This window comes from Actinomyces provencensis, from assembly GCF_900155435.1.
Lineage (GTDB): Bacteria > Actinomycetota > Actinomycetes > Actinomycetales > Actinomycetaceae > Pauljensenia > Pauljensenia provencensis.
In genome coordinates this window covers 3,100,519-3,156,644 of record NZ_LT700212.1, presented here as the reverse complement: position 1 = coordinate 3,156,644, position 56,126 = coordinate 3,100,519, and the positions used below count along the sequence as shown (strand labels likewise).

General features: G+C 69.9%; 53 protein-coding genes, 1 tRNA gene and 2 pseudogenes (1 of these 56 running past the window's edge). 28 read left to right on the top strand and 28 right to left on the bottom strand.

Annotated features, from left to right (window positions below; genetic code table 11):
* Together BQ9890_RS13675 and BQ9890_RS13670 are read right to left on the bottom strand one after the other, a co-directional pair.
* Positions 1-410, bottom strand: partial view of a response regulator transcription factor gene (locus BQ9890_RS13675; RefSeq protein WP_075892269.1) — the 5' portion only. Its footprint begins 274 nt before the window's first position; 410 of the gene's 684 nt are visible here — the first part of the coding sequence; it begins with the start codon at positions 408-410; its stop codon lies beyond the left edge, outside the window.
* Positions 407-1,741 carry a sensor histidine kinase gene (locus BQ9890_RS13670; protein ID WP_075892267.1) on the bottom strand — a complete coding sequence of 445 codons (1,335 nt, stop codon included), beginning with the start codon at positions 1,739-1,741 and terminating at the stop codon, positions 407-409. Before BQ9890_RS13670 ends, BQ9890_RS13675 begins: the two co-directional genes overlap by 4 nt.
* Positions 1,742-1,931: 190 nt before the next feature.
* Here BQ9890_RS13670 and phoU point away from each other — a divergent pair, with 190 nt between their 5' ends.
* Entirely contained in the window at positions 1,932-2,603 is a 672-nt protein-coding gene (gene phoU, locus BQ9890_RS13665) for a phosphate signaling complex protein PhoU (protein ID WP_075892266.1), read from the top strand.
* Between the two features lie 159 nt (positions 2,604-2,762).
* Here the strand turns inward: phoU and BQ9890_RS13660 are convergent, their stop codons facing one another.
* Both BQ9890_RS13660 and BQ9890_RS13655 read right to left on the bottom strand, forming a co-directional pair.
* Entirely contained in the window at positions 2,763-3,500 is a 738-nt protein-coding gene (locus tag BQ9890_RS13660) for a phosphoglyceromutase (RefSeq protein ID WP_075892264.1), read from the bottom strand.
* 93 nt (positions 3,501-3,593) lie between these two features.
* Positions 3,594-3,923: a histone-like nucleoid-structuring protein Lsr2 gene (locus BQ9890_RS13655; protein WP_075892262.1), complete on the bottom strand. Its 330-nt coding sequence runs from the start codon at positions 3,921-3,923 to the stop codon at positions 3,594-3,596.
* A gap of 405 nt (positions 3,924-4,328) precedes the next feature.
* On the opposite strand from BQ9890_RS13655, the gene BQ9890_RS13650 reads away from it, so the two are divergent.
* From BQ9890_RS13650 to BQ9890_RS13635, 4 genes are all read left to right on the top strand, one after another.
* On the top strand, positions 4,329-4,994 hold the full coding sequence (locus BQ9890_RS13650; protein WP_075892259.1) for a DedA family protein: 666 nt from the start codon (positions 4,329-4,331) through the stop codon (positions 4,992-4,994).
* 70 nt (positions 4,995-5,064) lie between these two features.
* A complete protein-coding gene (locus tag BQ9890_RS13645) occupies positions 5,065-6,483 on the top strand; it encodes an LLM class flavin-dependent oxidoreductase (RefSeq protein WP_230297964.1) in 1,419 nt (472 codons plus the stop codon).
* Positions 6,480-7,175 (top strand): CE1759 family FMN reductase, encoded by a 696-nt coding sequence (locus tag BQ9890_RS13640; protein ID WP_075892257.1) that lies wholly within the window; start codon positions 6,480-6,482, stop codon positions 7,173-7,175. Before BQ9890_RS13645 ends, BQ9890_RS13640 begins: the two co-directional genes overlap by 4 nt.
* Positions 7,172-7,624, top strand: coding sequence for a MarR family winged helix-turn-helix transcriptional regulator (locus BQ9890_RS13635; RefSeq protein WP_075892255.1), 453 nt, complete (start codon positions 7,172-7,174; stop codon positions 7,622-7,624). Before BQ9890_RS13640 ends, BQ9890_RS13635 begins: the two co-directional genes overlap by 4 nt.
* A gap of 94 nt (positions 7,625-7,718) precedes the next feature.
* Here BQ9890_RS13635 and BQ9890_RS13630 read toward each other — a convergent pair whose 3' ends face one another.
* A complete protein-coding gene (locus BQ9890_RS13630) occupies positions 7,719-8,357 on the bottom strand; it encodes an HdeD family acid-resistance protein (RefSeq protein WP_075892253.1) in 639 nt (212 codons plus the stop codon).
* A gap of 214 nt (positions 8,358-8,571) precedes the next feature.
* Between BQ9890_RS13630 and BQ9890_RS13625 the strand changes: the two genes are divergently transcribed.
* Positions 8,572-9,831 carry a chloride channel protein gene (locus BQ9890_RS13625; protein ID WP_075892251.1) on the top strand — a complete coding sequence of 420 codons (1,260 nt, stop codon included), beginning with the start codon at positions 8,572-8,574 and terminating at the stop codon, positions 9,829-9,831.
* 88 nt (positions 9,832-9,919) lie between these two features.
* Here BQ9890_RS13625 and BQ9890_RS16985 read toward each other — a convergent pair whose 3' ends face one another.
* The 4 genes from BQ9890_RS16985 to BQ9890_RS13605 form a co-directional block, all read right to left on the bottom strand.
* Positions 9,920-10,288, bottom strand: a complete 369-nt coding sequence (locus tag BQ9890_RS16985; RefSeq protein ID WP_407638907.1) for a YbdD/YjiX family protein — start codon at positions 10,286-10,288, stop codon at positions 9,920-9,922.
* A gap of 1 nt (position 10,289) precedes the next feature.
* Positions 10,290-12,659: a carbon starvation CstA family protein gene (locus BQ9890_RS13615; RefSeq protein WP_075892249.1), complete on the bottom strand. Its 2,370-nt coding sequence runs from the start codon at positions 12,657-12,659 to the stop codon at positions 10,290-10,292.
* A 162-nt stretch (positions 12,660-12,821) separates the two neighbouring features.
* Positions 12,822-13,511 carry an SDR family oxidoreductase gene (locus tag BQ9890_RS13610; RefSeq protein WP_075892247.1) on the bottom strand — a complete coding sequence of 230 codons (690 nt, stop codon included), beginning with the start codon at positions 13,509-13,511 and terminating at the stop codon, positions 12,822-12,824.
* 23 nt (positions 13,512-13,534) lie between these two features.
* Positions 13,535-14,479 (bottom strand): aldo/keto reductase, encoded by a 945-nt coding sequence (locus BQ9890_RS13605; RefSeq protein ID WP_075892245.1) that lies wholly within the window; start codon positions 14,477-14,479, stop codon positions 13,535-13,537.
* A gap of 206 nt (positions 14,480-14,685) precedes the next feature.
* Between BQ9890_RS13605 and BQ9890_RS13600 the strand changes: the two genes are divergently transcribed.
* On the top strand, positions 14,686-15,441 hold the full coding sequence (locus tag BQ9890_RS13600; protein WP_075892243.1) for an alpha/beta hydrolase: 756 nt from the start codon (positions 14,686-14,688) through the stop codon (positions 15,439-15,441).
* A 131-nt stretch (positions 15,442-15,572) separates the two neighbouring features.
* Here BQ9890_RS13600 and BQ9890_RS13595 read toward each other — a convergent pair whose 3' ends face one another.
* The 9 genes from BQ9890_RS13595 to BQ9890_RS13555 form a co-directional block, all read right to left on the bottom strand.
* Positions 15,573-16,799 carry an aminotransferase class I/II-fold pyridoxal phosphate-dependent enzyme gene (locus tag BQ9890_RS13595; protein ID WP_075892241.1) on the bottom strand — a complete coding sequence of 409 codons (1,227 nt, stop codon included), beginning with the start codon at positions 16,797-16,799 and terminating at the stop codon, positions 15,573-15,575.
* Positions 16,800-16,962: 163 nt separating this feature from the next.
* On the bottom strand, positions 16,963-17,790 hold the full coding sequence (locus BQ9890_RS13590; RefSeq protein ID WP_075892239.1) for an amino acid ABC transporter ATP-binding protein: 828 nt from the start codon (positions 17,788-17,790) through the stop codon (positions 16,963-16,965).
* 18 nt (positions 17,791-17,808) lie between these two features.
* On the bottom strand, positions 17,809-18,474 hold the full coding sequence (locus BQ9890_RS13585; RefSeq protein WP_075892237.1) for an amino acid ABC transporter permease: 666 nt from the start codon (positions 18,472-18,474) through the stop codon (positions 17,809-17,811).
* Between the two features lie 9 nt (positions 18,475-18,483).
* Positions 18,484-19,344, bottom strand: coding sequence for a transporter substrate-binding domain-containing protein (locus BQ9890_RS13580; protein ID WP_075892235.1), 861 nt, complete (start codon positions 19,342-19,344; stop codon positions 18,484-18,486).
* Positions 19,345-19,531: 187 nt separating this feature from the next.
* Complete coding sequence (gene hemH, locus BQ9890_RS13575) at positions 19,532-20,572, bottom strand: ferrochelatase (protein ID WP_075892232.1); 1,041 nt, start codon at positions 20,570-20,572, stop codon at positions 19,532-19,534.
* Positions 20,573-20,714: 142 nt separating this feature from the next.
* Complete coding sequence (locus BQ9890_RS13570) at positions 20,715-21,374, bottom strand: ABC transporter ATP-binding protein (RefSeq protein WP_075892230.1); 660 nt, start codon at positions 21,372-21,374, stop codon at positions 20,715-20,717.
* An 11-nt stretch (positions 21,375-21,385) separates the two neighbouring features.
* A complete protein-coding gene (locus tag BQ9890_RS13565; RefSeq protein ID WP_075892228.1) occupies positions 21,386-22,936 on the bottom strand; it encodes an ABC transporter permease in 1,551 nt (516 codons plus the stop codon).
* Between the two features lie 172 nt (positions 22,937-23,108).
* Entirely contained in the window at positions 23,109-23,609 is a 501-nt protein-coding gene (locus tag BQ9890_RS13560) for a glutathione peroxidase (protein WP_075892226.1), read from the bottom strand.
* A 209-nt stretch (positions 23,610-23,818) separates the two neighbouring features.
* Positions 23,819-24,670 (bottom strand): class I SAM-dependent methyltransferase, encoded by an 852-nt coding sequence (locus BQ9890_RS13555; protein WP_075892224.1) that lies wholly within the window; start codon positions 24,668-24,670, stop codon positions 23,819-23,821.
* Between the two features lie 118 nt (positions 24,671-24,788).
* Between BQ9890_RS13555 and BQ9890_RS13550 the strand changes: the two genes are divergently transcribed.
* From BQ9890_RS13550 to BQ9890_RS13525, 6 genes are all read left to right on the top strand, one after another.
* Positions 24,789-25,457: an ABC transporter ATP-binding protein gene (locus BQ9890_RS13550; protein WP_078062478.1), complete on the top strand. Its 669-nt coding sequence runs from the start codon at positions 24,789-24,791 to the stop codon at positions 25,455-25,457.
* 10 nt (positions 25,458-25,467) lie between these two features.
* Positions 25,468-27,054 (top strand): hypothetical protein, encoded by a 1,587-nt coding sequence (locus tag BQ9890_RS13545; protein WP_075892222.1) that lies wholly within the window; start codon positions 25,468-25,470, stop codon positions 27,052-27,054.
* 140 nt (positions 27,055-27,194) lie between these two features.
* On the top strand, positions 27,195-28,139 hold the full coding sequence (locus tag BQ9890_RS13540) for a metal ABC transporter solute-binding protein, Zn/Mn family (RefSeq protein WP_075892220.1): 945 nt from the start codon (positions 27,195-27,197) through the stop codon (positions 28,137-28,139).
* A 94-nt stretch (positions 28,140-28,233) separates the two neighbouring features.
* Positions 28,234-29,136: a metal ABC transporter ATP-binding protein gene (locus tag BQ9890_RS13535; RefSeq protein ID WP_078062477.1), complete on the top strand. Its 903-nt coding sequence runs from the start codon at positions 28,234-28,236 to the stop codon at positions 29,134-29,136.
* A gap of 5 nt (positions 29,137-29,141) precedes the next feature.
* On the top strand, positions 29,142-30,098 hold the full coding sequence (locus BQ9890_RS13530; RefSeq protein WP_075892218.1) for a metal ABC transporter permease: 957 nt from the start codon (positions 29,142-29,144) through the stop codon (positions 30,096-30,098).
* Positions 30,099-30,294: 196 nt separating this feature from the next.
* Positions 30,295-30,582 (top strand): DUF1540 domain-containing protein, encoded by a 288-nt coding sequence (locus BQ9890_RS13525; protein ID WP_075892216.1) that lies wholly within the window; start codon positions 30,295-30,297, stop codon positions 30,580-30,582.
* 80 nt (positions 30,583-30,662) lie between these two features.
* Here BQ9890_RS13525 and BQ9890_RS13520 read toward each other — a convergent pair whose 3' ends face one another.
* Positions 30,663-32,357, bottom strand: coding sequence for an FAD-binding protein (locus BQ9890_RS13520; protein ID WP_078062476.1), 1,695 nt, complete (start codon positions 32,355-32,357; stop codon positions 30,663-30,665).
* A gap of 66 nt (positions 32,358-32,423) precedes the next feature.
* Here BQ9890_RS13520 and BQ9890_RS13515 point away from each other — a divergent pair, with 66 nt between their 5' ends.
* Positions 32,424-33,008, top strand: a complete 585-nt coding sequence (locus tag BQ9890_RS13515) for a TetR/AcrR family transcriptional regulator (protein WP_075893257.1) — start codon at positions 32,424-32,426, stop codon at positions 33,006-33,008.
* Here BQ9890_RS13515 and BQ9890_RS13510 read toward each other — a convergent pair.
* Positions 33,002-33,811 carry a MarR family winged helix-turn-helix transcriptional regulator gene (locus tag BQ9890_RS13510; RefSeq protein ID WP_075892214.1) on the bottom strand — a complete coding sequence of 270 codons (810 nt, stop codon included), beginning with the start codon at positions 33,809-33,811 and terminating at the stop codon, positions 33,002-33,004. The genes BQ9890_RS13515 and BQ9890_RS13510 overlap by 7 nt on opposite strands.
* 128 nt (positions 33,812-33,939) lie before the next feature.
* On the opposite strand from BQ9890_RS13510, the gene BQ9890_RS13505 reads away from it, so the two are divergent.
* The 3 genes from BQ9890_RS13505 to BQ9890_RS13495 all read left to right on the top strand — a co-directional run bounded on the left by BQ9890_RS13505 (position 33,940) and on the right by BQ9890_RS13495 (position 36,347).
* On the top strand, positions 33,940-34,518 hold the full coding sequence (locus BQ9890_RS13505) for an NADPH-dependent F420 reductase (protein WP_075892212.1): 579 nt from the start codon (positions 33,940-33,942) through the stop codon (positions 34,516-34,518).
* Between the two features lie 181 nt (positions 34,519-34,699).
* Complete coding sequence (locus BQ9890_RS13500; RefSeq protein WP_075892210.1) at positions 34,700-35,641, top strand: VOC family protein; 942 nt, start codon at positions 34,700-34,702, stop codon at positions 35,639-35,641.
* Positions 35,613-36,347: an alpha/beta hydrolase gene (locus tag BQ9890_RS13495; protein ID WP_230297963.1), complete on the top strand. Its 735-nt coding sequence runs from the start codon at positions 35,613-35,615 to the stop codon at positions 36,345-36,347. Before BQ9890_RS13500 ends, BQ9890_RS13495 begins: the two co-directional genes overlap by 29 nt.
* A gap of 41 nt (positions 36,348-36,388) precedes the next feature.
* Here the strand turns inward: BQ9890_RS13495 and BQ9890_RS13490 are convergent, their stop codons facing one another.
* Entirely contained in the window at positions 36,389-37,090 is a 702-nt protein-coding gene (locus BQ9890_RS13490; protein ID WP_075892208.1) for a glutamine amidotransferase, read from the bottom strand.
* Between the two features lie 295 nt (positions 37,091-37,385).
* Between BQ9890_RS13490 and ahpC the strand changes: the two genes are divergently transcribed.
* From ahpC to BQ9890_RS13475, 3 genes are all read left to right on the top strand, one after another.
* Positions 37,386-37,949, top strand: coding sequence for an alkyl hydroperoxide reductase subunit C (gene ahpC, locus BQ9890_RS13485; protein WP_075892206.1), 564 nt, complete (start codon positions 37,386-37,388; stop codon positions 37,947-37,949).
* A complete protein-coding gene (ahpF, locus tag BQ9890_RS13480) occupies positions 37,949-39,514 on the top strand; it encodes an alkyl hydroperoxide reductase subunit F (RefSeq protein WP_075892204.1) in 1,566 nt (521 codons plus the stop codon). The genes ahpC and ahpF overlap by 1 nt, the downstream gene beginning before the upstream one ends.
* 414 nt (positions 39,515-39,928) lie before the next feature.
* Positions 39,929-41,035, top strand: coding sequence for a zinc-binding metallopeptidase family protein (locus BQ9890_RS13475; protein ID WP_075892201.1), 1,107 nt, complete (start codon positions 39,929-39,931; stop codon positions 41,033-41,035).
* A gap of 141 nt (positions 41,036-41,176) precedes the next feature.
* On the opposite strand, the gene BQ9890_RS13470 is transcribed toward BQ9890_RS13475, so the two are convergent.
* Positions 41,177-42,658: an MFS transporter gene (locus BQ9890_RS13470; RefSeq protein ID WP_230297962.1), complete on the bottom strand. Its 1,482-nt coding sequence runs from the start codon at positions 42,656-42,658 to the stop codon at positions 41,177-41,179.
* Between the two features lie 113 nt (positions 42,659-42,771).
* On the opposite strand from BQ9890_RS13470, the gene BQ9890_RS13465 reads away from it, so the two are divergent.
* The 3 genes and pseudogenes from BQ9890_RS13465 (at position 42,772) to BQ9890_RS13455 (ending at position 46,001) form a co-directional block, all read left to right on the top strand.
* The gene (locus BQ9890_RS13465; protein WP_075892198.1) at positions 42,772-43,383 is read left to right on the top strand and encodes a TetR/AcrR family transcriptional regulator; all 612 of its coding nucleotides are present in this window, start codon (positions 42,772-42,774) and stop codon (positions 43,381-43,383) included.
* Between the two features lie 46 nt (positions 43,384-43,429).
* The gene (locus BQ9890_RS13460) at positions 43,430-44,482 is read left to right on the top strand and encodes a S66 family peptidase (RefSeq protein ID WP_075892195.1); all 1,053 of its coding nucleotides are present in this window, start codon (positions 43,430-43,432) and stop codon (positions 44,480-44,482) included.
* Positions 44,483-44,758: 276 nt separating this feature from the next.
* Positions 44,759-46,001: pseudogene (locus tag BQ9890_RS13455) on the top strand (ISL3 family transposase).
* Positions 46,002-46,047: 46 nt separating this feature from the next.
* Here the strand turns inward: BQ9890_RS13455 and BQ9890_RS13450 are convergent.
* The 3 genes from BQ9890_RS13450 to BQ9890_RS13440 are packed head-to-tail and all read right to left on the bottom strand — an operon-like array spanning position 46,048 to position 48,855.
* Positions 46,048-46,866: an AAA family ATPase gene (locus BQ9890_RS13450; RefSeq protein ID WP_010552309.1), complete on the bottom strand. Its 819-nt coding sequence runs from the start codon at positions 46,864-46,866 to the stop codon at positions 46,048-46,050.
* Positions 46,863-48,260 carry a Mu transposase C-terminal domain-containing protein gene (locus tag BQ9890_RS13445; RefSeq protein ID WP_075892192.1) on the bottom strand — a complete coding sequence of 466 codons (1,398 nt, stop codon included), beginning with the start codon at positions 48,258-48,260 and terminating at the stop codon, positions 46,863-46,865. Before BQ9890_RS13445 ends, BQ9890_RS13450 begins: the two co-directional genes overlap by 4 nt.
* A 7-nt stretch (positions 48,261-48,267) precedes the next feature.
* Positions 48,268-48,855 (bottom strand): recombinase family protein, encoded by a 588-nt coding sequence (locus BQ9890_RS13440; protein WP_006215039.1) that lies wholly within the window; start codon positions 48,853-48,855, stop codon positions 48,268-48,270.
* A gap of 202 nt (positions 48,856-49,057) precedes the next feature.
* Here BQ9890_RS13440 and cmtR point away from each other — a divergent pair, with 202 nt between their 5' ends.
* Together cmtR and BQ9890_RS13430 are read left to right on the top strand one after the other, a co-directional pair.
* On the top strand, positions 49,058-49,417 hold the full coding sequence (gene cmtR / locus BQ9890_RS13435; protein WP_006590980.1) for a Cd(II)/Pb(II)-sensing metalloregulatory transcriptional regulator CmtR: 360 nt from the start codon (positions 49,058-49,060) through the stop codon (positions 49,415-49,417).
* Complete coding sequence (locus BQ9890_RS13430; RefSeq protein WP_075892190.1) at positions 49,414-50,016, top strand: cadmium resistance transporter; 603 nt, start codon at positions 49,414-49,416, stop codon at positions 50,014-50,016. Before cmtR ends, BQ9890_RS13430 begins: the two co-directional genes overlap by 4 nt.
* Before the next feature lie 79 nt (positions 50,017-50,095).
* Here the strand turns inward: BQ9890_RS13430 and BQ9890_RS13425 are convergent.
* Positions 50,096-50,284 (bottom strand): annotated as a pseudogene (locus BQ9890_RS13425) (transposase); the annotation flags it as partial.
* Between the two features lie 382 nt (positions 50,285-50,666).
* Positions 50,667-52,070, bottom strand: coding sequence for a mercury(II) reductase (gene merA / locus BQ9890_RS13420; RefSeq protein ID WP_075892188.1), 1,404 nt, complete (start codon positions 52,068-52,070; stop codon positions 50,667-50,669).
* 105 nt (positions 52,071-52,175) lie between these two features.
* Here merA and BQ9890_RS13415 point away from each other — a divergent pair, with 105 nt between their 5' ends.
* The gene (locus BQ9890_RS13415; RefSeq protein ID WP_075892186.1) at positions 52,176-52,565 is read left to right on the top strand and encodes a heavy metal-responsive transcriptional regulator; all 390 of its coding nucleotides are present in this window, start codon (positions 52,176-52,178) and stop codon (positions 52,563-52,565) included.
* Positions 52,566-53,090: 525 nt separating this feature from the next.
* Positions 53,091-54,509, top strand: coding sequence for an IS1380 family transposase (locus BQ9890_RS13410; RefSeq protein WP_075891624.1), 1,419 nt, complete (start codon positions 53,091-53,093; stop codon positions 54,507-54,509).
* A 788-nt stretch (positions 54,510-55,297) separates the two neighbouring features.
* Here the strand turns inward: BQ9890_RS13410 and BQ9890_RS13405 are convergent.
* Positions 55,298-55,370, bottom strand: a tRNA-Thr gene (locus tag BQ9890_RS13405).
* Positions 55,371-55,613: 243 nt separating this feature from the next.
* On the opposite strand from BQ9890_RS13405, the gene BQ9890_RS13400 reads away from it, so the two are divergent.
* Positions 55,614-55,973, top strand: a complete 360-nt coding sequence (locus BQ9890_RS13400; protein ID WP_075892183.1) for a PadR family transcriptional regulator — start codon at positions 55,614-55,616, stop codon at positions 55,971-55,973.
* The last annotated feature ends 153 nt before the right edge of the window (positions 55,974-56,126 follow it).

Genomic DNA, 56,126 nt, shown 5'->3' with positions numbered 1-56,126 from the left:
TGGACGGCGCCGACCTCCAGGAGGTCCTCGTCCTCCTCCTGGAGGGCGGAGGAGCGGCGCCGCAGGACAGCCCTCACCCGTGCGAGCAGCTCACGGTAGCTGTACGGCTTGGTCACGTAGTCGTCCGCGCCGATCTCCAGACCCACGACGCGGTCGACCACGTCGTCCTTCGCGGTGAGCATGATGACGGGGACGTCGGAGGTCTGGCGCAGACGACGGCAGACCTCGGTGCCCGGCAGACCCGGGAGCATGAGGTCCAGGAGGACGAGGTCGAAGTCCCCCGACTCGGCCATGGCCAGTCCGACCTCGCCGTCGGCGGCCTCGCCCACCTCGTACCCGTCGCGACGCAGGTTGAAGGCGAGTGGCTCGCGGTAGGAGTCCTCGTCCTCGACCACCAGGATCGCGCTCATGGCATCCTCTCCCTGATCGGGGCGTCCCCGTCCGGGGAGGCCGTGCTGTCCTCGGGTCCGACGACGTGGGGAGCCCCGGCGCCGTCCCCGTCCTCGCGTGGGCCCTCGTCGGGATCCGGGTCAACGCCCTCGCCCGGCCCCTCTCCGGGATCCCGGTCCGCGCCCTCGTCCCCGTTCCCGTGTGCACCCGGCCCACTGCCGCTCGCCAGGGGCAGGACGAGCGTGAAGGTCGAGCCCCGCCCGGGACGGGACCAGACCGTGACCGTGCCCCCGTGGTCGGCGGCGACGTGCTTGACGATGGAGAGCCCCAGGCCCGTCCCGCCGGTGTTGCGCGACCTGGCCGGGTCCACGCGGTAGAAGCGTTCGAAGATCCGCGCCTGGTCCTCCTCGGAGATCCCGACACCGGAGTCCACGACCGACACCGACACCAGGTCGTCACGGGTCTCGACGCCCACGCTCACCCGGCCACCGCGGGTGGAGTAGCGCACGGCGTTGTCCAGGAGGTTGCGCACGGCCGTGACCAGCATGTCACGGTCCCCCCACACCTGCGCCCCCGAGGCGACCACGGGACCCGTCAACTCGACGCCATTGGCCTCCGCGATGGTCTCCTGGCGCACGATGGCAGCGTTCACGATGTCATCGACGTCCAGCAGTGCTGCGGCGTCCAGTGCATCGGGCTCCTGGAGGCGCGAGAGATCGATGATGTCCTGGACCAGGGCCGCGAGCCGTTCGGCCTCACGCCGCAGGCGCGGGGCGAAGTGGGCGACGGCCTCCTCATCGGAGGGATTGTCGGCGATCGTCTCCGCCAGGAGCTGGATGGCACCCACCGGGGTCTTCAACTCGTGGGAGACGTTGGCGGTGAAGTCCCGTCGTGTCGCCTCCATGCGCCGCTGGAGCGTGAGGTCCTCGGCCAGGACCAGCACGCGTCCGGCGGGCAGGGCGGCCGCACGGACCTCGAAGTCGAGCATCGTCGAGTGCGAGAGCGAGGAGCGTGGCAGCTGCATCTTCTCCGTGAGTGCGAGACCGCCCCGTCGGACCCTGTGGACGAGGTCGAGCAGGGCCTCGTGCCCGAGTTCGTCTCCACGCACCAGACCCTTGGAGTAGGCGGCGGCGCCGGCCCGCACGATCGCGTCATCGGCCTCCACGACGATGGCGATGCCCGGCAGGGCCGTGAGGATGGAGAGGACCTCACCGGGGAGTCCCTCGTGGTCGACATCGACCGTCTCCTCGGCGCGCTGTTGGCGCTCCGAGAAGATGAACGCGGTGACCCCGACCACTCCGACGAGCAGTCCCAGGGCGGCCACGATGACCAGTGTGAGAACTTCCGGCACGCCGACCACAGTAGCGTCTCGACTCGACCGCCCGGCAGCCCCGGGAGCAGATCCGGACGCCCACGGGTGGACGGCCACCCGGGGTTCACCAACCGTTCACCCCGCGGAAGGCGCACGGCTGCCCGACAATGGTGTGATGTGGTCCGGAACCCCGTGACCGTGCGGGGTCGAAGCGAAAGAGGCTGTATCCGTGCGTGAACTCTACCGTCAGGACCTCGCCCAGCTCGGCGAGGAGCTCGAGCACATGAGCCGCAACGTGACACGGGCGATCGAACGGGCGACCAAGGCACTGGGTGAGGGCGATCTGACGATCGCCGAGCAGACCATCGACGCCGACGAACGCCTGGACGACGCTGCGCGCAACATCGACGAGATGTGCGTGTCCCTGCTCGCCCTGCAGGCGCCGGTCGCCTCAGACCTGCGACTGATCCTCGCCGGACTGCGCCTGTCCCAGACCATGGAACGACAGGGTGACCTCGCCCGCCACATCGCCCTGATCGCGCGCGCGACGTACCCGAACCACTCCATCTGCGAGCTCGCGGCCCCCCAGATCAACAAGATGGGCGAGGCGGCCGTCAACATGGCGAGGATGACCCAGGAGCTCGTGGCCAGCCAGGACCTGTCCCTGGCGGCACGCGTCCAGGACGAGGACGACGTCCTCGACGACCTCCAGGTCGAGGTGCGTCGCCTCATCGCCGACGAGTCGAACGACTTCACCCGCACCCAGATCATCGACCTGACCCTGGCGGCGCGGTTCCTGGAGCGCTTCGGCGACCACGCGGTCTCGGTGGCCCGCAGGGTGGGCTACATCGTCGAGGGGACGGCAGGAGGCACCGAGGAGGGCTTCACGGGTCGCCTCTGACCCGGGGGACCGACGGGGACCGGTGGCACCGGGTCCTGGACGGACCGACGGCCGCCCCCCATATGACGCAGAGCGCCCCCGGACCTCGACGGTCCGGGGGCGCTCCTGTCCGGGGATGCCGGTGAGTGGGGTCAGGGCCCCGGCCTCACCGGCGTGGTGTCACTTGCCCTGGTTGGCGACGGCCGCGATCTTGGCCTCGGCGTCGGGATCCAGGTAGGTGCCACCCTTCTTCACGGGCTCGAGGGTCTCCTCGTCGAGCTCGTAGACGAGCGGGATGCCCGTGGGGATGTTCAGCCCGGAGATGTCGTCGTCGGAGATGTGGTCGAGGTGCTTGACGATGGCACGCAGGGAGTTGCCGTGTGCGGCGACCATGACGGTCTTGCCGGAACGGATTTCGGGGACGATGGCCTCCTCCCAGTAGGGCAGCAGACGCTCGAGGACGTCCTTGAGGCACTCGGTGCGCGGGATCGGCTCACCGGCGTAGCGCACGTCGGTGTCCTGGGAGAACTCGGAGCCGAGCTCGATCGCCGGCGGCGGGACGTCGTAGGAGCGACGCCACTGCATGAACTGCTCCTCGCCGTACTCCTCGCGGATCTCCTTCTTGTTCTTTCCCTGCAGGGCACCGTAGTGACGCTCGTTGAGGCGCCAGTTGCGCTGGACGGGGATCCAGTGACGGTCGGCGGCGTCCAGGGACAGGTTCGCGGTCATGATCGCGCGACGCAGCAGCGACGTGAACAGGAGGTCGGGCAGGACCCCGGCCTCCTTGAGCAGTTCGCCACCGTGGACTGCCTCGGCGCGTCCCTTCTCGGACAGCGGCACGTCGACCCAGCCGGTGAACAGGTTCTTCGCATTCCATTCGCTCTCGCCGTGGCGGAGGAGCACCAATGTGTAGGTCATGCGCCCATTGTCACATCACGGGCGCCCACCTGTCATGGGACCGCCCCCGGGACCTCGGGGTCCCGGGGGCGGTCATGGTCGGGCCGATGCGGCTCAGGCGTTCTCGGCGTGGTACTTCTCCACGACGGGAGCAGGGATGCGACCGCGGTCGGAGACCTCGATCCCCTTCTTCTGCGCCCAGGCGCGAATCTGCGCCGCCTCGGAAGGGGCCCCGGAGGAGGCACGGCGACGTCGCGTGGCGGTGGCGCGGCCACCGACCCGACGTGCGTGGGACTCCCACTTCGCGAAATCCTCGAGCAACTCGGTTGCGTGCTCCTCATTCAGGTCGATCTCGAAGGAGACGCCATTCACGGAGAATGAAATCGTCCGGTCCGCGCTCGAGCCGTCAATGTCATCCACCAGGATGACCTCGGTCTTCTTCATGTCCCACTCCCGTCGTCACACAATGGATGAACTGTCGGAACAGAACAGTATCAGCGGCGGCTGGGAATGTCATCAAGAATGCGACGGAGCGGAAATACGGAAGTGTGTGCACCTTCGACACGCAGATGGTTCACAGAACCGGGAGATGCCCCGGTTCTGGCGTTCCCGTGCTGAATTGGCAAAAGTGCCGCAAATGGGAGAGATATGGAACACAAGTCCCATTTCGGTTCCCCACCCTCACCCCTGACCTGCGGAACCAGGGTCCATTCAGGGCGTTCCCCGATGGCCGCCGAGCTCCCCGGGGTGCCATCGTGGAGGACACGGGGCAGGCGGTCCCGTCCCCGACCCGGTATCTGCCCTGAATGCACACGCCGCACCGACGAGCGACCCGGAAGGAACACCTCCATGGAGTTCATCGACCTCATCGGCTCGGTGGGCCCCCGACTCGCGGAATGGACCGGTTCGGCAGCAACCTCACAGTGGTCCCTGCTGGCCCTCGCAATACTGTGCTGGGGTGACGGCTTCTTTCCGCCCCTGCCCGCGGGAACTCTTGTCTCCGCTCTCGGCGCCGCCTCGATCTCCACCGGAAATCCCCTGCTCCTGGTGGCGACAATTGCAATCGCGTCAACTTTCGCTCTTGCCGGGGACATGACAATGGTGGCAATTGGACGCAGGATTCCACACGACGGCACGTCACGGTTCTCCCGGCTCGCCCGCACCATTGGTTCGCGTGCCGAGCAGCACTGGACGGTGCTCCTCTCGACCTCGCGTTTCATCCCGGTCCTCAGGGTCGCCGTCTTCCTCGCAGCAGGATCACAACGCGTCCCCACCAGACGCATCCTCCTGCTCGACGGCATTGCGGCCACCACCTGGGGCTGCGTGTACGCACTGGCCGGCGGGCTGGGTGGCACCCTGGCCAGCCATCCCGTGGTGGGCATGCTCATCGGGATCCTCATCGGCGCACTGGCCGGCACCCTGGTCGGCCTCGTCGCGCAGCGGGTCCAGCTCTCACGCGCACGGCTCGTCACCGATGTGGCAGTTCCCACGTCCTCCCCCTCGACATGTAGTTGAAATCTGTAATACTTGTGGCAGCTGCCGCGACCCGTCGGCGGCGTGACCGGACACACCGGAGGACAGCCACATGCAGTTCGGCATCTTCACCGTCAGTGACGAGACCACCGACCCGACCACCGGGCACACGCCCGATGACGCCGAACGGATCGCCGCCACCCTGACGATCGCCCAGCATGCGGAGGAAGTGGGCCTGGACGTGTTCGCGCTGGGCGAACACCACAACCCACCCTTCTTCAGCTCCTCACCCACCACCACGCTGGCACGCATCGCCGCCACGACCACCCGGCTGCACCTGTCGACCTCGACCACGCTCATCACCACGAACGACCCGGTGAAGATCGCCGAGGACTACGCGATGCTGCAGTACATGTCGGGAGGTCGCATCGACCTCATGATGGGGCGCGGCAACACGGGTCCGGTCTATCCCTGGTTCGGCAAGGACATCCGTGAGGGGATCCCGCTGGCCGTGGAGAACTACGCACTGCTGCGTCGACTCTGGGACGAGGACGTCGTGACCTGGGAGGGCCGCCACCGCACCCCCCTGCGTGGCTTCACCTCCACGCCGCGCCCACTGGACGGCATCGCCCCCTTCGTCTGGCACGGGTCCATCCGCTCCCCCGAGATCGCCGAGCAGGCCGCCTACTACGGCGACGGCTTCTTCCACAACCACATCTTCTGGCCCGCCGACCACACCCGGCGCATGGTCGCCCTCTACCGCCAGCGTTTCGAGCACCACGGACACGGACCGGCGAAGAAGGCCGTCGTCGGGCTGGGCGGCCAGGTCTTCATGCGACCACGCTCGCAGGACGCCGTGGCGGAGTTCCGTCCCTACCTCGACAACGCCCCCGTCTACGGACACGGCGCTTCCCTGGAGGAGTTCACGGAGATGACTCCCCTGACCGTCGGTTCACCCCAACAGGTCATCGACCGCACCCTCGGGTTCCGGGACTACGTCGGGGACTACCAGCGCCAGCTCTTCCTCATGGACCACGCGGGACTCCCACTCAGGACGGTCCTGGAGCAGCTCGACCTGCTCGGCGGTGAGGTCGTGCCCGTCCTGCGCCGCGAGTTCGAGGCCATGCGCGACCCGGAGGTCCCCTCCGACCCCCCGACCCACGAGTCCCTCCTGCAGGAACGCGACGGCGCGGGCACGACCAGCGCCGTCACCACCGAACTCGCGCGCGCGGCACGGGTGCGCGAGGAGGTCCGTCTCGCCCGGGGCCTCCCGGACGAGGGCGTGCACGTGGGGGACCCGACGGAGACGCAGCACCTGTCCGTGCCTGCCGGGCGGACCCCCACCCCACGCCCGGTCCCGGCTGCGGGGGAGGACGACGACACCGTGGCGCCGGGGGACGGGTTCGGCCCACGGGTCCCCTCGGACTCACAGGACTCGGTGACGGGCGCCTCCTTCTACCCACGGGCGGCCAGCGACGGCGACGCCGTGGACGGGGCGGATGCCCTCATCGAGGCGGCTGAGCAGCGATGAGCGACCACGCCCCGGTGAGCGTCGCCGTGGTCAATGCGGGGCTGTCCGACGCCTCCTCCACCGCCCGGCTCGGACACGCCGTGGTCGACGCACTGCAGGAGGCCGCGTCCCGTCGTGGGACCGGCGTGGACGCCCGTGCGGTGGACCTGCGTCCACTGTCGCACGGCATCGCCGATGCACTCACGCTGGGCTTCGCCCCGCCCGAGGTCCAGGAGGCACTGGACACCGTGGCCGGTGCGGACGCGCTCGTCGCCCTGACCCCCGTGTACCGGGCCTCCTACTCGGGCCTGTTCAAGTCCTTCTTCGACGTCCTCGACGAGGACGCCCTGCGCGGCACCCCCGTCCTGCTCGGGGCCACGGGCGGGACACCGCGACACGCCCTCGTCACCGAGACGGCGATGCGCCCCCTCTTCACCTACCTCCACGCCCCCGCGGTCACGACCGCCCTGTACGCCGCGACGGAGGACTGGGGTGCCCACGCCTCCGACTCCGACGGGCTGGGCGGGGCACGCCTCGGGCGGAGGATCCGCCAGGGCGCGGAGGAACTCCTGGACGCACTCCGCCTCCCTGCCGGGACGACGGAGGGTGGGGGTGTGGGCCGGGAGGACACGACGCCCGGACCGGACGCCGCGGAGGACTTCCCCGGGTTCGTGGACTTCGAGACGCTGTTGCACCGCGGCGGTCTCCGATGAGCCACGGGACCGCGGCCCGGGCCCGTGCCTGGGAGGTCTTCTTCACGACCACCTCACGGCTGTCGGACCGACTCGAACGCGGACTCAAGGAGTACTGCTCCCTGAGCCTCCCCGAGTACAACGTCCTCCTGCAGGTCTCGCGCGCCGGCGAGGAGGGGATCCGGCCCTCGATGCTCGCCCACGAGGTCGTCTTCAGCCCCTCCCGCCTGACCCACACCCTCAAGCGGCTCGCAGCGCGTGGACTGCTGGAGAGACGCTCCTGCGACACCGACGGCCGTGGTGGGCAGGTGCACCTCACGCCGGAGGGCCGCGCCAGCTTCGACCACGCTGCCCGGGTGCACCGTGGTCTCGTGCGGGAGCTGGTGCTCGACGGCCTCGAACCCGGCGAGGACGAGATCCTCGGACGTGTCTTCTCCCGCATCGCCCGGCGTCTGGACGAGGAGTCCTGAGAACGGGGAGCGGCGCCGACCCCGTGGGTCGACGCCGCTCCTCCGACTGGTCACCGGTCGGGAAGTCCCGCCACCGACAGCCCTGGTCCCGGGGTCAGTGCTCGACGACGGTCCCCTCGATGATGCCGTCGTCCAGGGCAGCCTCGGCGTCGCGGCCCAGACGGATGCCACGGATGATCGCCACGACGCCACTGACCACCAGGGCCGCACCGGTGAAGATCACCAGCCAGACCGCGGACCAGCCGGGGACCGCGAGGACGGTCACGCCGGCGAGGATCGAGATGATCCCGAAGGCGATGGCCCAGCCCTGCGAGGCCGCAGAGCCGGACTCGACGAGGGCCAGGATGCCCTCCACGATCCAGGAGATCCCGACGATGAAGCCGATGACGACGGCCAGGGTCGCGGCCGCCAGTGCGGAGTTGCGCAGCATGAAGACACCGCCGACGAGGAACAGGACGCCGAAGATCAGGTCGAGCACCCGCAGGCCCGCAGACAGACCCGGCGTGGACAGCGCCAGGAGGACGCGGGCGACACCCGAGATGAGGAAGTAGATGCCCAGCAGGACCGCGGCGACCTGCAGGGACTTGGTCGGCCAGAAGAGCAGGAGTGCACCGATGATGATGGCCGCGGAGCCCGCGACGAGGATCGTCGACCGCACGGCACGCAGGACTGAGCTGGTCACTCTCAAGGCATCGAGACGCAGGGAGTCGAAGGGGGTGGTTGGCGTGGACATGTGTCCTCCCGAGGATGCAGTGCAGGCCCTTCACCCGGCGGGTGCCGGAGGGTCCGCCCTCAGCGTAGACGCCCCGCGGTTTCCACGGCACTCCCGCACCGGGAACCGGACCGGTGTGACACGGTTGTCCGTCGCGGTTCCCCTCCCGGCCCGGCCGGGGGCTCGCAGCGGGTCCGGTTCGCCCGGGGAGGAACACGCGTCGTAGCGTGGGGTCATGGACCCAGCAGGTGAGGCGCACACCCCCGCCGTCCGTTTCCTCGCGGCCGTGCTCCTGGCGGGCCTCACCGCCGGTGCCACGGGCTGGTTCTTCGTGCACCTGTTGCACGTGCTGGAGCGCCTCGCCTACGGCATGGGGGACGGCACGTTCCTGGACGCCGTCGTCTCCACCGACCCGCGCAGACGGGTGGCCGTCCTCGCCCTCGCCGGCGTCCTGGGTGGCGTGTCCTGGTTCCTCATCCGCCGACACGGTCGCGGCATCGTCTCCGTCGCCGACGCGGTGGAGGGTTGGCGCATGCCGATCGTCACCACCTTCCTGCACTCCACCACCCAGGTCGTCATCGTCGGGTTGGGCGCCTCCATCGGGCGCGAGGTGGCACCCCGCGAGATGAGCGCGGCCTGGGCGGGTCTCATCTCCGACAGGTTGGGGCTCTCCCGGGAGGACCGCCGCACGATCGTCGCCTGCGGTGCGGGAGCAGGACTGGCCTCCGTCTACTCGATCCCCCTCTCGGGCGCGGTGTTCGCGCTGGAGGTCCTCCTGGTCCGGCTCGGGCCACGAACCGTCTGGCCCGCCCTGGCAGTCTCGGGCATCGCGGTCCTGGTCGCGGACGGCTGGCAGCGACCCGAGCCCTTCTACACCGTGCCCGAGCTCCACCCCACCGCCTCGCTCCTGGTGTGGGCCGTCATCGCGGGCCCCCTCCTGGGTGTGCTCGGGCACCTGTTCCACCGTCTCGTCCACCGCTTCGAGATCGCCCGTCCCACGGGCGTCGGCCTGCTCGTGACGATGCCGTTGGCCTTCACGGCGGTGGGGCTGGTCTCGGTGTGGGTGCCCAGCGTCCTGGGCAACGGACAGTCGACGGCACAGACCGCTTTCGACGCGACCCTGCTGGGACCCCTCGCCGTGGTCGTGCTGGCCCGGGCCGTCGCGACACTGCTGACGATCCGCTCCGGTGCCTGGGGCGGGACACTGACCCCCGGGATCGCGCTGGGTGCGGGTCTGGGGGCACTGGGGGGACTGGCCTGGTCACTGGTGTGGCCGGGTACCCAGATCGCGGCATTCGCCTTCATCGGTGCCGCCGCGTTCCTCGGCACGTCGATGCGTGCGCCCTTCACCGCCCTCGTGCTGGTCCTGGAGTTCACCCAGCAGGGTGTGCAGGTCCTGGTACCGGCCCTCCTGGCGCTGGCGGGTGCCGTGGCCGGGTCCGCCTGGATCGAGGGACGCCTCTCCGCGGCGTCCGAGCACCACGACACGCCCTGACCGGGGTCCACGCCTGACGGGTCGCCCGACCCGCACCCCGTCGACAGGGGTCGGTCGGACGGGTGGTCCGGTGCCCCGGGGGGATGTGTCAGCAGCAGCCCGTGGACACGTTCTCCTCGTCGAAGTCGGCGCGGGCGCGCCAGAACTGACGCTCCGTCATCGGCTCGTGGTCGGGGTGCTCGCGGACATGACGTTCCACGTAGCGGTCATAGGCCGACTCCCCCGTGAAGTCACGCCACAGTCGACGGGCCTCCTGCAGGTGCTCGCACAGGGACTCCCGGACGCCGTGCCACCGTGTCCTCCGGTCCGTGCCCGGCCCGGGGCCGTCGCCCCCCGGTCCCCGCTCCCCCTCCCCCGTGCGTGCAGCCGCACGCAGGTGCGGCACCGGGCGCACGGCGGTGCCGCCCTCGTCCGTGGGAGGGACGGGGGCGACACCGCACGTGCGCGGGGAGGACACCTCAGTGACCACCGTGGTGCTGCGTGTGTCCCGGGATCAGATCGGGGTCACCGACCACCGCGTACTCCCGGGTCAGCTCCTTGTCGAGCTTCGAGGCGACCAGGGTCGAGGGCGCGAAGAAGTTCGACTCCTGGAACGGGTCCTCCGAGGTGGTCGTGTCACCTGTGCGCAGGGTGCGCACGACTCGCAACACGGCGCAGACGATGACGAAGGCGACGGAGACGAGGAAGATCACCGAGAGCGTCCCCTGGATGAAGGTGTTGCGCACGATCGCCTCCTGCACGGCGACGTCCTCGGCGTCGGTGAGGGTCGGCAGGAGGGCCCGCGCGTCCCGCCACTGCTGCCAGTAGCCGATGTTGGGGTCCGTGGAGAAGATCTTCTGCCACGAGGCCGTGAAGGTCACCGCGGTGTCGAAGAGGAAGGGCACCAGGGGGATCCACACGTACTTCACGTACCCCTTGCGCACCACCATGACGGTGACCACCAGCAGGGCGACGGCCGCGATCAACTGGTTCGCGATGCCGAAGAGCGGGTAGAGGGTCTGGATGCCACCACGCGGGTCCGTGACACCCATCAGGAGCAGGGAACCCCACGAGGCGACCACGACCGCGGTGGACAACCACGCCCCGATCCTCCAGGAGGGGTCCTTGAACTTCGGCAGGGCGTTGCCCAGCGCGTCGGAGAGCTGGAAGCGCGCCACGCGGGTCACCGCGTCGACGGCGGAGAGGATGAAGAGGGCCTCGAACATGATGGCGAAGTGGTACCAGAAGCCCATCATCGCCCGGCCGCCGCCGATCTGGTGGAGGATGTGGGCCATCGAGACCGCCAGGGTCGGGGCACCACCGGTGCGCGAGACGATGGAGGGCTCGCCCATGTCCTCGGCGACCTGCCTGAGCGCGTCGGCGCCCTCGAAGGTTGTCGGGTTGCCCTGGTCGTCCCAGGACTCCCACCGCGGCATGATGCTGTTGCCGTGGACGTCGGTGACACCCAGGTTCTGCACGGCGGCGGAGGTGATCTCCTCACGGTCCGTCGTGGTCTCGGTGACGGAGGTGCCGGCCAACTTGTCGACGGTGGCGGACGAGGTGTTCATGGCGAAGTACACGCCCTGGTTCAGGGAGACGGCCGCGGCGAGCGCCATGATGGCCACGAAGGACTCCATGAGCATGCCGCCGTAGCCGATCATGCGGACCTGGGACTCCTTCTGGATCATCTTCGGGGAGGTGCCGGAGGCGACCATGGCGTGCATGCCCGACAGCGCCCCGCAGGCGATGGTGATGAAGAGGAAGGGGAAGAGGGTGCCCGCGAAGACGGGGCCGTCGGTGTTCGAGGCGAACTCGGTGACGGCGGGCATCTCGACGATGGGTCGCACGATGATGATGCCGAGCGCCAGGACGACGATGGTGCCGACCTTCATGAAGGTGGAGAGGTAGTCACGCGGGGTCAGCAGCACCCACACGGGGAGGACGGCGGCGAAGAAGCCGTAGACGATCATGGCCCACACGAGGGTCGTGGGCGAGAGGTGCAGGTACTGGCCGAAGGAGGACTCCGCGACCCAGCGGCCCGCGATGATGACGATGATCAGCGCGGTGCACCCGGCGACGGAGACCTGGGTGATCTTCCCGGGCTGGACGTAGCGCAACCACAGGCCCATGACGACGGCGATCGGGATGGTGCAGCCCACGGAGAAGACGCCCCACGGGGAGGCGGCGAGGGCGTTGACGCAGACCATGGCGAGGACGGCCAGGACGATCATCAGCATGACGAAGACGACGACGGTGGCGACGGTGCCACCGATCCGACCGATCTCGTCGGTGGCCATCTGGCCGAGTGAACGCCCGCCCCGGCGCATGGAGAAGAAGAGGACCAGCATGTCCTGGACGGCACCGGCCACGCACACCCCGATGATGATCCACAGGGTGCCGGGCAGGTAGCCCATCTGGGCGGCCAGGACGGGGCCGACCAGCGGGCCGGCGCCCGCGATGGCGGCGAAGTGGTGGCCGTAGAGGACGACCCGGTTGGTGGGGTCGAAGTCCTTGCCGTTGTTGATGCGCTCGGCCGGGGTGGCGTTGCGGTCGTCGGGGCGCATGATCGTGCGCTGGATGAACAGTGCGTAGAAGCGGTAGGCGATGGAGTAGGTGCACACCGCGGTCACGACGAACCAGATCGCGTTGACCTCCTCGCCCCGGACGATGGCCAGCATCGTCCAGCCGAGGACGCCCAGCAGGGTGATCACCACCCACAGGGCGATCTTCGCGGGCGTCCACCTGTTGTGCGGCTTCACGCCGACAGGGACGCCCTTCTTGTTGCGGATGATGAGTTCCTCTTCCTCAGCGCTGTGGGAAGGGATCTCCTTGACGTGTGGCTCGGCCATGGAGGACTCGCTCTGGTGTCGTGTGGACTGGGATGGGGCGTCTCCCGGCGCTGCACTGCTCCAGGACCCGCCGCTTGCCACACTAGACGCCTTCTCCGACCCGCATGTGGGACTCGTGACCCATTTTCACTGGGACGTTGCTCCCGTCCCGCAGCCCCGTCCTCAGCCCAGCACCCGGTCCAGTTCGGCCCTGACGGGCGTGTCCCCTCCCACCAGGTCAAGGGTCCGGCGCACCGTGCGACGGTCGTCCAGCACTGCGGCGAGCACCGCCGCCACGTCACCACGTGGCACGGGCACCGATGTCGCACCGGGCTCCAGGGGAGCCCCCATCCTGATCCGACCCGTGGGTTCCTCGAAGGAGAGACTGCCCGGGCGCAGGATCGTCCAGTCCAGGGCCGTCGCCCGGAGGTCCGCATCGGCCTCCCTCTTGGCGTGGACGTAGGCCCGCCAGGTCTCGTCCGCGTCCGGACCAGGATCGCGGTCGACCATGGCCGAGACCTGCACGAAGCGGCGCACCCCGGAGAGGTCGGCTGCCCGCTGCGCGAGCACCGACCCGCCCAGGTCGACCGTGAGCTTGCGGGCCGGCCCGGAACCCGGTCCCGCCCCGGCCGAGAACACGACCGCCTCGACACCGGAGATCTCGCGCCCGACCTGTTCGGCGGTGGCCTCCTCGATGTCGAGGTGGACCGGGACCCCACCCGCGGCCTCGACGTCCTCGGTCTGGCCCGGGTTGCGCACGATCCCGAGCACACGGACACCGTCGTCGGCGAGGATGCGTGTCAGGTGCAGGGCGATGCGACCGTGTCCGCCGACGATCGCGATGGTTCTCCGGGTGTCGCTCGTGTCAGGCATGGGGCCTCCCGGGCCAGTCCGGTTCAGCGTCCGACCAGGGAGGACACACGATCCAGGCCGGCGACCTCCTCGGAGGTGAGGGTGAGGTCCAGGGAGGCCAGCAGCGGGGCGACCTGGGCCACGGTGCGGGCCGAGGCGATGGGGGCGACCACCGTGGGCTGGAGCGCCAGCCAGCGCAGGGCCACGGAGGTCGGCTCCACGGAGTGCACGGCGGCGATCTCGCGCAGCAGGTCGACCACGGCGAACGCCTCGGGGGAGGCGTAGCCACGCACCATGTCGGAGCGGGCACCCGCGATGTCGGCATCGGAGTGGTACTTGCCGGTCAGGAAGCCCGCGGCAAGGGCCCAGTACGGGATGACCGCCAGGTGGTACTTCTCCGCGGTGGGGCGCAGTTTGCCCTCGAAGTCGGAGCGGTGGACCAGGTTGTAGTGCGGCTGCAGGGCCACGGGTCGCTCCACACCCTGTTCGTCGGCCGCCGCGATCCACCGGTCGACGGACTTGGCGGAGAAGTTCGAGAGCGCGACGTGGCGGACCTTGCCCTCCTCCTGCAGTGCGGCGAAGGCGGCCACGGACTCCTCGACGGGGGTCTTGGGATCCTCTTCGTGGGCGTAGTAGAGGTCGATGTGGTCCGTCCTCAGACGGGTCAGGGAGGCATTGGCCGCGCGGGTCACATTGCCGGCGGACAGACCCGGGAACAGGGGGTGCTGGGCGACCTTGGTGGCCACCACGACATCGTCACGCTGCCCGCGCCGGGTCAGCCACTCGCCGATGATGGTCTCGGACTCTCCGCCCTGGTTGCCGGGCACCCAGACCGAGTAGACATCGGCGGTGTCGATGAAGTTCCCACCCCCGCCGACGAACGCGTCCAGGACGGCGTGCGACTCGTCCCGGTCAGAGGTCCACCCGAAGGTGTTGCCCCCCAGGCACAGGGGCGCGACGTCCAGGTCGGAGGTCCCGATCTTCGTCATGTTCTCTCCTTCTCAGCAACGTGTGTGGCGCCCGTGGGCGCACGACCAGCGTAGGTCGGGCACCCCGGGCGCGCTTCCCGAGCGTGTGTCCCGGGCTGGGCACACGAGGGCGACCCCTGCTGCGCTTCCCGAGCGGGGCGGACGAGGGCGGCTCCGCGACCGGCCCGGCCCGACGCCTCCACACCCGGCACCGATAGCATGGGGGAATGGCTCTGCAGACATGGTCCCAGGTCCGCTCCGAGTCCCTCGGCATGCGCACGACCGTGATGGTGGCGGTGCCCGAGTCGGTGGAGGGCCCTCCCGCGACCCCTCCGCCCGGTGGGTGGCCCGTCCTCGTCCTCCTGCACGGACTGAGCGGCAACCACATGCAGTGGCCGTCCAACGTCAATGTCCAGAACCTGGCGACCCAACGTGGGGTCGTCATCGTCATGCCCGACGGGCAACGTTCCTTCTGGGTGGACGCCGCCCACGGAATGGCCTGGGGGACATGGGTGGGCAGCGAACTTCCCCACCTGGTCCGCAACACCCTGCAGGTCTCCGACTCGCGCGAGCGCACCGTCGTCGGTGGACTGTCGATGGGAGGCTACGGATCCTTCCGGGCGGCCCTGGACCACCCGGACGTCTTCGGTGCGGCGTTCTCCCTCTCGGGGACGCTCGACCTGACCGAGACCGCCTTCCAGGGCCGTCACCGTGACCTCTTCGAGGACTACCTGGGGGGCTACGACGTGGCAGGGGGACCCCACGACCTCGTCTCACGCATCGCCTCGGGCGAGGGCAGGGACCTGCGTCTCTTCGCCACCTGCGGCACCGAGGACCGTCTGCTCGCCCAGAACCACCGTTTCCGTGACACCGCGGCCGAGGTCGGTCAGCCCCTGGTGTGGGAGGAGGGCCCCGGCGTCCACGACTTCGCCTTCTGGACCCGTTGGCTGCCCCTCGCCATGGATGCCATCGGACTGGAGTGAACCCGGGTGCACCAGGCACGACGCCCGCTGGCCACGACACCGACACCCACGACGTCGGGAGACAGCCGTGAACCCCCTCATCAGCCCCTACCGCCGGGAGGACCGCGACAGCGTCGCCCTCGTGTGCACCCTCACTCCCCCACGGCGCCCGCAGCCTCCAGGGCCACGTCGATGTCGGCGATGAGGTCCTCGACGTCCTCGAGCCCCACCGAGAGGCGCACGATCCCCGCGGGCAGCTCCCAGCGCGCACCCTGTTTGACGGCGTGGGTCATGACGGGCGGGTACTCGATGAGGGACTCCGCCGCACCCAGCGAGACGGCGAGGGAGAACACCCGGGTCGACTCCGCCACGCGGCGGGCATGGTCCGCATCCGCCACCTCGAAGGAGAGCACCCCGCCGGACGCCCGCATCTGGCGGGCGGCCAGGTCGTGGCCGGGATCCTCCGCCAGCCCCGGGTAGTGCACGGCCCGCACCGCCGGGTGGTCGCGCAGGTGTTCGGCCAGCGCGAGGGCTGAGGCACTGTGCCTCTCCATCCGCACCGCGAGGGTCTTGAGGCCGCGGTGGGCCAGGTGGGCATCGCGCGGTGACTGGACGGCGCCGATCGCGCTCTGGAGGAAACGCAGCTCCGCGGCGACGTCGCCGGTGCCCGTCCACCCGAGGTCGGCTCCACCGGGGCGCGCGGGCAGGTGCAGGCCCGCCGCCACCACCACGGCCCCACCGATGAGGTCCGAGTGCCCGCCGACGTACTTCGTCGTGGAGTGCACGACGACGTCGGCGCCCAGGGCCAGGGGGTGCTGCAGGTAGGGCGAGGCGAAGGTGTTGTCGACCACCAGCAGGGCGCCGGCCCGGTGAGCGACCTCCGCGAGCGCGGCGATGTCGAAGACCTCCAGGAGGGGGTTCGAGGGCGTCTCCACCCACACCAGACGGGACCCCTCCCCGGCCACGGTCGCCGCGACCGCGTCCACGTCCCCGGGGTCGACCGGCGTCGCGCGCAGCCCCTCGGCGGGACGCACCACCGTGAAGAGGCGGTAGGTGCCCCCGTAGACGTCGTCCCCGAAGGCCACGTGGTCGCCGGGTCGCGTGAGCACGCGGACCAGGGTGTCCTCCGCGCTCATGCCCGAGGGGAACGCGAAGGCCGCCCCACCCCCTTCCAGGTCCGCCAGGGCACGCTGGAAGGCATCCCGTGTCGGATTGGCTCCGCGACCGTACTCGTACCCGTGGCGCAGGGTCTCGACCCCGTCCTGGGCGTGGGTGGAGGCGACGTGGAGTGGGGGGACCACGTCACCGGTGGTCGCGTCGGGCTCCTGGCCGACGTGGACGGCACGGGTGGCGAATCCGGGTGTGGGGGTGGTGGTCATGTCCGTCCTCTCGCGCCTCCGCTGCGGGCGGAGGGCTGTCGTGGTCGTGCCGGTTCTGGATGTGGGACGCGGGGCGGGGAGGGGTGGTCCGCCCTCGTGCGCGTCCGGAGCGCCGTGGGTCCGGGCGCGGGCCGGCTCCCCGAGTCCCGCGATTCCGGGGGTGTCACCGATCCGGGGACCCGGCGTCCTCGCCCCCGTCGACGCCGGGAGGGACCGGTGCTCCGCCCTCGTCGCCGTGTCGCGACAGCGGGTCGAGGACGCGTCTGAGGAAGCGCCGTGTGCGTTCCTCGCGGGGGTGGACGAGGACGTCGCCTGGATCGCCCTGTTCCACGATGACGCCACCGTCGAGGAAGGCGACGTGGTCGGCGACCTCCCGGGCGAAGGCGATCTCGTGGGTGACGACCACCATGGTCCACCCCTCCGCCGCGAGGTCGCGCATGACCTGGAGGACCTCACCGACCGTCTCGGGGTCCAAGGCGGAGGTCGGCTCGTCGAAGAGCAGCAGGTCGGGGTGCAGGGCAAGCGCACGGGCGATGCCGACGCGCTGCTGCTGGCCCCCCGAGAGCTGGGAGGGGTGGCGGTCCTCCAGGCCCACCAGGCCGACGCGGGCGAGGAGCGCGCGCCCCTCCTCCTCGGCCTCGGCACGAGAGCGGCCCTGGGCGTGGACCGGCCCCTCGGTGACGTTCTCCAGTGCGGTGCGGTGCGGGAAGAGGTTGTGGGCCTGGAAGACCATCCCGGAGCGGGCACGCAACCCGGCCAGCTCCTTGCGGGAGGGATGGGCGGCGTGGTCCACCGTGACACCGTCGATGGTGACGATGCCCGACTCCGGGACCTCCAGGGCGTTGAGGGAACGGAGCAGGGTGGTCTTGCCGGAGCCGGAGGGGCCGATGAGCACGCTCACCGATCCCTTGTCGACCTCCAGCGAGACCCCCTTCAGGACGTGCTTCTCACCGAAGGACTTGTGCAGGTCCGAGACGCTGAGCAGTGGCATGGTCGCTCTCCTCCCGGTTCAGGCGACACCGCGCTCGAGGCGGTGCTCGAGGCGCAGCTGGACGGCGGACAGGACGGTGCAGATCACCCAGTAGTACAGGGCGGCCAGTGAGTACAGCGCGAGAAACTCGTACGTCGGCGCCGCGATGTTCTGGGCCTGGCGCAGCAGTTCCACCACCATGATCGAGGAGGCCAGCGAGGTGTCCTTGACCAGGGAGATGAAGGTGTTGGACAGGGGCGGCACGGCCACGCGCGCGGCCTGGGGCAGGATCACGCGGCTGAGGGTGGCCGAGCGGGACAGGCCGATGGTCTGGGCCGCCTCCCACTGCCCGCGCGGGACGGAGAGGATGGCGGCACGGATCGCCTCGGCCGCGTAGCCCGCCACGTTGAGGGAGAAGGCGATGACGGCCGACGGGAAGGGGTCGATCACCAGCCCCAGGCTGGGCAGTGCGTAGAAGATGATGAAGAGCTGGACCAGCAGGGGTGTCCCGCGGATCACCGAGATGAACACCCGCGCCGCGCCCCGCAGGAGGACGTTGTGGGAGATGCGCGCCAGGGCCACCCCCAGTGCCAGGACGATCCCGATGGCGAAGGAGATCAGCGTCAGGGGGATCGTGCCCGTCAGGGCCCCGCGTGCGAGCGGCAGCAGGGAGTCCAGCAGGAGCTGCCGGGTGGAGTCATCCACGGGGGCGCCTCACTTCGTCTGCGCAGACGAGATGTCCGTGCCGAAGTACTTCTCACCCAGGGCGGCAAGGGTGCCGTCCGCACGCAGCTCCTCGAGCGCCCCGTTGATCGCATCCAACAGGCCCGAGTCCTTGCGCAGGGCGAAGGCCTGGGAGACCGCCTGGTCGGGCAGTTCGAAGGCGACCTTCACCGAGTCGTCGGAGGTCTGGGCAAGGTAGCCGAGCACGGCGAGGTTGTCGTTGAAGGTGAGGTCCACGCGTCCGTCCTTGAGGGCGGAGACCGCCTCCGTGAAACCGTCCACCGGCACGACGGTGGCACCGGAGTCGGTGGCGAGCTCGGCCCAGTTGGAGGTGGCCGACTGTGCGGAGGTCTTGCCCGTGACGTCGTCGAGGGAGGTGATGGAGGAGTCGTCGGAGCGGACCACGGCGACGGGGATGGACACCGAGTAGGGGTCGGAGAGGTCGTACTTCGCGGCGCGCTCGTCGTTGACCGTGACCTCGTTGGCGATGATGTCGTAGCGCCCGGCCTCCAGGCCGGCGAAGATCGCGTCCCACTTGACCTCGGAGAACTCCGGGGTCACGCCGAGCTTCTCCGCCACGGCGGTGACGACCTCCACGTCGTAGCCGGTGAGGTCACCGGAGGAGGTGTCGTGGTAGGTGAAGGGGGCGTAGGTGCCCTCGGTGCCCACGCGCAGGACCCCGGAGGCCTGGAGGTCTGCGAGGGCGTCGGCGCCCGCGGACTGGGAGCCGGACTGGTCGCCGGAGGCGCCACCGGAGGTGGAACCCGTCCCGGAGGAGCAGGCGGACAGGGCGGTGGCGGACAGGGCCAGGGTGGCGAGGGCGGCGGCGATGAGTCGGGTCTTCGTGGTCATGTCGGCCCACGCTAGGCGCGGGCCGGGCCTGTGCCCACCGGTGACTGCCTGACGGGACTTCGTGACAGGACCGGTCGCCGCGTCCCCGCCGACCGGCCCGCACCTGCCCGGCGCCGGGCCGGGATCGGTGGAGCGCCCCGCCTGCACCGTTCGGTGGCCGCACGCACCGCTCGGATCGGTGCGGGGATCAGGCGACCCAGCCGGACAGGCCGCGGCGGGCCTGCTCCTCCAGGGTGGCCACGCACCCGGCGGAGTCGTTCGCCCAGGGGACGTAGTGGTACTCCTGCCCGCCCGCCTCCAGGAAGGTCTCGCGGTTGAGGATGTCGATCTCCTCCAGGGTCTCCAGGCAGTCGGCCATGAACCCGGGGCAGATGACGTCCACACGGCGGGTGCCCCCGCGTCCGAGTTCACCCATGGTGTCGATGGTGGCCGGGCCGATCCACTCGGCGGGACCGAAGACGGACTGGAAACGCACGAGCAGGCCGCCCTCGTCGATGCCGAGGCGCTCCCGCAGCAGGCGCGCGGTCGTCCCGCACTCGGAACGGTAGGGGTCCCCGGCGTCGTGCATGGCGCGCGGGATGGAGTGGAAGCTGGTGACCAGGCGGTCCCCGGCGGCGAAGTCCGGTCGACCCTGCTCGGCCCAGTGGTCCTCGAGGGCGCGGGCGAGGGCCTCGATGTAGACGGGTGAGTCGGGGAAGGAGCGCACGGTGCGCACCTCGAGCTGGTCGCGGGCCCGCAGCGTCCAGCGGGCGACCTCGTCGATGACGGTCCCCGCGGAGGAGGCGGCGTACTGGGGGTAGGCGGGCAGCACGAGGACGCGGCGCACGCCCTGGTCGTACAGGTCGGTGAGGACGTCACGCAGGGCGGGCTTCCCGTAGCGCATGGCGACCCGGACCCGGGTGTCCTCCCCCAGGGCTTCCCGGAGGTCCGCCGCCTGGCGCGAGGTCCAGTGCATGAGGGGGGAGCCCTCGGGCATCCAGATCGAGGCGTACTTGCGCGCGGAGTCGCGCGGGCGCACACGCAGGATGATGCCCTCCAGGATGGGGCGCCACAGCACGGGGTGGGTCTCGATGACGCGCCGGTCGGAGAGGAACTCCCGCAGGAAGGGGCGCACCGCCCGGGCCGTGGGGGCCTCGGGCGTCCCGAGGTTCACCAGCACCACGGCAGGCGGCTGCCCGGTGGTGGCCGTGGAGCTCCCCGCCCCCGCTGGATCCGCCCCCGCCGCCACCGCTGCGGGTGTTCCCGCAGGCGGGGCGGACGAGGGCGACCCGGCGTCGATCTGACGTTCTGACACATTGATTGACTCCGTCACGTCCTCCAGCCTATCGGCTGGGGGATGGGTGCGGTGACCGGAGCCGGGGAGGCTCCCGTCAGGACAGGTGGCCGGAGGTCATGGTGATCCGTCTCTGGGCCCGCTTGGCCACCGAGGAGTCGTGGGTGACGACGACCATCGCGAAACCGAGGCGCTTCCAGTGCTCCTCCAGCAGGTCCATGACCTCGTCGCGCATCTGTTCGTCCAGGTTGCCGGTGGGCTCGTCGGCCAGGATGACGCGGGGCTGCTTGACCAGGGCCCGCGCAATGGCGACGCGCTGCTGCTGGCCACCCGAGAGCTCGCCGGGGAGGTGGTCCTCGCGCCCCCCGAGTCCGACCTCCGCGAGGGCCTCCATGGCGCGGCCCCGACGCTCGGCCCCCTTCACGTGCAGGGGCACCAGACCGGCCTCGACGTTCTCACAGGCGGTGAGGGTGTTGACCAGGTTGAACCCCTGGAACACGATGCCCAGGTCCTTGGCCCGGAAGCCCGTGAGCGCCGACTCCGACATGTGCGTGATGTCGACCCCGTCGAATTCGACCGTGCCGGAGTCGGGGCGGTCCAGCCCCCCGAGCATCTGGAGCAGGGTCGACTTCCCACCCCCGGTGTTGCCGCGGATGGCCAGGAACTGGCCGTCGGGGACCGTGAGTGTCACGCCCCCCAGGGCGGTCACCGTGCGGGAGGTCCGATAGTTCTTCGTGACGTCCGTCAGTTGGTACATGTGCCCTCTCCTCAGTCCACGCTCCGCAGGGCCGCCGCGGGGCGGAGCCTGCTCACCTTGATCGCGCCGGCCCCGCCGGCCACCACGCCTCCGAGGAGGCTGACCCCCACGCCCAGACCCACGGCCGCGAGCGAGGGCTCGAGCACCAGGGTCGTCGTCGTGCTCGATGCCGAGGCGGTCATCGCGCCCGGCTGTCCGCCGTCCCCAGGGGCACCTCCACCGGGGCCACCCTCCGTCCCCGGGGCGGTTCCGGTGGCTGCCTGCTGCGAGGTGCCGGGTCCTCCCTCCGTGCCTGCCGACCCACCCAGGGTGATGCCTGCGGCGTTGATCCCCGCCACCGCTGCGACGCCGAGTGCCAGGCCGACGACGCCGCCGATGAGGGTCTGGATGAGGGTCTCCGCGACCACGTTGCCGAGCACCCGGGAGTTGGACCATCCGATGGCCTTGAGGGTGCCCAGCTCCCGGGTCCTGCGCGTGACCGAGGAGATCGTGAAGAGGCTCGCCAGGAGGAAGGCGAGGGCGAGGATGCCGATCGTCAGCCACTTCCCGAACCCACTGATCCAGGACGCTGCGGAGGACAGGGACCCCGAGACCGTGCTGGCCAGGTCGGACTGCGTCGAGACCGTCAGGTCCGGCAGGGCCGTGCCCAGGGAGTCCGCCAAGGAGTCCACGTCATCGGCACTGGAGGCCTTGACGTAGATCGTCGTGAGGGCGCCGTCCTCGTCCGCCAGGGTCTGGGCGAGCGCGAGTGGCACGTAGATGTCGGAGGCACTCTGGGAGGACTCCTCCGACAGGATGCCCACCACCGTGGCGGTGGTGTCGGTCCCGAGGGTCACGGTGTCGCCCACGGCCAGGGAGTTGTCGGAGGCGTAGGTGGCGGAGATGACCGCGGAGTCGGTGTCGCCGGAGGTGAGCAGGGCGCCGCTGGAGACGGTCATGTCACTCATGGGACCGACCTCGGTGGCACCCGGGTCGACGCCCATGATGGTCGTCTGGGCGAGGTCGAAGGACCCTCCGCCGAACCCGCCGGGCCCACCGTCCTGTCCGGGTCCGCCCTGTCCGCCTCCGGGCTGGCCCTCCTGGTCCTCGGTGCCGGAGTCGGTGGAACCGGAGGACTCCTGCTGCTGGATGGTGCCCGAGAAGTCCATCTGCGTCAGCGAGAGCGTGCCCGTCGCGGCCGCCACACCCGATGTGGAGGCGACCGTGTCGAGGACGCTGGACTCCATGGTCTGGGTTCCACGGGCGACGCTCACCTGCGTGGAGGAGATGTCGGTGCTGCCGTCCGCACCGGTCTGACCGGCCTCCGGACCGAACTGCATGCCCCCACCGCCACTCCCGGAGGCCCCACTCTGTGCGTCCCCACCGCGCGTCGGCGAGGACGTGATGGTGAGATCCGTGCCGACCCCGTAGACGGCCTGGAGCACGGAGTTCTGTGCTGCTGCGATGCCGTTCGATGCGGCCGAGATGACCATGACCGCTGCGACCGCCAACGCCATTCCGATGCTGATGATCGCCGTCTGGCGCTTGCGCCGGGTGATCCCCCGGCGGACGTACTCGAACATTCTTCTCCTCAGATGCCGTCCGACCTGCTGGGACAGCACGCTATGGAGGATTCGTGACGGCCGGCCCGGAGACGGCTGTGGCCAGGCTGTGAAACCGGTGCCCGCTGCGACGGCCGACACTCGCAGCGGTGGCGGGGAGCACGTCCGGGTCGACCCCACGCACTCCCGGAGGTCAACGCGGCAGATGTGCCTCGATGAGTTCGACGATGGCCGGGTCGTCGGGCTTGGTGGTGGGCCGGAACCGGTGCACCGAGCCATCAGGGAGGACCAGGAACTTCTCGAAGTTCCACCTCACACGCCCGTTGCGTCCCTTCGGGTCCTTCGCCCGCTTGAGGGCGGTGTAGAGGGGGTGCTCCCCGCGGCCGTTCACCTTGACCCGCGCCAGCACCGGGAAGGTCACACCGTAGGTCGTGGAGCAGAAGGTCCTGACCTCCTCGTCACTTCCCAGCTCCTGACGGAACTGGTTCGAGGGGAAGCCGAGGACCGTGAACCCACGCTCCGCGTAGCGTTGCTGCAGCTCCTCGAGGGTCTCGTACTGGGGGGCGAGCCCGCAGCGGGACGCGACGTTGACCACCATGACCACGTCGTCGGCCCAGCGGCCGAGCGTCTCGGTCGTGCCCTCCATGGTCTCGAAGGGGATCGATCTGAGGTCCGTGGCAGCTGTGGCATCCATGGTGCAATCGTCCGCCCGATGCCCCTCCCCCGCGCGGGCTGGGGCAGACTGCCTGTGAGGGAGGGCGCGCAGGGTGATCCCGCCACTCCCCAGCGCGGGCTGTGACAGCGCGCGGACCGGAGCGGCACGGGGAGCAGGGTCGGTGCGGGGCAGGCGGGTCCGCTTCCCCGCGGCGCGGACCCACCCGGGTGACGAGGGCGGACCGGGGCTCAGTCCGGGCGGCGCGCCACCATCGAGAAGGTGAGCGGGATGCGCGGCGTGCCCGGCGGCGTCGTCCACCCCTCGGGGCACTCGACGAGCTCGGGGAAGCGCTTCCAGTCCATGGTGGGGTGCTCGCCCAGGGCCTCCAGGTCCAGGCCCGCCCCGAGCAGGGCCCCGGCCACCTCGGAGAGGTCGTGCTGCCAGGTGTGGTTGGTGGTGTGGGTGATGGGCGCGACCGACTCCTGGACGTCCGTGTAGCTGCCGGCCTCCTCGTAGACGGTCTGCCCTCCCCCGGACAGGTAGTCCTCGGTGACGACGTCCAGCTCCGGGTCCATGGCTGTCACCAGGGGATGGTCGTCACGGATCATGAACACCCCACCGGGCACGAGCAGGTCGTGGACCGAGTGGGCCCAGGACACGAGCTCCGGGAGCCAACAGATCGTCCCGACGCTGGTGACCACCACGTCAAAGGTCCGGTCAATGACCTCCGAGGCGAGCTGCGCATCCCCCTGGACGTAGGTGATCCCCTCACCCGCGGCCCCGGCGATGTCCCGGGCGTGGTCCAGGGCCCGCTCGGAGAAGTCGAGTCCGTGGACGTCCACCGCCCCGAGCCTGGCCCAGGAGAGGGTGTCGGTACCGATGTGGCACTGGAGGTGGAGCAGCGTCAGCCCCCGCACCGACCCGCCCGGCAGGTGGGGTGCCAGGACGGCCAGGTCGCGGCGCACGACGTCGGTGATCCCCTCCGGGTCGGACACGAGGCCCCGGACGTCGTAGAACTCGGAGGCGACGTGCACGCCGGCACGGTCGTCCCAGTTGGCCCGGTTGTCCGCGAGCGCGCGGTCGACGTCATCGGCAGTCATGAGGACGACGGTAGTGCCCCGGACGTCGCCCCGGGAGCACCTCGGTCCGTACGGGTGCCCGCACCCACACCGTGGGAGGATGACCCCGAGCCGACCATCGCACCGAGGAGGAGCGCCCATGCCCCACCGTCGCGGAGCCGCGTCGTCGGACCGCCGTCCCCGCAGGGACGACCCCGGCCTGCTCCTCGACGTCCGGCAGGTGACGCGCACGGTGTCGGGCCTGGGGATCCTGGCCGCGACCTCGCTGGAGGTACGGGCGGGGACGTGCACCGTCCTGCGCGGCGAGAACGGCTCGGGCAAGACCACCCTGCTGCGTGTCCTGCTGGGGTTGGACGCCCCGACGACGGGCAGCGCCCGCCTCGTCCCCGGTGCCCTGGAGCGGCGCGACATCGCCCACGTCATCCAGCCACCGCCCTTCTTCGAGGACCTCACCGTCCTGGAGCACCTCCTCTTCGTCCGCGCCTCGTGGGGGCTGCCCTCGGGGGCGGAGGCCCCACTCGCACTGCTGCGGGCCTTCGGGGCGGAGCGTCTCTCCCGCCACTTCCCCGACGAACTCTCCTCGGGGGAACGCCAGGTCGTCGCCCTGTGCCTGGGACTGGCACGACCCGCGCGGCTGCTCGTCCTGGACGAACCCGAGCAACGCCTGGACACCGGGCGCCGTCGGGCGCTGGGGGACGCACTGCGCTCACGCATCGGCCAGGGGCTCGCCGTGGTCATGGCGACCCACGCCCCCGACCTGACGGAGGCCGTGGCCGACGAGGTCGTCACCCTCTCGGCCCCGGAGTGAGGGGAACCCGGTGAGCACCCCGATCCCCTCCGTCCCGCTCTCGGCCCCTCCTCCGGGCGGGCCCGCACTCGCCCGCGCACGTCGCATCGTGCACGAGGGCGGACCCACGCGTCGGGACCTCGTCTACCGCGCCTATGTCGCGGTCCTGCTCACCGCCATGATCGGGGTTCCCCTGCTCACGGGCCTGACCTCGGCGGTCCCGACCCACCGGGCGGCGGAGGTCGTGTGGGGCGCACGCCAGTGGTTCGCCCTGCCCCTGGTCCTCTGCGCCGTGGCCCCGACCCACCTGGGACCGGTCATCACCTCCGCCGGCGAGCTCCACTACCTGGTCGACGGTCCCTTCGGGACGCGCAGGGTGCTGGCGGGACGGACCTGGACGGTGCTCGGCGCGGTGCTGGTGGCGGTCGGGGCACTGGCCGTGACAGGGGCGCTGGGGCTGGGGCTGGGCGCTTCCGCAGTCGCCACGACTGCGGCGTGGGCACTGGGACAGGCCGCCCTCGTCGTCCTGGCCCTGCTCGGCACCCAGACCAGGTGGTCGCGATGGGCGCGCCCGTCGGCTGCGCTCACCGGGGTGGGCCTCGCCGCCCTGGCCCGGCTCGGCGCTCGTGGGGACTGGGACCTCGGGGGAGGCGTCGACGCACTGGCCGCCATCGGGCTGGGCGCTGTCGCCTGCCTGGCGGTGCTCGCCGTCCCCCTCCTGCTCGCGGGGGTGCCGATGCGGGTGCTCGAGCACGACGTGCGGGTGCGCCACCTGATCGCCACGGGCCTGGGCACGGGGGACGTGGGGGCGCTGGCCGTCCACGACGGTCCCCGTCGCCGCCACCTGCGTGCACGGACCCTCCCGTTCCCGGGCGGGCTCCTGGGACGCACCGTGACCGTCGACGTGCTCGGGGCCGTGCGCACCCCCTGGCGCACGGCGGCAGCGCTCGCAGCACTGGTCGCGGCCGGGACCTGGATCGGTGCCCTCGCATCGGGGCGGACGGGGACCTCGGCAGCCGGGGGCGTCCCGGGTGTCCTGCTGGCACCCCTCGTGCTCCTCGCCGTCCAGTGGGCCTTCGCCGTACTGTCACGGCCACTGTCCGATGTCCTGGAGTCGGTCGGTTCGGGGCGACTGGACCCGGCTCCCTTCCACCGGGTGTACCCGGCCCACCTGCTGCTCCCCTGGTCACTCGTGGTCGGGGTGGGAGGGATCGCGGCGGCGGTGACCTCCTTGGTCGGCGACACCGCGCCGGTGCCGGTCGAGTGGTCCTCCGTCGTGGGAGGTGCGGTGGTGGTCGCCCTCGTCGGCCCCTGCACGGCCCTGGCCGTGGTGGCCTCCTCCTCCCCGCCCCTGGCGCTCCTCACCCCCACGCCCTCACCCTTCGGCGACTCCTCCTCCCTGGTGGTCGTCGCATGGATGCTGCGCGGACTCGCACCGGCGGGCGTCCTGACCGTGGTCCTCGCCACAGCTGTGGCGCAGGGGCTGCCCGCTGACGGCGCGCTCCAGTGGGGCGCACTCTCCCTGGCGGCGGCGTGCGCCTGCGCCGCAGGCCTGCGGGCCCGCGCGCTCGCGACCACCGACCGGCGCGCGCGTGGAGAGGCACCGGCCGGCGACTGAGGCAGGACCGGGGCCCTCGTCGCGACCGGGAGGGACACAGTTTTATTGACTCTGATTCTCAACACCATTAGCCTCGGTCCTCGAGTCCACACCAGCGCACGTCCCCGGCCAGGAGAGGCCGGGCGGAATCGGAGGAAGACATGAAGGTTTCCCAGTTGTTCGGACGCCTCACGGTGGCGGCTGCCGCCACCGTGGCGCTGGCGGCATGCTCGACGGGCTCCGCCCAGTCGGGAACCGCCGCGTCCGGGCAGGACCAGAGTGGGGAGAGCGGTTCCACGGCTCTCTCCGTGGTCGCCTCGACCAATGTGTGGGGCGACATCGCCTCGCAGGTCGCAGGGGATTCGGTGACCGTCTCCAGCATCATCTCCGACCCGGACGCGGACCCCCACGAGTACCAGGCCGACGCACGCACACAGCTGGCACTGTCCGAGGCGACAGTGGTCGTGGAGAACGGCGGGGGTTACGACGACTTCGTCGACACCATGCTCTCCGCGGCGAAGTCGACGGCCACGGTCATCAACGCCGTCGACGTCTCGGGTTTCGCCGCGACGCAGGGCGATGAGCTCAATGAGCACGTCTGGTACGACTACCCCACCGTGATCAAGGTCGCGGGCGCCATCGAGGAAGCCCTCTCGAAGGCCGACCCGGACAACGCCTCGACGTTCGAGTCGAACCTCGCCACCTTCACCACGAAGGTCGAGGGCCTGGAGAAGGCGGCGGCCGAGGTCAAGTCGGCCCACGCCGGCGCCGGGGTCGCGATCACCGAGCCGGTGCCGCTGTACCTGCTGGAGGCCATGGGCCTGGACAACAAGACCCCCGAGGCCTTCTCCGAGGCCATCGAGGAGGAGACCGACGTCCCCGCCACCGTCCTGGACGAGACGCTCAAGCTCTTCAGCGACCACCAGGTGGATGCACTCGTCTACAACGAGCAGACGACCGGCCCCCAGACCGAGGCCGTCCTCTCCGCGGCGAAGGATGCGGACATCCCGGTCGTGCCCGTCCAGGAGACCCTGCCCGCCGGACTCGACTACGTCAGCTGGCAGCAGAAGATCATCGACGAGATCTCCGCTGCACTGTCCGAGTGAACCCACTGGATCCCCGCCCCCGCGGCCTAGAATCACTCGCGGGGCCGGGGATCCACCCGTCTGTCGGCCATCCCCAGCCGGAGGAGAGGAACCTATGTCGCCTGAGGTCGGGACCCACCCACCACAGAAGGGACCGCACACCGGGCCGGAGGGGGAGACCGACGCGGCCGCCGGGGCCCGGGACGCCGCCGGGGCCGCGCCCGTCGTGTCGTACACGGACGCCGAGCTCACCCTGGGGGGCCGCACGCTGTGGAGCCACCTCGACGTCGACATCCACCCCGGTGAGTTCATCGCGATCCTCGGAGCCAATGGCGCCGGCAAGACGAGCCTGCTGCGCACGCTGCTGGGCGAGTACACCCTGAGCGCGGGGAGCGTCCGGATCTTCGGACAGCCGGTCCACCGCGGCGGTGCCCGCATCGGCTACGTCCCCCAGCAGAACATGGCCGACCCCGGACTGCCCCTGCGCGCCCGCGACCTGGTGGCACTGGGTGTGGACGGCAACCACTGGGGCACGGGCCTGCCCAGCGCCGCCCGACGCTCCCGCGTCAACGAGTTGCTGGAGGCGGTGGGCGCCACCCGCTACGCGGACACACCCGTCGGCCTGCTCTCGGGTGGGGAGCAGCAGCGTGTGCGCATGGCCCAGGCCCTGGCGGGGGAACCCAGGCTGCTCCTCTGCGACGAGCCTCTGCTCTCCCTGGACGTGCGCCGCCAGGCCGAGATCATCGACCTCATCGACTCCCAGCGCGCCCAGCGCGGTTTCGCCGTCCTCATGGTCACCCACGACGTCAATCCGGTCATCGACTACATCGACCGGGTGATGTACGTGGCCAACGGGTGTATCCGGGTCGGGACCACCGACGAGGTGATGCGCTCCGACGTGCTCTCGGGCCTCTACGGCTCCGAGGTCGACGTCATCCGCGACAACGGTCGCGTCTTCGTGGCCGGCGCTCCCGAGCACCGCCACCACCCGGAACCCACGACCACCACCCGGAAGTGACCCCGATGACCCAGCTGCTGGCACTCCCCCTCCCCATGGACGCCGCCGACACCTCCTTGTGGGGGAAGCTCTTCGACTTCTCGGACTACGGCCAGCTGGTCGCCCTGCTGTCCAACTCGATCATGGCGGGAGCCGTGCTGTCGGTGGTCGGTGGGCTCATCGCCGTCTTCGTCATGCAGCGCGACATGGCCTTCGCCGTCCACGGCATCTCGGAGCTCTCCTTCTCCGGTGGTGCGGCGGGCCTCCTCTTCGGCATCGGAGTGGTCCAGGGCGCCCTCGTCGGGTCGCTCGTCGCAGCCGCGCTGATCGGGATCATGGGATCCAAGGCACGCGACCGCAACTCGATCATCGCCGTGCTCATGCCCTTCGGACTCGGCCTCGGGATCCTCTTCCTGTCCCTGGCCCCCGGGCGCACGGCGAACAAGTTCGGGCTGCTCACCGGGCAGATCGTCGCCATCGACGACCCCCGCCTCGAGACGCTGACGATCATCTCCGTCATCGTGACCATCGGGCTGGTCGCCATCTGGCGGCCCCTCACCTTCGCGAGCATGGATCCCGACGTCGCCGAGGCCCGCGGGGTGCCGACCCGCTTCCTCTCCTTCGCCTTCATGATGCTGCTCGGTCTCTCGGTGGCGGTCAGCGTCCAGATCGTCGGCGCACTCCTGGTGCTCTCGATCCTGGTGACCCCGGCCGCGGCTGCCATGCGCCTGTCCTCCTCCCCGGTGGTCGTCCCACTGCTCTCGGTCCTCTTCGCCTTCGTCTCCCTGGTCGGGGGCATCATGCTCTCCCTGGGGGCCTCGGTGCCGGTCAGCCCCTACGTCACGACGATCTCCTTCCTCATCTACCTGATCGCCAACGGGGTGTGGCACCTGCGCAATGCCCGTCAGCGTCGCGCCGTCGCGGCCACCGAGGCCGCCGAGATCGCCCGCAGGGAGGCCGAGGCATCAGCCTCCGCCCACTGACCACCGCCACCGCACGAGGGGCCGCTGTCAGGGCCTCCGGGTTTTGCGCGACTTCCGCGTCGAGGAAAGGCCGGACTGACCTGCTGACCATGAATAGCCTGTGACCTGCGAAGACAGTGCCTGCCCGCCGCGCCCGCCCGGTCGGGTGCACTCTGGGGACATCGGAAATCCGACACCACGAACCCGGGAGGTCAACATGTCCACCCTCGAACTCCCCCGCGTCAGCGGTTGCACCGTCGAGAGCTGCTCCTACAACCACGCCGATGCCTGCTCCGCGGCGGCCGTGACCATCGGCTCGAACCCCGAAGCCGCCTGCGCCACCTTCATCCCGCTCAGCGTCAAGGGCGGCCTGGACCGCGTCACCAGCTTCGTCGGCGCCTGCACGAAGGCCGACTGCACCCACAACAGCCACCTGGAGTGCACGGCGACCTCGGTGCGCATCGGCGCCGACAAGGCCGACTGCCTCACCTACGCCGCTCGCTGAACCCCCTCCCGACCCAGTTCGTGGGTCCGGGGACTGAGTTGACCCCCGTGGTGCCCGACCGGGCACCACGGGGGTCGGTCTCATCCGCGTTCCGCGGCAGGTGGCGTTGCGTGCCGTGCCCGGCCCCGGTGCCCACCCACGACCTGCCCTGCCATGTGACGCGCGGCACGCAGTCCGAAGACGACGGCCGGGCCGATGGTCGAACCGGGCCCCGGGTACGTGCGTCCCATGACCGAGGCGGAGTTGTTGCCCGCGGCGTAGAGCCCCTCGATCACACTGCCGTCCTCGCGCAGGGCCCGCGCATCGGCGTCGGTGAGGACTCCACCCTTGGTGCCGAGGTCGCCGATGACGACCTTGTAGGCGGAGAAGGGGCCCTTCTCGATCGTCCCCAGGCAGGCGTTGGGGTGCACCGTCGGGTCGCCGTAGTAGCGGTCGTAGGCGGAGTCCCCCTTCCGGAAGTCCTGGTCGCGTCCCGACCTCGCGAACCCGTTGAACCGCTGGATGGTCGAGTGGAAGGTGGCGGTGTCCAGGCCGAGCTTCCCGGACAGCTCCTCCAGGGTGTCGGCGCTGAAGGCGATGCCCTCCTCCCGCTGTGCCTTGGCGACCTTGGGGTCCAGGGCGAAGGAGCGCAGGTAACGGCGCCTGTAGCGGGCGTCCAGGACCAACCAGTAGGCGCCGTCCTTGTCGTGTCCGAGCATGTGGTGGCCCAGGTCGACGTAGGACTCGGCCTCGTTGGCGAAGCGTGCACCCCTCGAGTCCACGATGAGCGAGTAGGGCAGGGAGCGCTCCCCCACGATGAAGGACGGCTCCCCACCCTCCACCGGTGCCAACGAGGCACCCCACCAGGCATCATCCATGAGCTCGGTGGCCGCGCCGATGGACTCCGCCAGCCGGATCGGTCCGCCGAGGTTGCCCGGGTTGCCCGAGGGGAAGCCGTCGACGCCCTGGTACTCGCGTCGCATCTCCCGGTTGTGGTCGAAGCCCCCACCGGCCAGCATCACGCCGAGTCGGGCACGGATGACTCCGCCCCCTGCCTCGCCGCCGACACGCACGCCCACCACACGCCCGTCCTCGACGACGAGCTCCTCGGCGGGACTCCCCAGCCGCAGGGGAACGTCCCCCTCGACGACCACGGCGTGTGCGAACTGGGAGACGAGTCCGGCGCCGATGCCCCGCAGCTTCTTGCCGGTCAGCAGGCCACCCAGCGTGCGCAGGACGAACTGCGCGCCTCGTGCGAAGCCGTCGGGTGTGGACCACGCGCGTGCGAGCAGCCAGACGTCATCGGTCTTGAGGGGGAGCGGCATGTTCATGCGCAGGGTGGGCACCAGCGCCTGGATCCTCCTCGCATCGAAGGGCTCGCACTCGATGGACCGCCCGATCTTCCCGCCGGGCAGCTCCGGGTAGTAGTCGGGGTAGTCCGTCGCACGGGCGAAGGTCATGCCGTGGCGCTCAGCCGTGAGCACGAAGTCGTCCACGCCGTCGACGAAGGCCTCCTTGCGTGCCCGGGAGCTGGCGCGACCGACCTCGCCGATCGACTCCTCCATGTACTCCAGTGCCTCCTCGCGTGAGTCCCCCACGCCGTCTCGGCGCATGAGGGGGTTGTCCGGCAGCCACATGCCACCACCCGACATGGCGCTGCTGCCGCCCCACTTCTCGGTGCTCTCCAGGAGGACTGCGCTGAGCCCGCTGTCCACCGCTCCCAGTGCGGTGGCGAACGCAGCTGCTCCGCTGCCCACCACCACGACGTCAAAGGTCTCATCCTGCGTCTGCGACATGCTGAACCACTCCGTTCTCGGGAGAATACACCGGACGACATTGTCCGGATCAGTATAATGCAGACGATGGAGACGCACGAGGGCAGGAGCAACAGGGGTCCTGCAGCCGCACCCGCCAACCGCGCAGCCCTGGTGCGCGCCGCACGACGCCTCTTCGCCGAACGCGGCTACCGCGTGCCACTGAGCGCGGTCGCCCGCGAGGCCGGGGTCGGGCAGGGCGTCCTCTACCGGCACTTCCCCACGCGGATGGACCTCGCGCTGGAGGTCTTCGAACAGAACCTGGCCGAGCTGGACCGCGTCGCAGCGGCAGGAGGGGGCGGACCGGACGCCTTCTCACTCCTGTGGGAGAAGGTCCTGGATCTGGTGGTGACCGACGTCGGGTTCCTCGAGACCGTGGTCGAGGTGCGCCGGACCAACTCCCAACTGCAGCACGCCGATCACATGCGACGCCTGCTGGACGACGCGCTGGTGGCCGCGCACCGCAGCGGGACCGTTCCGGCGGACATCGACCTGGACACCCTCGTGGTCCTCCTGCGCGCAGCCTATGGCGTGGCCGTCACGGCCGACGACCGGGGGAGTGCGCGCACGGGGATCGCCCTGCTCATGTCCCGCTCCGGCCTGCCCGCGCCCGTCTCCCCCCTCACTCACTGAGGGACGACCGTGGCACCGGCCGCGCGAGCGACCGGAACAGGGTCTGCCCCGCACCTCCCGGCTCCGGCGACGTCGGGGTCGGCCCCGCTCTCCCCCGAGCCGGATCCCTCCGGGTCCGCCCCGCACGCCCGGTCACCGGAGGAGTCGGGATCCACCCCACGCTCCGCGGACGGGGGCGCAGGGTCGGCGCCACAGCCCGGGGACGAGGGCGGTTCCGGATCAGCACCACAGCCCGGCACTCCCCCGGTGCCCGCCACCCCAGCGACACCGTGCGTGCTGTCGGCGTGCGCCTGCCTCCCGGGGTCGGCACCACAGCCCTGCCCCAGGGTCACGGCCATCCGACCGTCGGGGTCCAGGCGTCGCAGCATGGCCAGGGACAGACGGGCCAGGTCGTCCACGTCCCCCGCCCCCAGGCCACCGAGGACCATGTCCCCCACGGCGCGGCCGTAGACGGGCGCCGCCCGCAACCACGCCGCCTCACCCTCAGCGGTGAGGACCGCATTCGTGGCCCGCGCATCGGCAGCGCACTGCGTCTTGACCAGGAGCCCCTTGCGCTCCAGACCACTGACGACGCGGGAGAGACGCGGCAGGGTCGCGTTGGTCCGTGACGCGAGGGCGCTGAGGCGCAGTCGACGGTCGGGCGCCTCGGCGAGCGCCTCCACCAGGGAGTACTCGAAGGCCGTGAGCCCGAGGTCGTGCAGCCTGCGGTCCAGTGCCGCGGGAAGCAGTTCGAGGAGCGCGCGCAGGCGCGCGATCGCCGTGCGTTCCTTGCGGCTGAGTCCGGTGGGTTCCTCGGTCGTCATGGAGCACATCCTAGCATTTGGTTGCATCTACAACCATCATCGTCTACCGTCATCACTTGTAGGTACAACAAACGACATCCGGCCACCAGCCGAGCAGCACACGCCCCCCGGGGCGGGAAGGACACATCATGACGAGCTTCTCCATCATCGGAACCGGCAACATGGCCACCGCGATCTCGGGCGTCCTGCGGGCCGGCGGCAGTGCCGTCGACCTCGTCCCCCACGAGGAGGTCGGCACCAGGGACCTGACGGGCGACGTCGTGGTCCTCGCCGTCCCCTACCCCGCCGTCGACTCGGTCCTGACGGCCTACGGTGACGCACTCGCCGGCAGGACCGTCGTCGACATCACCAACCCGCTGAACTTCGAGACCGTCGACTCCCTGGTCGTGCCCGTCGGTTCCTCCGCCGCCTCCGAGATCCAGGACAAGCTGCCCCGGAGCCACGTGCTCAAGGCCTTCAACACGAACTTCGCAGCCACCCTGTCCTCCGGAACGGTCGGGGAGGAGCGGACCACCGTCCTCATCGCCGGTGACGACGAGCAGGCCAAGGCCACCCTGGCCGCAGCGGTCGAGGCCGGCGGCCTCGGCGCCGTCGACGCCGGTTCCCTCGCACGTGCCCACGAGCTCGAGGCCCTCGGCTTCCTGCAGCTGACCCTGGCCGCGGGCGAGAAGATCTCCTGGACCGGTGGCTTCGCCGTCGTGCGCTGACCCCCTGCGAGCACCGCGCCCACCCGGCCCGCCTCTCCGGGCTCCGGGTGGGCGCGCCCCGAGCGGACCCCACCCACCGGGTGGACACACGCACAGGCCCCACCGTCGACGGAGCCCGCCCCGTCCGACAGCGCGGCCCCGCCCTCGTCGCCACGCCACCTCCCCCACGATCGGAACAGCCATGAGCATCACCCCGCCCACCCCCACCGCGGCCCTCCGGGATGCCGGGCGGGTCATCAACGCCCACACGTCGATGGACGCCCCGACGCTGAGGGTCGGCGACCTGGAGTCCATGTCCTCCTACTACTCCCGGGCCTTCGCGATGGAACCGTTGGAGGAGGTCGCCCGCGGACGCGAGGTCCGCCGGGTGCTGGGACGCGCCGGCACGCCGATGGTGCGACTGGTCGCCAGCCCCGACCTCCCCGTGCCGGACCCCCGACACGCAGGTCTCTTCCACACGGCGTTCCTGTTCCCCGACGCCCCCTCCCTCGCGGCCACCGTCCACCGGGCCGCCCTGGATCCGCGCAGCCGCTTCGTCGGCTCCTCAGACCACGGCGTCTCCGAGGCCTTCTACTTCACCGATCCCGAGGGCAACGGGGTGGAGCTCTACACCGACCGCGAGCGAGCCCAGTGGCCCCGACGAGGTGGCCGGATCGAGATGACCACCGGGTGGTTGGACCCCAATGCCTACCTGCGTGAGCACCTCACCCAGGACGCGCTGGACTCCGTGGGCTCGCCCGGGGCGCGGGTGGGGCACCTCCACCTCCAGGTCGGCGACCTCGCACCGGCCGAGGCGTTCTACGTGGACATCCTCGGCTTCGAGGTCACCCAGCGTGACTACCCGGGCGCACTGTTCGTGTCCGCAGGCGGGTACCACCACCACCTCGCGATGAACACCTGGAACAGCCGTGGCGCCGGGCCCCGCGCCGCCAGCCTGGGCCTGGGAGACGTCGCGATCACCGTGCCCGGGCGCGAGGACCTGGACGCCCTCGGCATCCGGCTGCGGGCCGCCCACCTGCCCTTCGAGGACCACGGGACCAGCATCGTGGTGCTCGACCCGTGGCACACCCGCGTCACCCTCTCCCTGCCGGGTCGTGGTGTGGAGGAGGTCCTGGCCCGATGAGCGACCGTCAGCCGGGCGCCGGCCCGCACACCGGGACGCCGGGACGCCGGGGGGCGCACGGGGCGCAACGACCGCGGGCGAGCAGGGTCTCCTGGCCCTGTCCTCCTGGGACCTCGGCGCAGACCCGTCGGGCCCGACCCTGGTGCTCCTGCACGGGTTCGGCGCGCACGAGGGCGACCTGGCCGCGCTCGCGGGACGGGTGGCGCCGGGTCGGCCCTGGGCGTCGCTGCGGGCGCCGATCGAACTCGCTCCAGGCTCCCACGCGTGGTTCCGCATCACGACACCCGGATCACCCGCGCCCGACCAGGTCGCCCCCGCAACCGACGCCCTGTGGAGGTGGATCGACCGGAACCTGGGGGAGACCTCCCGGGTCGTGCCACTGGGCTTCTCCCAGGGCGGTCTCATGGCCACCGAACTGCTGCGCACCCGACCCGACCGGGTCCCCGCCGCCGTGGTCCTGTCGGGCTTCGTCCAGGGAGCGCCCCACCCGGGTGATGCCGAGCTGGAGGCCCTGCGCCCCGCCCTGTTCTGGGGTCGCGGCGACGGGGACCGCGTCATCGCCGCCCACGCCATGGAGCGCACCGCCGCCTGGCTGCCGGCACACACCCGTCCGGAGGTCCGCCTCTACCCGGGACTGTCCCACGGGATCAGCCCCCAGGAGGTCGCCGACGTCCGGGACTTCCTCCGGCGCAGCACCGGAGCCTGAGCACCGGGTGACCCCACCGCGCCCGCACCCCGGGAGGAGGTTCAGACGGGCAGGGAGTCCAGCCAGTCGCCGAACACCACGCCCGCCCGCGTGGCCAACTCCGGTCCGTACCGCTGGGCGTCCTCCCGCAACGTCCGGGGGTCGATGCCATGGGAAGCGAGTTCGTGGGCGTGCCCGACCAGCCACTGCTCGATGCGGGTGTGGTCAGCCTCCAGGTGGAACTGGAGGGCCAGGACCTCCGCCCCGCGCGTGAAGGCCTGGTTGGGGAAGCCGGGGGTCCCGGCCAGACGCTCGGCACCTGCCGGGATGGCGAACTGGTCGCCGTGCCAGTGCAGGACGGGCGTGTCACCGATCCCCGCGAGCACGGAGTCCCGCCCCGCCCTCGTCCACGTGAGCGGGGCGTACCCGATCTCCACGCGGCCCGTGGGTTCGACCGCGGCACCGAGGGCTGCGGCGATCAGCTGGGCACCCAGGCAGATGCCGAGCGTGGGACCGCCCTCGTCGAGGCGCGCGCCGATCGCGGCGAGCTCCCCGGAGAGGAAGGGGTAGCGGTGCTGGTCCCCGACGCCGATCGGACCGCCGAGGACGACCAGCAGGTCCGCACCCGCCACCTCCTCCGCCTCCAGGGGATCCACGCCCGCCCGGAGGTCGCGGATCCCGTAGCCGCGGGCACGCAGGAGGGGCTCCAGGACTCCGAGGTCCTCGAAGGCGACGTGACGGATGACGAGGGCGTCCCGGTCCATGGGTGGCCTCTTCCTCTCACAGGGTCGGTCTGCGCCCCATCGTAGGACCGGGGCGCCGGCACCCGACACGGGTGGCACCTCTCGTCAACCATTTCTGTGCGTTCAGCATTGGAGGACGAGGGAGACGGCGGCCAACCGTTCGCCAGACCGAGCAGGCCGCTCCGCGAGCAGTTGTCAAGGCAGATCTGCAGGTTGTGGTCATGTACGCAGGACGCCGCCCGACCTTGGGATCGGATCGGGGCGGACGTAAAATACCACTACAACGGTCAGTTTTCGAGAGCGAAGAAGGTACACCATGTCATTGGTGAACACAGTCATCCAACCCTTCACCGTCAATGCGTACAGGCAGGGCGAGTTCATCGAGGTGACCGACGCGGACCTGCGGGGGACCTGGAACGTGCTGATGTTCTACCCCGGTGACTTCACCTTCGTGTGCCCCACGGAGCTGGAGGACCTCGCCGACCACTACGACGAGTTCCAGGCGCTCGGCGTCGAGGTCTACAGCGCCTCGACCGACTCCCACTTCTCCCACAAGGCCTGGCACGACACCTCGGAGGCCGTGGGCAAGGTCCAGTACGCGATGCTCGGTGACCTCAGGAAGGACCTCGCCCGCAACTTCGACGTCCTCGACGAGGAGTCGGGGCAGGCCCTGCGCGGGACCTTCGTGATCGACCCCGAGGGCCGCATCCGCGTCATGGAGGTCAACGACTCCGGAATCGGGCGCGACGCCCGGGAGCTGCTGCGCAAGGTCCGGGCCGCCCAGTACATCACCGCCCACCCGGACGAGGTCTGCCCCGCCCACTGGGAGCAGGGCGAGGAGACCCTCACCCCCTCGCTGGACCTCGTGGGCAAGATCTGATGCTCGACACCACACTGACGACCCAGCTCGGCACGTACCTGGAGTACGTCACACGACCCGTGGAGCTGCGGGCCGCCACCGATGACTCCACCACCGGGCGGAGGATGTCGGAGCTCCTGGGGGAGATCGCGGCACTGTCCGACCAGCTCTCCGTGGTCGAGGACCCCTCGGACGACGTCAGGCGCCCGTCCTTCCTCATCACGAACCCGGGTGAGGACACGGGCCTGCGCTTCGCGGGTGTGCCCCTGGGCCACGAGTTCACGTCCCTGGTGCTGGCCCTCCTGCAGGTCGGGGGCCACCCCTCGACGGAGGACCCCGCCCTCCAGCAGCGCGCCCGGGAGCTCACCGGCCCGCTGCACTTCGAGACGTTCTTCTCCCTGAGCTGCCAGAACTGCCCGACCGTGGTCCAGGCGCTGGACCTCATGGCCGTGCTGAACCCACAGGTCACGCACACCGCCATCGAGGGCTCCGCCTTCGAGGCGGAGGCCGAGGAGCGGGGCATCCGCTCCGTGCCCACGGTCTTCCTCAACGGGGAGCCCTTCGGGCAGGGCCGCATGAGCCTGGAGAAGATCCTCGACAAGGTCGCCCCACTGGCGCCCGAGGACCGTTCGGACACGCCCGCCATCCCGGCCGAGCACGACGTCCTGGTCATCGGTGGCGGTCCCGCCGGGGCCACCGCGGCCATCTACACGGCCCGCAAGGGCCTGAGCACCGCGCTGGTCGCGGAGCGCATGGGCGGTCAGGTCCTGGACACCGCTGCGATCGAGAACCTCCCCTCCCTGACCCGTGTGGAGGGCCCCACCTACGGCCAGCAGCTGGAGACGCACGTGCGCGAGTACGAGGTCGACGTGCTGCCCGACCACCGGGCGGTCGCCCTGGAGCCCGCATCGGACGACTCGCCCCTCGCGGCCGTGGTGCGCCTGGAGGACGGCACCGAGCTCGCCGCCCGCACGGTGGTCCTGGCCACTGGTGCCCATTGGCGCCAGCTGGGTGTCCCGGGCGAGGAGGAGTACCGCAACAAGGGCGTCACCTACTGCCCCCACTGCGACGGACCCCTGTTCAGGGGCAAGCGCGTCGCCGTGATCGGCGGGGGCAACTCCGGCATCGAGGCGGCCATCGACCTGGCGGGCGTCGCGGCACACGTCGACGTCGTCGAGTTCGACACCAGGCTGCGTGCGGACGAGGTCCTGCTGCACACGCTGGGCACCCTGGGCAACGTCAACGTCCACGTCAACGCCGCGACCCAGGAGGTCCTCGGTGACGGACGCGGCGTGACCGGGCTGCGCGTGGCGGACCGGGAGTCGGGTGCGGAGTCCACGCTCCCCCTGGACGGCGTCTTCGTCCAGATCGGCCTGCTGCCCAACACCGGCTGGCTCAAGGGGTCGGTGGATCTCACCCCGCGCGGGGAGATCGTGGTGGACGAGTCCCTGCGCACCTCCGTGGAGGGCGTCTACGCCGCCGGTGACTGCACGACCTCGCGCTACAAGCAGATCGTGGTGGCCGCCGGGGAGGGTGCCCAGGCAGCCCTGGGTGCCTTCGACCACCTGATCCGCACGGTGGCCTGAGCGGGGCGGAGCCGGGAGGACGGGGAACCCCCTCCTCCCGGCGAAGTCCGCTCTGTTCCACCCTCGAAGTCCGCTCTGTTCGACCCTCGAAGTCCGCTCTGTTCGACCCTCGAAGTCCGCTCCGTTCGACCCTCGAAGTCCGCTCCGTTCCACCCTCGAAGTCCGTCCACCGGCCCGTCACGGCGCACCGCGCAGGCACCGGGCACGTTCCTTCGAGTGCCCCCCGCATCGAGGACCGGGCCGGAGGTGTCCAACGCTCCAGGGTTCCGCCGCGTCGCATCCTGACGGCAGGTGGACTCCCCGGGGCTGTCGTGTAGCAGGATGGGGCGTGGGGCCCCTCGCGTCGGCCGCCCCCTCGCCCGATCGGGGGCGACGACCCACTCGTCCGGCGCAACCCACCACGTTGGAGGTCCCGTGAAGCTCTTCCAGTGCCCCTCCTGCCAGCACATCGTCTACTTCGACAACGACGCCTGCGTCAACTGCGGCGTGGAACTCTCCTTCTCGCGTGCCCAGCACGCCATGGTCGCCCTCGTCGACGGGGAATGGACGGACGGGGACGGCACCCCCTGGCGCCGGTGCCGCAACCACGCCATCGGCTGCAACTGGGTCTGCACCGGGGAGACGGACCTGTGCGACGCCTGCCTGCTCGTGCGTCACGTCCCCGACCTCATCGACGACACCGTTCGGGGGTACCTGCACGACACGGGCGTCGCAGTGCGCCGCCTCGTCCACCAACTCGACGACCTGGACCTCCCCATCGTCAGCCACCGCGACAAGCCCGACAGCGGCCTCGCCTTCGACCTCGACGCCTCCACGGACGACAAGAAGGTCATGATCGGCCATCTCAACGGCGTGATCACCATCGACATCACCGAGGCCCAGGACTCCCACCGTGAAGCCCTGCGAGCCCTGCTCGACGAGCAGTACCGCACGATGCTCGGCCACTTCCGCCACGAGATCGGGCACTACTACTGGCAGGCACTGGTCTCACCGGACCAGGAGCTGCTGGCGGAGTTCCGCGGGATCTTCGGTGACGAGCGCCAGGACTACGGTGCCGCGCTCGACGCCCACTACGGGGAGGACGGCACGGGGACGCCGTGGCAGGACTCCTACATCTCCCAGTACGCCACCACCCACCCCTGGGAGGACTTCGCCGAGACCTTCGCACACTTCCTGCACATCACGGACACGCTGCAGACGGCGGCCGCGCACGGCATCCAGATGCCGTCGATCCCCGGGGACTGGCCCCCCGAGGTCGCCGCCGCGATGGTCTCGGTCCCCCGCATCGACCCACTGCAGGACCCGGACATGGGCCAGATCCTGCGGCGTTGGTTGCCGCTGGCTGCCGCACTGAACGAGGTCAACCGCGCCATGGGCAAGCGGGACCTCTACCCCTTCGTCATCCCTGATGCGGTCGTCGGCAAGCTCGAGTTCGTACTGCGCCTGGTGCGGAAGGGCGCCGCCACGGAGGCGGACGGTCGCGGGTCCACGAGGGCGGAGCCCTCTTCTCCGCCTTCCTGAGCGAGCGGGGGGCTGCGGTTCGCGGATCGGGCCGGTGCCCCAGGCTTCAGTCGAGGCGTGCCTCTGCGGAAGCGCGGGGCCGCATCAGCGAGTGCGCCATGACGGCTGCCGCCACCATCACGACCGCCGCCACCGAACCCGTCAGGATGATGCCCGAGTCGAAGGCCCGGTGCGCCGACTCCAGCAGCTCGGTGCCGATCCGGGCGGGCAGCTCTGCGGCCACGGACACGGCCCCTCCCAGGGTCTCCCCCGCCAGGTGGGCCTGCTCCGGGCTGGGCCCCGCGGGCACGTCCACCGCCGTGCGGTAGTGCGAGACCAGGATCCCCCGAGCACCGCCGTCCCCAGCACGGCGCCGACCTCGTAGGCGGTCTCGGAGATCGCCGACGCCGCGCCGGCCTTGCTCGCGGGCACGGCGGAGATGATCGCGTCGTTCGTCAGGGTCTCGGTGGCCCCGGAACCGATGCTGATGAGGGCGAAGAGCCCCGCGAGCAGCACCGCCGACGCCCCGCTGCCCGTGAGCGCCACCAGCCCGTGGCCCAGCGCCGCCAGCGCCAGGCCGACGGTGATGACACGGAAGGGGGCGACGTGGCGGACCAGGGGCACCACTGCGAGTCCGGAGACGACCATGGTGACCATGCCCGGCAGCATGGCGACACCCGTCTCCAGGGGTGTGAGTCCCAGGACCAGCTGGGCGTGCTGGGAGGCGTAGTAGACGAACCCGAGCATGGAGAACACCCCCAGCGTGTTGGCCAGGACCGCGCCGGTGAAGGCCGGGCGGGCGAAGAGCCTGAGGTCGAGCATCGGAGTGGTGCCGCGCAGCTGGCGGCGCGCGAAGACCCACCCCGTCCCCAGGGCGAGCAGCCCGCAGACCACGGTCACCGCGTCCAGGCCGGACACCATGGAGTGCTTGATCGTGTAGACGAGGCTGGACAGGGCGACCACCGACAGTGCCGAGTCGAGGACCGGGACGGGTCCGGGGTTGGGGTCACGCGACTCCGGCACCAGGAGCGGGGTGAGCACGAGCATCGGCACGAGCAGGGGCACCGCGATGAGGAACACGGACCCCCAGTGGAAGTGCTCCAGCAGGACGCCCGCCACCATGGGCCCCAGTGCAGCGCCCGCTGCGAAGCAGGACGCCCACACCGCCAGCGCGAGCCGTCGCTCGTCGCGGTCCTCGAAGATGTTGCGGATCAGGGAGAGGGTGGCGGGCATGAGCGTCGCCCCGAAGACACCCAGGAGCGCGCGCGCCGCGACGAGGGCGTGACCGTTGGGCGCGAAGGCCGCCAGCACCGAGACGAGGACGAAGCCCGTCGCACCGATCAGGAGGATCCGACGCCGCCCGATGCGGTCCCCCAGCGTGCCCATGGTGACCAGCAGGCCCGCCATGACCAGGGAGTAGATGTCGACGATCCACAGGAGCAGCGTCCCCGAGGCGGAGAACTCCAGGGAGATCTGCGGCAGCGCGACGGTGAGGACCGTATTGTCGATGGAGATCAGCAGCACTGGAAGCATGAGCACGGCCAGCGCTCCCCACCGACGCCCGGCGGAGCCGCCGGGTGTCCGAGTGCCTCCCGTGTCGGGGGCGAGGTCCCCGCCATGGGTCTGACGCACCGGGGTGGTCATGTGCTGCTCCGTTCAGTGGATTGGTGGACGACCGTGGGGTCGGAGGTCCGGTGACGATGTGGACTATACCGTCCAGCCGGTACAGTAGTCCATCCCTGTGTAGCATTGCCGCCGTGCGCACATCCAGGACCACCATCCTCGAGGCGTATGCGCGCCTCCTCGCCGACGAGGGTGAACGCGGGGCGACCATGGACGCCACGGCCCGCCTGGCGGGCGTCTCCAAGGGTGGGCTCCTCTACCACTTCCCCTCCAAGGAGTCCCTGGCCGAGGCCCTGTGCGAGCACCTGGAGGAGCTGGTGCAGGCCGATGCGCAGACCATGCGGACCGCTCCGGAGGGTGCGGCGCGGTACTACATCCGGACCTCCTCCTTCGAGGGCACCGACCTCGACCGCACGCTCGTGGCGGTGGCACGGCTCTCCCGCACGGACCATCCCCGCGCCGTGGAGGTCTCCCGGTGGGCATCCGAGCTGTGGCTCTCCGTCCTGGTCGACGAGATCGGCGATGCCGACGTCGCCCGGGCCGTCAAGCTGGTGGGGGACGGTCTCTACTACGAGGCCCTGCTCAGCGACCCTGAGGTCGGCACCGACGTGGACCGCCCCGACCCCGGCGACCCCTCGACCGGTGCGCTCGCACCCGTCGCCGGCGCTCCCCGCCAGGCGATCGGCGGACGGGACCTCGAGGGCCTCCTACGGGTGATCGACCGGCTCACCCACCTCGCGGGCTGACCGTCACGGGTCCGACGGTGTCGGGACCGGTTGGTACCCTCCCCACATGACACGCGCGCTCTCCACCCCTGTGCCGAAGGCTCGGGAGGGCGACCGCATCGCCGTCCTCTCGCCCTCGTTCGCGGCCCCCGGCGTGGCACCCGCGCTCCACGAGCAGGCCCTCGTGCGCCTGGCCGAGCTGACCGGACTGGTCCCCGTCGAGTACCCCACGACCCGGCAGCTCGGAGCGAGTGCCGCGGACCGCGCCCGCGACCTCACCGCCGCGTTCACCGACCCCTCGGTCCGCGCAGTCATCGCCACGATCGGCGGGGACGACCAGATCACCGTCATCCCCCACCTGGATCCGGCGGCGTTGAGCGCCGACCCCAAGCCGTTCCTCGGCTACTCCGACAACACCCACCTGCACCACTTCCTCCTCGGATGCGGGGTGACCAGCTTCTACGGTGGTTCGACACAGGTCCATCTGGGGCCGGGCCCCGGGGTGGACCCCGTTCACGCAACCTCCCTGCGCGCGGCACTGCTCGAGGGTGGCTCGCTGGAGGTCACCGAACCCGGCGAGTCGGAGGACCACGGCCTGGACTGGGCGGATCCCGCCGCCGTGCGTGAGTTCGGCCTGCGGGAGGCCACACAGCCCTGGACCTGGGCCGGGCCTGCCGATGTCGTGACGGGACCCACCTGGGGTGGGTGCCTGGAGGTCGTCAACGACATCCTGGCCGCCGGTCGCTTCGGCATGGACCCCGCAGACCTGGAGGGGGCCGTCCTGCTCGTCGAGCTCTCGGAGGAGATCATCCCCCCGCTCCTGGAGTTCCGCATGCTGCGCAACCTCGGTGAGCGAGGTGTGCTCAACGCCGTCGCCGGAGTGGCCTTCGCCCGACCCCCGGTCAGCTCCTTCGCCTCCTCCCCGGATGCGGGCACGCGTGAGCGCATGCGCCGCGAGCGCTATGACACCGTCATCGAGACGGTCAGTGCCTACAACCCTGACGCGGTCATCTGCTGCGGGATCCCCTTCGGCCACACCCGCCCCCAGTGGGTGCTGCCCTACGGTGGCACACTCACCCTGGACGGCTCGACCCAGCGCGTCCACGCTGACTACAGCTGAGGTCAGGGGGGCACTGGTGCACCCCTTCCGCACGTCTCGGAGAGAGGGCTCGGCCCGGTGTTCCAATGAGATGTGGCTGCGCGGACGAGGACGGCACCGCCTCCGCAGAAGCTCAGGGGACCAGCATGTCGAACCCCTCAGGGTCCTCCCTGATTTACCCCGGGTCGGCTCTTCACAATTGGGGGTGTGGGGCTGGTGGGCGCGTCGTTGCGGGGATAGGGGTCGAGGTCTTCCGATGATGGAGGTTCCTACGCCGCCCATCCGAAAGACCTCGACGTGTCCAACGCTACCTTCGCTGCCCCTGATCTGACGACGTTCTGTGGTCTTGACTCGCTCGGTCTGGTGGCTGTGGGCCAGCGTTTGGAGCGGTCTCGTGCGGTGCTGCGGTGTCGGGGTCGTGGCCGAGGACCAGTGGTGCCGGCAGTGCGGGTGCGAGGGCAAGGTCCGTGACACGGTGGTCCGCCGCTTGGCCCACGAGCCACTCGGATGGCGACCGACCACTCTTGAGGTCACCGTGCGCCGCTACCGGTGCACCGGGTGCGGGCATGTGTGGCGTCAGGACACCAGCGCTGCGGCCGAGCCGCGGGCGAAGCTCACCCGGCGTGCGTTGCGGTGGGCGTTGGAAGGCATCGTGGTCCAGCACCTGTCCGTGGCCCGTCTCGCGCAGAGCCTTGACGTGGCGTGGAACACCGCGAACGACGCGATCCTGGCCGAAGGCAAACGGGTCCTGATCGAGGACCCCCGCCGGTTTGACGGGGTCAAGGTCATAGGGGTCGACGAACATGTATGGCGTCACACCCGCAAGGGTGACAAGTACGTGACCGTGATCATCGACCTGACCCCGATCCGCGACGGCACAGGGCCATCACGCCTGCTCGACATGGTCGAGGGACGTTCCAAGCAGGTCTTCAAGACCTGGCTGAACGAACGTCCCCAGGCCTTCCGCGATGGGGTCGAGGTGGTCGCGATGGACGGTTTCGCTGGCTTCAAGACCGCTGCTGCCGAGGAGCTCCCCGACGCGGTCGCGGTCATGGACCCGTTCCATGTCGTGAGGTTAGTCGGTGACAGTCTGGATCAGTGTCGGCGCCGGGTCCAGCAAGAGCTCCACGGCCACCGCGGCCGATCAACCGACCCGTTGTATCGCGCCCGGCGGACCTTGCACACCGGTGCGGACCTGCTCACCGACAAGCAACGCACCCGCATCACCGACCTGTTCGCTGGTGACATCCACGTCGCCGTCGAGGCGACCTGGCACGTCTACCAAGACACCATCGAGGCCTACCGGCACCCCGACCACCGCCAAGGCAAGCAGCTGATGGCCCAGCTCATCGACCGGGTCGCCCAGGGCGTCCCAGCGTCCCTGGTCGAGATCCGACGAGTAGGTAGAACCCTGAAGAACCGGGCCGCGGACATCCTGGCCTACTTCGAAAGACCCGGCACCTCCAACGGCCCCACCGAAGCCATCAATGGCCGCCTCGAACACCTACGCGGCACGGCCCTCGGATTCCGCAACCTGTGACTTCGTCTGCTGAATGGCGGGGTTCTTCGGTCGCTTCGTGGCGGGGTCAGGTGACACCGATGACCAGGGTGCTCTGTGCGGCTTCGATGACGTCGTTGGTGATGGTGTCGAGTTCGTTGATCTTCAGGACCCGCTGGATCTGGGGGAAGAGGCGTTCGAGGAGCCGGAAGTTGCCGCGGGTGATCCGTGCGATGGCTGCGATGGCTTGGGCGTCGGTGAAGTCGTCGGGGTCGAGGGTCTTGCCGAGGGATCGCCAGTGTCGCTCGAGGACGAACAGCAGTTCGTCTTGTCCCAGGGGCCGGTACTGGTGGGCGAAGCCGACTCGGCTGTAAAACTGGGGGTAGTGGCTGAACTGCTTCTCCAGGCCGGGCATGCCGATCAGGATCAGGGCGATGCCGTCGCGGTCGTAGCGATCGCGCAGCAGTTCCAGCGCGGCGGGACGCAGTCGTTCGGCCTCGTCGACGATGATCAGCTCCACGTAGTTCCTGCCGTGTCGCCATCCCCAGGCCTCGGGAGTGGCCGTGCCGGGAGGTACGAGGTGCTGCTCGATGCACATGTTGGTGCGGGTGATGGCTTGGGTCAGCTCGTCCTTCAGGGTCCGCGGGGTGGTCAGCACGCTGGGGGTGTAGAGCACGGTGCGGCTCCGGTTCAAGGCGGCGTAGATCTTGGCGTCGTTGTCGGAGCGCGGCCCCCAGTAGGTCAGCAGGTCATGAGCCTTCTCGTAGTGTGCGTAGCGGCGCGCGGAGAGTGTCTTTCCTACGCCGGCTGATCCGAAGCACAAACCGATGGTGTGCCCGCGGCGCACGGCGTCGGCGAACTCGGTGAAGCGGCGGTGCTCCTTGGTGACGATGAAGCGCTGGCTCACCTGAGGTCCTCCTTGTAGATCTTCAACGCCGACCTCGGCGCCGGAGCCGGTGCTTCGGTGATCCGTGGCGTCTCGGTAGGTGCGGCCACGAGGGCGATGCGTTCGTTGATGCCGGCTCGCAGCGCCCGGCGGCGGGCGTTGCGCGCGGCCTGGATCTCCTTGAGGCTGACCTTCTGGTCGTGGTGCTCTTGGTTGACGGCCTTGCAGACGAATTCGTCGTGATCGAAGACGCGGATCTCGGTGATGTCGCGGGGGTCGTAGCGGATCACGACCGAGCGTCCGACGTAGCCGGCCAGAGTTGGCGAGACGTAGCGCAGGCCCTGGAAGCGGATGCCATCGCGGCGCACGACGCGGGTCTTGGCGACGGTCAACAGCAGTCTGTCGAGGTCTTCCAGGCTCTCGGGCATTCGGGGCAGCCAGCCATCGGCGATCCACGCGCTGCGCGGGGAGGTTCCGAGCTCGCTGTGCGTGCGGTCGTTGTAGGTGGCCACGAACGCCTCCAGGGCGCTATCGAGGGCGGCCAGGGACAGTTTCGGTGTCGGCCAGGGGTGCCCTTCGGTGATGAGTCCGGGCAGGGTGGCGAGTAGCTCGGTGTTGATGGTGCCGAAGAACCGCTCGATCTTGCCCCGTCCCTGGGGTCGGGCGACGGTGGAGTGGATCAGTCGGATGTGGAGGTCGACGGCGGTGTGGGCGAGCTGGTCACTGGTGAAGTCGCTGCCGTGGTCGACGTAGAGCACGTCGGGCAGGCCGCACATCGGCCAGGTCGGGTCGGTCTTGTGCCAGATCGCTTGGCGCAGCGCCAGGGCGGTGTTCATCGCCGACGGTGCGCCCAAGAAGACTGTGTAGCCGCAGACCGCCCGGGAGCAGTCGTCGAGGATCGTTGTCAGCCATGGCCGTGCGGGCTTGCCGTCGGTGCCCACCACCAGGATGTCGAGCATGGTGTGATCGGATTGCCACATCGCGTTGGGCAGCTCTGCTTGCCGGCGTAGCACCAGCTCGTGCTTGTCGCGGTAGGACGCTGCGCCCTCCAGGGCGAGGGTGACCATGCCGGGATCCAGGGTCCGCACGATGTCCCACACCACCGAGTAGGAGGGGAACGGCCATCTCCGGGCGGCGCAGATGCCGGTGACTTTGCGGTGGATGGTGGCGATGGCCGGCCGCGGCTTGCTCAGTGCCAGACCCTCGATCAGGTGGACGAGGTCGGGCGGAAGGCGGCGGGAGCCGGTGTCCGCTCGCGAGGCTGTCTCCAGTCCGGCGTAGCCGTCGGCGCGGTAGCGGGCGTGCCAGCGCTCCAGGGTCCGCAGCCCAACATCGGTCTCGCGAGCTAAGCGCGCGAGGGGCACCTGGTCCTCGACGTGGAGCCTGAGGATTCGCCACCGCGCTCGAGCGTCCACGACGCACCTACTGCAAGGCGTTCTCGCGCCCGCGCTCGGCGCGCTGAAGGGCGCGGTAGACCGTGGAGCGGCCCACGCTGAACAGCTCGGCCAGCTCGCCCACGGTGTGCTCGTCGGCGGCATGTAGCTGGACGAGGTGAGCTTCTTGCCGGGGGGTGAGTTTCGGTGACTTCCCGCGCAGCCGGCCCTTGGCCTTGGCGACCTTCATCCCCTCGCGGGTGCGGGCACGGATGAGGTCGGCTTCGAACTCGGCGACCATCGCCAGCACGTTGAACAACAGTTTCCCCATCGGGTCGGTCGGGTCGTACACCGATCCGGCGATGCTCAGCTTCACTTCCCGCGCCGCGAGGTCGTCGGCGATCTGGTGGGCATCACGGACCGAACGCGCCAGCCGATCGAGCTTGGTGACCACGAATGTATCGCCGTCCCGACACGCTGCCAGCGCCTGCCGCAGGCCCTCACGGTCGGCGTTGCGGCCCGTGAGCCCGTGATCGACGTAGATGCGCTTGGGATCGACGCCGAACGCCGCGAGTCCGTCACGCTGCGCGGTCAGGTCCTGCTCGTCGGTGGAGACTCGGGCATAGCCGACCTTCAAGGGGGAAATGCTCCCCAGTGTGTCATATAGCCTCCCTTCACCGGACAGTTCACCGGACGGGTCTTACGGGACAGCCCGCCAGGCGTGCCGTCGTTCCTCTCGATAAGTAGCGGTGGTGTCCGGTGAGGGTTCCCCTTACGGGCATGCGATCTGGGCTGACGCCTGTGACCGAGTGTTCAGTGCGCGCTGTATAGTTCAGTCCATGCTGACTATTGCTTCGCGTCTCGACGTGATGAACCGCCTGGGTCGTGCACTGGCCGACCCCACTCGATCCCGGATCATCTTGACCCTGCTCGACCATCCCGCTTACCCGGCGGAACTGGCCCGAGATCTGGACCTGACACGCCCGAACGTGTCCAACCACCTGGCATGCCTGCGCGATTGCGGGATCGTCGTCTCCGAGCCCGAGGGTCGTCGGACACGATATGAGATCGCCGATTCGCACCTGGCGCAGGCGCTGACGGCACTGGTCGATGCCACCCTGGCAGTGGACGAAGACGCCCCGTGCATCGATCCCGCCTGCTCGCTTCCCGGATGCGACGCAGCTGGGGAGGGCGCATGATCCTCACCTCGGTCTTGCAGGCGATGGGCCTGTTCGCAGCGACCAACATCGACGACATCATCGTGCTCTCCCTCTTCTTCGCGCGAGGGGCAGGCCAGCGCGGCACTACCGCCCGCATTCTGGCCGGCCAGTACCTCGGATTCGCCGGCATCCTCGGTGCCGCGGTCCTGGTGACTATCGGTGCCGGAGCATTCCTGCCCTTGGCAGCCATCCCGTACTTCGGTCTCATCCCTCTGGGCCTCGGCCTCTGGGCCGCATGGCAGGCCTGGCGCGGAGACGATGACGACGATGACGACGAGGTCAAGGTTGCCGGCAAGAAGGTCGGCGTGTGGACAGTCGCAGGCGTCACCCTTGCCAACGGCGGCGACAACATCGGCGTCTACACCCCTGTCTTCCTCAGCGTGGAACCTCTCGCAGTAGTCGCCTACTGCATCATCTTCCTCGCGCTCGTCGCGGTCCTGGTGGCCCTGGCAAAGTTCGTCGCCACCCGCCCCCCGATCGCCGAAGTGCTCGAACGCTGGGAGCGCATCCTCTTCCCCATCGTTCTCATCGGCCTCGGCATCGTGATCCTCGTCAGCGGCGGAGCCTTCGGACTCTGACGTAGCGGCAGCGATCCAAACGGCCCCGACCGGGCGCACCCCTCTCGGTTCAGACCGCGACACCTACCTGCAGCCAGTCCTGCGTGATCGCGGCAACAAGACCGCCACGGAGCGCTGCAAAAACCCCGCCACCAAGCGAACGAAGCCACAGCGTGCCTCGGACGATCCCGAGGTCCTCCGCGATACCGCGGAGCGTCGCTCCCGGTGTCGACTCGTACAGGTCAACCGCCTGCTGGCGAAACTCTTCGGAGTAGTTCTTCCTGGCCATGGTTCATGATCTCGCTTCCCCAGCAGATGCTGGAATCAGCGTGTCCACGAACAAGGGTCAGGCCCCCACCACCACCGGCGAGTTTTCTCAACGCCACCCTGAACCGGCCCAACCACACAGCGAGGATTCAGCCTCCGTGCCGCCACAGCTACCGGCGAGATGAGGTCGGCGCGGCGTGCTCCGGTCACTGCCAGGACGATGGCGGCGATAGTGAGCACGGCGGCGGTGCCGGTGAAAACACCGCGCCGAGACCGGCTACACCGAAGGCCAGCAGCAAGGGTGCCCGATGCAGAACAGGCGCACTGCTGCACCAGTACCGAGGACCAGGCGTCCCCGGCGCTCCGGCCCGGGCCTCGGATTGGGCCAGTGGATACGAGGGATCTCAGGCGCAGCAGGACGTCGGCATCTGGTTGCGGAAGAGGCCGGCGACGATGCGCAGACTCTCCGCCATGGTCAGGTACGGCGCCCAGGTGTCGGCCAGATCATCAACGGTCATGCCGGCCTTGATGGCGTAGGTGGCCGCCAGCATGATCTCCCCGGCGCCGTCGGCCAGAGCGTGCACGCCCAGCACCTTGCCGGTCGTGGCGTCAACTACGAGCTTCACCGCGCCCCTGGTGTCGTGCTGGACCAACGCCCGAGGGACGTCGGATAGGCCCAGGACCCGGCAGTCGCACACGTACCCGCGGGCGAGGGCCTCGTCCTCTGTCAGCCCTGCCGAGGCCAGCTGGGGCCTGGTGAACACGACCGCAGGCAGACCGGTGTAGTCCACGCGTGCGGGCGTGGCCCGACCGTCGTCGGCAAGTGCGTTGAGCGCGGCGGCCCGACCGCCGGCGGCGGCTACGTAGACGTACTGAGGAGCCCCCGAGACGTCACCGGCGGCGTAGATGCGCGGGTTGGAGGTGCGCTGGGACTCGTCGACCACGACGAAGCCCCGCTCGTCCACGTCCACCGCGGCAGCGGCCAGGTCCAGGCCGTCGGTGCGCGCGAAGCGCCCGGTGGCCACCAACAGCCGTGCTCCGCGGACCTGCGCGCCGGAGGCGGTGCTCACCACGACGTCCTGTCCATGAGGACCGATGCCGGTGGCCACCGCGGTCGCGTGCTCCTCGACCACCGTGATGCCATCGTCGGCGAAAACCTCCCGAAGCCCCTGGGCCAGCTCCGGCTCGGCGTGGGGCGCCAGACGCCCGACCACCGACACCCGGGCACCGAGGTGGGCGAACAGCTGGGCCTGCTCCATCCCGACATAGCCGCCACCGATGACGACCAGGGACTTGGGCAGCTCGGTGAGCTCCATCGCCGTGGTCGAGGTCAGCCAGTCCACGGACTCAAGGCCGGCCACGTCCGGGACGGCGGGGGTGGAGCCGGTGGCGATCAGGTAGGCCCGGGCCCGCAGCACCGCGCCGTCGACGGCCATGGTGTCCTTGTTCAGGAAGGCGGCCTGGCCCGAGCGGACCTCGAAGCCGTAGGCGGCGGCTACGTCGGCGTACTTCGCCTCGCGCAGGCTCTCGATCAGGCCATCCTTCTGCGCCACTAGGGCGCCCAGATCCACCGGTCCGGCTGACGTCGGGACGCCTGCGAAGGGGTTGGTCAGCGCGGCGTGCCGCGCTCCGGCGGCCGCCAGCAGCGTCTTGGACGGCACACAGCCGATGTTCACGCACGTGCCGCCGAGGACGCCGCGTTCGATCAACACCACACTCTTGCCGGCCTGGCTGGCCGCGATCGCCGCCGACATGGCCGCGCCTCCTGACCCGATCACGGCCAAATCGACGTCGTAGTCCTCACCCATATCGCACATCTCCTTTGCGTTGCACGTCTCCAGTGACCAGAATGGACCTTCCAGTGCAGGGAAAGGTCAAGATGAACGTGGAAGCCGTTCGAGCAAGGAGGCGCCGTGCGGATCGGTGAGCTGGCCGAGGCCAGCGGGACCACAACCAAGACGCTGCGCTTCTACGAAGAAGCCGGGCTGCTGCCCGCACCGGACCGAACCGCCAACGGCTACCGCGACTACGCCGCTGAGGCCCTGGCGCGCCTGGGCTTCATCCGCCGCAGCCGCACCACTGGGTTCACTCTGGCCCAAATCCGCGAGGTCCTCGACATCCGCGACGCCGGGGTCGCACCCTGCCGGCACGTGCAAGATCTGCTCGAGACCCGCCTGGACGACCTGGACCGCCAAATCGCCGACCTACAGGCACTGCGACACACCGTCGCCCAACTCAGCGACGCTGCCGCCACGGTCGACCCGACCAACTGCGACGCCACGACCATCTGCCGCTACCTGTGATCCGCACGGTCCCGAACCTGGCTGGCGCAGTGCCCACCGCTTGGTGCCGAACAGCGTCCCGGGGACCGATCGACCCGGCCCCGCTGGCCATCGCTCGTCAGTGAGACCGCCACGAAGCGACCGAAGAACCCCGCCAATTAGCGGACGGAGTCACACCGCAACCTGAGGCACTACATCGTCCGCGGACTGCTCGAGTGCGGCGGATTCAGACCCCAACTACACCGTCAATTGTGAAGAGCCCCTCATGCGCTCGGAACGCATCCCATTTGAACTCGACAGCGCGCTGGCCAGCGGCCGCTGCCTCATCAGGCGTCACAGGAGAGCCATGCCTCCGTGGCCCCTCCGCCGGAACAAGACCATCCAGCGCTCTCCGCCTCCACTGTCCAATCATGTGGATCGTCTAGCCTCGGGCTTTCATCGTTGGGGTGTCTCGAGGGGTGGGAGACAAACTGAGGAGTGCTCCTGATCTGGGAAAATACGGGTAGTTGAGATCCGTTTTCCGTCCAGAAGTGGAGCACCCCTCAGGTGAAGAAGACTACCGGGTTCTACCCTGCCGTGTCCCCCAAGGTCCGTCCCTCGAGCGCGGTGGGCCAGGCGGGCGGCGCGCTCCTGGTGGAGACCGTGGGAGCCCTCGGATTGGAGGGGGCCCTGTCGCGTGCCTTGGCCCCGTGGCGCAAGCCCCTGTCCTCCCACGACCCCGCCAAGATCGTCCTCGACCTGGCACTGACTCTCGCCCTGGGTGGGGACTGTCTGGCTGACATCAACATGGTCCGCTGTGAGCCGGGTGTCTATGGGCGCGTGGCCTCAGATCCCACGGTCTCGCGGGTGATCCAGACCCTGGCCGGTGATGCCGACAAAGCCGTGCGGGCCATCAACAAGGCTCGCGCCTGCGTGCGGGAGCGGGCGTGGGATCTTGCCGGGTCCCAGGCACCCGACCACGGGTGCACGGCGAAAAAGCCGCTCATCATCGACCTGGACGCCACCCTCCTCACCTCCCACTCGGACAAGGAGCAGGCTGCGCCGACGTTCAAGAGGGGATACGGATTCCATCCCTTGTGTGCCTTCGTTGACCACGGGGAGGGCGGGACGGGGGAGCCGCTGGCCGTACTACTGCGCCCCGGCAACGCCGGCAGCAACACTGCCCGCGATCACATCCAGGTCATCCGCTCCGCCCTGGCCCAACTGCCCGGACACTCACCCAAATGGAGGGGCAACAAGAGTGTCCTGGTCCGCACCGACGGGGCCGGCGCCACCCATGACCTCACCAAGTGGCTCACCACGCGGCGCCTGTCCTACTCATTGGGGTTCACGCTGCCCCACGACACCCCCGACCTCCTCCACCAACTGCCCCAGGAAGCGTGGAGTCCAGCCCTGGACGCCGACGGCCAAGTCAGGCAGGGGGCGTGGGTCGCGGAACTCACCGGAGTCATGGACCTCACCTCATGGCCCACAGGTATGCGCGTCATCGTGCGCAAAGAACGCCCCCACCCCGGAGCCCAGTTGCGTTTCGAAGATGTCGACGGCATGAGGATCACCGCGTTTGCCACCAACACCACCCCCGGCTGCCCACACCACCAGATCCCTGACCTGGAACTGCGTCACCGGCGTCGGGCCCGCTGTGAGGACCGCATACGCCTGGCCAAGGAAACGGGGCTACGCAACCTGCCCTTGTACTCCTTCAACCAGAACCGCATCTGGGTCCACATCGTCCAACTCGCACCAGGCCTCACCGCCTGGATGCAGACCCTCGCCCTCACCCACCACGAGGCACGCAGGTGGGAGGTCAAACGGCTGAGGTACCGCCTCTACCAGGTCCCAGCCGTCCTCACCCGCCACGCCCGAGCGCGCATCCTCAACCTCGCCGACCACCATCCCTACGCCAGCCTTCTGGCCGATGCGATCACCACACTCCGCTCCCTGACACCGACCCTCGACACCAGCTGACCAGTCAACACCCGAACCACTCACCCACAGCCCCGAGCACCACCTGGACCCAGGAATCCCGCCCACCGCCAACGNCTGGACAATTCGAATAACCAAGATCGTGAGCAGCTGCGTAACAAACGCAGCAATGATCGCTGGTAGGATTGTCCACTCTAGTTGTAGAAGGCAGAACAGGAATACCGCCATCATGGGCACCGTGCGGAGAGATTCGATAAGGACTTCCCCAACAATACCTCTGCCAGAACTCATTTATCGCACCTTCGTCATCGACGAGTATCTCCCGTTGAAAATCAATCTGTCGACAACTCCACTCAGTATTGCAAGCGGAACGCTGCACAAGATCGGGTTGTTCTGGCACCACCGATTGGCCCAGGCGTACGCATCTCCGCGATTCCCCTTCCGATCAGCGGCAAGGCGAAGAACGTTCACTTTTCCGATAAATCTCCCGTCCATGTATGTGTAGAGAGTACCGTAGCATCCTCCGGGGCCCAAGACTGGATACTGGCCCGATCCTTCATCACAGAAGTAGTCGGGGACACCTGTCTCTATACCGTGAACCAGTACCTCTTTTCGGAGGATGTCCAAGCCAAGGATCTGGCAGCGGCCTTGAACACCTCACCTTCCTCAATGAGCCGGAAGCTGCGCGGAACGGTGGGCTGGTCGGCAACAGAACTTCTGGTGACTGCGGCCTTCTTCGGCTTTCAGGTCCAGGACCTCATGCCCTCGTGGCAGCCCGGGGACGGCGAAGGCGCCGGAACCTGGGTTCCGGCGCCTTTCGTGCCTGGTCGAGCCACCTGTGAGAATCGAACTCACGACCTATTCATTACGAGTGAATCGCTCTGCCGACTGAGCTAAGGTGGCCGCGCCCGCCGTCCCGGAGAACCGGCGCGCGGGCAACGACGACACTGTACCGATCCGGGCCACCGACGGGCAAACCGACCGGGCGCCCATCGTGGGTCGTTCCCGTCACACCCGCCGACGAGGGCGGCCCCACCGCCTGCCCGCGGCACACGCCCAGCTCCCAGGCGCACCTCGACGTCCACACCTAGCAGTGCTAGGTTCATGTCATACCTCGAACCCCTAGGTACACGGGAGGAGCCCGTCATGAAGCTGACGAAGGACCTGGTCGCGGCCTCGGCCACCCCGATCGTCCTGGGAGTCCTCGCCACCGGCGAGGACTACGGCTACTCGATCCTGCGGCGCATCGCCGATGCCTCCGGCGGGAAGCTGGAATGGAGCGAGGGCATGCTCTACCCGCTCCTGCACCGGTTGGAGCGCCAGGGGCTCATCGCCGCCCGTTGGGGAGAGGCCCCCAACGGCAGACGACGCAAGTACTACTCGATCACCCCCGACGGCACGGCGGAGCTCAGTGGCCAGGCCGCCCAGTGGCGCGCCGTCGTCGACACCTTGGAGGGGCTGCTCCCCCGCACCACCCCCACCCCTCGCACAGCGGAGGCACGATGACCAGCACGCAGCATCCATCCGACGGCACCGACCTCCCCGCCGGTCCGAGCCCGGCATCCGGCGACCCGGACGAACAGAAGACGCCCTCGTCAATGCCCTCCCCGACCGGCGGGCCGACCGCGCGGACACCCGTCGCCGGCGACCACCCCCCCA

Excerpts from the sequence above, each read along its gene's own strand:
- merA (WP_075892188.1), bottom strand. The coding sequence starts at position 52,070 with ATGGGTGAGGACTACGACGTCGATTTGGCCGTGATCGGGTCAGGAGGC.
- BQ9890_RS13400 (WP_075892183.1), top strand. The coding sequence starts at position 55,614 with ATGAAGCTGACGAAGGACCTGGTCGCGGCCTCGGCCACCCCGATCGTC.
- BQ9890_RS13515 (WP_075893257.1), top strand. The coding sequence starts at position 32,424 with ATGGAGACGCACGAGGGCAGGAGCAACAGGGGTCCTGCAGCCGCACCC.
- BQ9890_RS13635 (WP_075892255.1), top strand. The coding sequence starts at position 7,172 with ATGAGCCACGGGACCGCGGCCCGGGCCCGTGCCTGGGAGGTCTTCTTC.
- BQ9890_RS13505 (WP_075892212.1), top strand. The coding sequence starts at position 33,940 with ATGACGAGCTTCTCCATCATCGGAACCGGCAACATGGCCACCGCGATC.
- BQ9890_RS13645 (WP_230297964.1), top strand. The coding sequence starts at position 5,065 with ATGCAGTTCGGCATCTTCACCGTCAGTGACGAGACCACCGACCCGACC.
- BQ9890_RS13500 (WP_075892210.1), top strand. The coding sequence starts at position 34,700 with ATGAGCATCACCCCGCCCACCCCCACCGCGGCCCTCCGGGATGCCGGG.
- BQ9890_RS13535 (WP_078062477.1), top strand. The coding sequence starts at position 28,234 with ATGTCGCCTGAGGTCGGGACCCACCCACCACAGAAGGGACCGCACACC.
- BQ9890_RS13550 (WP_078062478.1), top strand. The coding sequence starts at position 24,789 with ATGCCCCACCGTCGCGGAGCCGCGTCGTCGGACCGCCGTCCCCGCAGG.
- ahpF (WP_075892204.1), top strand. The coding sequence starts at position 37,949 with ATGCTCGACACCACACTGACGACCCAGCTCGGCACGTACCTGGAGTAC.
- BQ9890_RS13490 (WP_075892208.1), bottom strand. The coding sequence starts at position 37,090 with ATGGACCGGGACGCCCTCGTCATCCGTCACGTCGCCTTCGAGGACCTC.
- BQ9890_RS13625 (WP_075892251.1), top strand. The coding sequence starts at position 8,572 with ATGGACCCAGCAGGTGAGGCGCACACCCCCGCCGTCCGTTTCCTCGCG.
- BQ9890_RS13655 (WP_075892262.1), bottom strand. The coding sequence starts at position 3,923 with ATGAAGAAGACCGAGGTCATCCTGGTGGATGACATTGACGGCTCGAGC.
- BQ9890_RS13595 (WP_075892241.1), bottom strand. The coding sequence starts at position 16,799 with ATGACCACCACCCCCACACCCGGATTCGCCACCCGTGCCGTCCACGTC.
- BQ9890_RS13660 (WP_075892264.1), bottom strand. The coding sequence starts at position 3,500 with ATGACCTACACATTGGTGCTCCTCCGCCACGGCGAGAGCGAATGGAAT.
- BQ9890_RS13530 (WP_075892218.1), top strand. The coding sequence starts at position 29,142 with ATGACCCAGCTGCTGGCACTCCCCCTCCCCATGGACGCCGCCGACACC.
- cmtR (WP_006590980.1), top strand. The coding sequence starts at position 49,058 with ATGCTGACTATTGCTTCGCGTCTCGACGTGATGAACCGCCTGGGTCGT.
- BQ9890_RS13520 (WP_078062476.1), bottom strand. The coding sequence starts at position 32,357 with ATGTCGCAGACGCAGGATGAGACCTTTGACGTCGTGGTGGTGGGCAGC.
- BQ9890_RS13600 (WP_075892243.1), top strand. The coding sequence starts at position 14,686 with ATGGCTCTGCAGACATGGTCCCAGGTCCGCTCCGAGTCCCTCGGCATG.
- BQ9890_RS13640 (WP_075892257.1), top strand. The coding sequence starts at position 6,480 with ATGAGCGACCACGCCCCGGTGAGCGTCGCCGTGGTCAATGCGGGGCTG.
- ahpC (WP_075892206.1), top strand. The coding sequence starts at position 37,386 with ATGTCATTGGTGAACACAGTCATCCAACCCTTCACCGTCAATGCGTAC.
- BQ9890_RS13610 (WP_075892247.1), bottom strand. The coding sequence starts at position 13,511 with ATGCCTGACACGAGCGACACCCGGAGAACCATCGCGATCGTCGGCGGA.
- BQ9890_RS13570 (WP_075892230.1), bottom strand. The coding sequence starts at position 21,374 with ATGTACCAACTGACGGACGTCACGAAGAACTATCGGACCTCCCGCACG.
- BQ9890_RS13470 (WP_230297962.1), bottom strand. The coding sequence starts at position 42,658 with ATGACCACCCCGGTGCGTCAGACCCATGGCGGGGACCTCGCCCCCGAC.
- BQ9890_RS13650 (WP_075892259.1), top strand. The coding sequence starts at position 4,329 with ATGGAGTTCATCGACCTCATCGGCTCGGTGGGCCCCCGACTCGCGGAA.
- BQ9890_RS13565 (WP_075892228.1), bottom strand. The coding sequence starts at position 22,936 with ATGTTCGAGTACGTCCGCCGGGGGATCACCCGGCGCAAGCGCCAGACG.
- BQ9890_RS13525 (WP_075892216.1), top strand. The coding sequence starts at position 30,295 with ATGTCCACCCTCGAACTCCCCCGCGTCAGCGGTTGCACCGTCGAGAGC.
- BQ9890_RS13540 (WP_075892220.1), top strand. The coding sequence starts at position 27,195 with ATGAAGGTTTCCCAGTTGTTCGGACGCCTCACGGTGGCGGCTGCCGCC.
- BQ9890_RS13605 (WP_075892245.1), bottom strand. The coding sequence starts at position 14,479 with ATGACGAAGATCGGGACCTCCGACCTGGACGTCGCGCCCCTGTGCCTG.
- BQ9890_RS13510 (WP_075892214.1), bottom strand. The coding sequence starts at position 33,811 with ATGACGACCGAGGAACCCACCGGACTCAGCCGCAAGGAACGCACGGCG.
- BQ9890_RS13460 (WP_075892195.1), top strand. The coding sequence starts at position 43,430 with ATGACACGCGCGCTCTCCACCCCTGTGCCGAAGGCTCGGGAGGGCGAC.
- BQ9890_RS13615 (WP_075892249.1), bottom strand. The coding sequence starts at position 12,659 with ATGGCCGAGCCACACGTCAAGGAGATCCCTTCCCACAGCGCTGAGGAA.
- BQ9890_RS13555 (WP_075892224.1), bottom strand. The coding sequence starts at position 24,670 with ATGACTGCCGATGACGTCGACCGCGCGCTCGCGGACAACCGGGCCAAC.
- BQ9890_RS13630 (WP_075892253.1), bottom strand. The coding sequence starts at position 8,357 with ATGTCCACGCCAACCACCCCCTTCGACTCCCTGCGTCTCGATGCCTTG.
- BQ9890_RS13590 (WP_075892239.1), bottom strand. The coding sequence starts at position 17,790 with ATGCCACTGCTCAGCGTCTCGGACCTGCACAAGTCCTTCGGTGAGAAG.
- BQ9890_RS13430 (WP_075892190.1), top strand. The coding sequence starts at position 49,414 with ATGATCCTCACCTCGGTCTTGCAGGCGATGGGCCTGTTCGCAGCGACC.
- BQ9890_RS13560 (WP_075892226.1), bottom strand. The coding sequence starts at position 23,609 with ATGGATGCCACAGCTGCCACGGACCTCAGATCGATCCCCTTCGAGACC.
- BQ9890_RS13580 (WP_075892235.1), bottom strand. The coding sequence starts at position 19,344 with ATGACCACGAAGACCCGACTCATCGCCGCCGCCCTCGCCACCCTGGCC.